Origin of the sequence: Chelatococcus sp. GCM10030263 (assembly GCF_042666455.1) — a bacterium.
Taxonomy (GTDB): domain Bacteria; phylum Pseudomonadota; class Alphaproteobacteria; order Rhizobiales; family Beijerinckiaceae; genus Chelatococcus.
Map to the genome: position 1 here is coordinate 803,398 of NZ_JBHTDB010000005.1, position 54,908 is coordinate 858,305.

The following is a 54,908-nucleotide window of genomic DNA, read 5'->3' on the forward strand; positions in this document are numbered from 1 at the left end:
CAGCCCGCCATCGTCGCTGCGGAAGAGCCCGGCCGGCTCGACGCCCGCATAAAGCCGGCCGTGGCCGGCCGCGAGGCTCCATACCGCCTTCACCGGCTGCTCGCCTGTGGCATAGGCGAGACCCTCGCTCGAATGCGTCCAGGTCGCCCCGAAGTCGTCCGAGCGCCAGACGGCTGGCCCGAACCAGGGATTGCCGCCCGCGCCGAAGATCCGGCCCGTTGCCGGATCGGCGACCACATGCTGGATCGGCCAGGTCTCGCAGAAGGGGCCGCGCAGATCCCAGCCGCGACGCTCTGCGTCGCTCTCCAGGATGAATGCGCCCTTCTTGGTGCCGATGAGAACGAGGACTTTCTTCGCCATCTCCACCCTCCGAAAAGTCGCGCCGGTCGGCGCTCTTGGGCCTCTTGGACCACGTGGGTCTTGCAGGCCGATAGGGACCCTTTGCCTTCAGACGACCACCATCCACGGCACGCCGAAGCGGTCCGCGACCATGCCGAAGCGTGGCGAGAAAAAGGTCTTGCCGATCGGCATGCGGATTTCGCCGCCCTCGGCAAGCGCCGCGAACAGCCGGTCGGCCTCTTCCTCGTTGGCCGCCGAGAGCGACAGGAAAAAGCCCTGGAATTGGGCGGCCTGCGTGCAGCCCCCGTCCGATGCCATGACGAGACTGTCGCCGATGCGGAGCGCCGCGTGCATCACCTTGTTCTCCGCGCCGGGCGTGACCATGCCGGGCGGAATCGGATCAGGGGACTCGCTGAAACGCATGAGCATCTCGACTTCGGCGCCGAGCACCTGCTTGTAGAACGCGATCGCTTCTTCGCAGCGGCCCTCGAAAAAGAGATAGGCTTGCACCTGCATGATCATTCCTCCGTCGGTTCGACTCCCCCGAGGACGTGGGAGGCGATAAGGATCCGACAACTGGACGCGATTTTTTTGCAAAGGCGAGGTAGTTGGCGCCGGCTGCAGCTTTTTCGTCAAGCGGGCGAATGGCCGATGCGCCGACCAACGGCGCCGAAGCCGCTTTCCCCCAGCACCGCGAACGCGATATCTCTATGCGATCCTATTCCCTTCAGCCCGGATGCTCCATGACCATGCTCCAGCGCACGTCTTCCATCGACCCGGTGAAACTCGACAGGCTCGCCCAGGTGGCGGTCAAGATCGGGCTGCAGTTGCAAGCCGGGCAGGATCTCTTCCTCACGGCTCCGGTCGCGGCTCTGCCGCTCGTGCGACGCATCGTCGAACATGCCTATCGGGCGGGCGCCGGGCTGGTGACGCCCATCCTCTCCGACGAGGAGATCACGCTGGCGCGCTATCGCTTCGGGCCCGATGCGAGCTTCGATCGCGCCCCGAACTGGCTCTACGAGGGCGTCGCCAAGGCTTTTGTCGGGAATACCGCGCGGCTTGCGATCGTCGGCGACAACCCCATGCTTCTCGCTCAGGAGGATCCGGCCAAGGTCTCCCGCGCCAACAAGGCGAATTCAGTCGCTTATCAGCCGGCGCTCGAAAAGATCGCTGGCTTCGACATCAACTGGAATATCGTTGCTTATCCCGGCACCGCCTGGGCGAGAGAGGTCTTTCCGGGCGACGAGGAAGACGTCGCGGTCACAAAGCTCGCCGACGCGATCTTTGCCGCATCACGCGTCGACACCGACGATCCGATCGCCGCCTGGGCGGCCCATAACGCGGCGCTGCGCGCCCGCACCGCGTGGCTCAACGGCCAGCGCTTTCAGGCGCTGCATTTCTCCGGTCCCGGCACGGATCTGATGGTCGGGCTCGCCGACGACCACGAATGGCAGGGCGGCGCCTCCACGGCCAAAAACGGCATCACCTGCAACCCGAATATCCCGACGGAGGAGGTCTTCACGACGCCACATGCGCGTCGCGTGAGCGGGCATGTGAGGAGCACCAAGCCCCTGTCCTACCAGGGAACGCTGATCGACGAGATCGCCGTGCGTTTCGAGGAGGGGCGCATCGTCGAGGCCAAGGCCGCGCGCGGCGCCGAAGTCTTGAACAAAGTACTCGACACCGACGAAGGTGCCCGGCGGCTCGGCGAGGTGGCGCTGGTGCCCAATTCCTCGCCCATCTCAAAGAGCGGCATCCTCTTCTACAACACGCTCTTCGACGAAAACGCCTCCTGCCACATCGCGCTCGGCCAATGCTATTCGAAATGCTTCCTCGATGGCGGCAAGCTGACGCCGGAAGAGATCGCGGCTAAGGGCGGCAACAAGAGCTTCATCCACATCGACTGGATGATCGGTTCGGGCGAGATCGACATCGACGGCGTCCATGCGGACGGCCGGCGTGTGCCGGTGTTCCGCAGGGGCGAATGGGCCTGAGGCCGAGTGTCAGTCGCGCTGCCGGCGTTGCAGTGCGCCCGGCGTGACGCCGAAGGCTTCCCGGAAGGCGGCGACGAAGGCGCTGGTCGAGGCATAGCCCGCATCCATGGCCGCCGCCTTCACTGGCTTGCCGTTGAGGAGCGCCTCGGCGGCGCGGAGGAGGCGCACCTGCCGGCGCCATAGCCGGAAGGAAAGGCCTGTCGCGGCATGGATCCGCCGCTGCAGCGTGCGCGTCGACAATGCGAGCCGCTCGGCCCAAGCGGCGAGATCGCGCTCGTCCTCCTCGTCGGCGAGCCAGTGCTCGTGCATCGCGGCGAGCCGCGGATCGGACGGTGTACGGCCGAGCGGCGCCGCTGACGGGGAGGGACGCAGCCGATCGAAGAGCACATCGACGAGCCTCTCGAAGGCTGGCGTCGCGCGGTCGGACGGCGAGGCTTTCGCGGTCGTGCGCACGAGCTCGCGTTCGAGCGCGCCGAGTGCCAGCGCGACTGCTTTGCCGCCGAGGCCCGGCACGACGTCCGGCCGCAGATAGAGATTGAGCGCCGAGCGCGCTGTCCTGGCGGAGATCCGGTGCGGCAGTCCGCCTGGCAGCCACATGGCTTCGCCGGGCGCGAGCACGTGAAGCCGCTCGCCGGCAGCGACCTGGATAACAGCATCCGGACAATAGGCAATCTGGCCGCGCGTATGGGCATGGCGCGGCGGCGTGCCGGCCGGCGCGAAGTGTCGCGCCGCGCCGATGAGGCGGCTCCCGTCCTCCATGAAGCCCGCATGCGGGTCGATCAGCATCGCGTCACCCTTCAGTATCGCGTCACCTTGGCGATAGCGATTGGCGGTTCGCCGACACCGGGACGGACGCCGATCGGCTAACCTTCCGCGACATGAACATTCCTGGACGTCGATGACAATTCCAGAGATCTTGCTGCTCGCCGGCGCGGGGCTCATGGGCGGCCTCAGCAACGCCATCGCCGGCGGCGGCACCTTCTTCACCTTTCCGGCGCTCGTGGCCGTCGGACTTGCGCCGGTGGCAGCGCTCGCGACGAGCGTCGTCGCGATCTGGCCCGGTCACGCCACGAGCCTTCTCGGCTATCGCGATGAACTGCGCCGCGAAGGCCGCCGGCTCACGCACAGCGTCGTGATCTTCGCGCTCGGGGCGGTGCTGGGCGCGTCGCTTTTGCTCGCGAGTGGCGATGCGCTGTTTCGCGGGCTCGTGCCTTGGCTCGTCCTCGCCGCCACGCTCCTCTTCGCGGCCGGACCAACGCTCCTCACGGCTCTTCGCCGGTACCACAAGGGGGCCGCGCCGCCGGCCGTCGCTGGAGTGATCGAATTCGCCGTCGCCATCTACGGCGGCTATTTCGGCGCGGGTCTCGGCATCATGCTGATGGCCGTGCTGACGCTGGTCGGCGTCGAGGACCTAAATGTGGCGAATGCGCTCAAGAACGCGCTCGCCACCGTCGCCACAACCGTCGCGGCGGTGATCTTCATGGCGACCGGGACGATCGACTGGATGGCCGGCGGCATCGTCTTCGGCGGGGCGATCGTCGGCGGCTGGCTGGGCGCGCGCATCGCGCGATGGGTCAAGCCGGCCGCCCTGCGGGCGATCGTCATCGCAGCCGGTCTCACCCTCTTCTGGTCTTACCTATAGCGCGCGCAAAAAACCTCCCCGATCGGCGATCGGGGAGGCATGTCTCGATCCGCGAGCGAATGCGTTCAGATGTTGCGTTCGATCGCGCCCTCGACGGCCCCGGCAATTCCGCCCATGCCGGATTTCGAGATCTGGCCGGTCTGCGCGCCGCCGTCGGGCCGGGCAGGCGCGAGGCTCGGCTTATCGCCCAGAGGCTGTGAGACCTCGCTGGTGAAGCTGCCCTTACCGTCGATGCTGGCGCCGGAGGTCCAGCGGCCTTCAGGGATGGAGCCGTCCGTCATATGGCCGAGATAGACATAGGAGAACTCCTGGTTCTCCTCGTCCTGCGGGAAGCTGTTCGGGATCGGGAGATTGGCGGAGCCGCCCATGTCTTCGATCGCGGCAAGCCACTGCTGCTGGTGCATCGTGTCGCGCGCGATGAGGAAGGACAGCATGTCCTTCATGCCCGGGTCGTCGGTCATGTTGTAGAGCCGCACGGCCAGAGCGCGGCCGGACGATTCGGCCGTGACATTGGCATACATATCGGCGGCGATATTGCCGGATGCATAGACGTGGGAAGCATCGAAAGGAACGCCGTTGGCATCCGACGGCAGGGCGGCAAGGCCGGTCGAGAGGATATGCCGGAAGTCCATGCCGTTCAGCACCGCGCCTGCGACGGCATCGCTCGACACATCCTCAGTGAAGGACAGTGGCGCGCCTTCGAGGTTGAGTGCAACCGCGGTAGCCAGCATTTCGATATGGCCGAGTTCTTCGGTTGCAGTATTGAGAAGCATATCGCGGTATTTCGCCGGGCCGCGAGCGCCGAAAGATTGGAACATATACTGCATGGCGACGCGGATTTCACCCTCGACGCCGCCGATCGCCTGCTGGAGCGCGCGGGCGAATAAAGGATTGGGAGCTTCGACGCGGACGGGATATTGCAGCTTGCCATCTGTATAGAACATTGCGCATGACCTTTCGGTGGAAGCCCGCGCAGACGCCAACCAGCGCGCAAACATACGGAGGGAGCGGCCTGCCGTGAATCTGCGGTGAGTGATCGCAATCTTGTGACGCGGGACGGCTTCTTCCCCTTCAACACGAGGATCCGACGAACGTTCCCGAGAATCGTCGACGTTTATGGAAGATGTCGCTACCTTAGATCTGGTTTAAACTAGCTATTACTTTACAATAAGACGACAAGCGGGACAGTATAGAATAGGAGAGTATCTCGCCAGGGCTGCGGCTTCGGGGCCGACGCGCGCGATATCGCGCGCCTCGCGCTCAAGGGCAGCATGGGCATGGGTGCTTCGGCGAGCGGGACAGCGGGTCCTCGATCCAGGGCACAACACGGCCTCTGCGCATAAAAAAGGACGCCGGAGCAGGTGCGCTCCGGCGTATTTCTTCACATGAGGAGTCGGCAATAGAGTCGCGCCGGCTCAGTGCTTGGCCGTCGCGCCTGGTGTTTCCTCGCGCATGAGATAAGCCTTGGTCAGATTCGGCAGGTTCTGCTCGAGCCAATCGGCCATGGCCTTCTCCTCCTGCAGGATCTGCTCGCAGATGCGCGCCGTCTCCTGGTCCCCGACCTGCTCGGCCGTGGTGACGAGAATGCGGTAGGAGGCGATCTCCATGGCCTCGAAGGCATAGCTCGCGATCGAGCCCTTCATGACTTCGTCGCCGACGAACATGCCGCTCATGGCCTGGCCGAAGGCCATCATCTTGCCCCCGGCGTCCTTGATCATCGAGGTGCTGCCGCCGCGGCGCTCGATGCAGCCGCGCACGAGATCGGCCTGGCGCTGGGTTTCGCGGATATGCTGCTCGATCCGCGCCTTCAGATCGGGATAGTTTTCGAGCCGGCTGGCGACACCCGTCAGCATGGTCTCGGCTTGCTGTTCGGCAGCATGGGCGTCACGGAGCCATTCCATCAGGCGTTCTTCGGCGCTTGCCATCTCGGGTCTCCTCGTCAGGGGGTGCAACCAGGGGAATGCTGACCTTTCAACGACCGGTTTTGCGGGAAGTTCCGCGTGTCAGCGCAACAAGGACCAATGAAGATATGGTATTTCGCGCCGCTTCACCGGCGATACCAAAATAATTGTTGAGCTCAAGTCCGATTTTTGTCTCGCTGAAGCTTGCCGACTTCGTCCTTCAGCGTCTCGAGAAAGGAGCACAAAGCTTCGCTGGGGTCGTCCGCTTTTCCGGTCAGGACAGTGATCCCCCAGCGGCCGAGGACAGCCTCCTGCACCACATTCGGCTCGGGCATGAAGACGAAGGAGCGCGGGCGGTCGTTCTCATAGCCGGATTCGTTCCAGGTCTGCCAAAGCCGGTAGAGCAAGAGCCGGATGTTCATGTCCGACATGCTGTAGCCGATGAAGAGGACGGTGCTGCCGAGCGCGTCCGCCCGGAATTTCGCATCGAGCGGCGAGTCGAACGACAAGCGGCTGAAATAGTCGGTCTCGGCGAGCACGAGTGATTCATCGTCGTCGAAGTCGCCATGATATTTGACGATCTGCGTCACGCCTTGCCTTGCCGCCGCGATATCCTTGGCATTGGCGATCTTGGTGTATGGCTTGCGGTGGATCTCGTAGGCGACTTCGAGATTGCGGTCGTAATTGGTCGTGTAGATGATCGGGAAATCGAGCGCCACGATGAGGCCGTGCAGCCGAGAGCCGGCAACCTGCTCGCGCGAGACGTCCCAATTGCAAGCCATCCAGCGGCTGAGTGGTTCGATGCTGCCCTGTTTCAACCGGTAGTATTCGGCGAGCATCTGGTAGCTCAGATCGGGCGCACCGATCGCCGCGTCGTCGAGCCCGAGCTCTTTTGCCATATGCTCGATCAGCCGGCGCCAGGAAGGCAGACCGACGCTCATCGACACTCCGGCGCCGACGAAGAGAATGGCACGGCCTTCGCAGATGGAGCGGGCGAGATCCTCGACGATCGGCTTGTTCGACATGGCCCTGAGATGGCCCCTTTTGCGGCCTGGCAGCAGAGGCGGCCGGTGCGGCCGCGAGTGATAACCTGGCGGAGACATCTCGTGTTCCGCGCGATTGCGTGTGATATCGGTGGCGAGGCGGCAACCATCTTGGGCGGCCTGTCGTTATCGTCTTGCCATGAGGAGAACTGTCATGACGAGGGGATTGCTACGCTTGCTCTTAACCGGCGTTCTGGTCGCTGCCGGTTTCTATATGCTCGGCAAGGATGCCCAGCGCGACGGCGAGGAACGGCCGGATGCGCGTCGTCCGCGAGGCCGCGAGGGCTCGGGGCGGGCGGCGGCGCAACGGCGCGCGAGCCGCCGGGCTTCACCCGGGGCGGGTGTGTCTCACCGGGCAGCCGGGCCCGAGTCGATGCGCGATCCGCCGGACGATTGGGACAAGGTGGACGAAGCCTCGGACGAGTCCTTTCCGGCGAGCGACCCGCCCGGCTATTCCGCCGTACGGCCGTGACGCGATCACGGCCAGAGCGTAAAGCTCGGCCGAGCGATCATCAGCCAAAGAATACCGAGCACGGCTGCGAAAGCGGGAAAGCCGAAGGCAAACCACGTCCAGAACAGCCGGTGATAGGCGGCGGGCAGGGGCTTGCCCTCGGCCGCCGCCCTCTCGGCGAGATCGCGCATGCGCATCTGCATCCATACGACCGGTAGCCAGAAGGCGCCGGTGAGGAGATAGAGCAGGATGGAAAGGACGATCCAGCCCTCGGTGAGGGAATAGCCGACTGTCCAAGCCAGCGCGACGCCGGTGATCGGCTGCGCGACGACAGCGGTCGCGGTGAAGACAAAGTCGGCGATCACCACGATGCGGGCGACCGCGGCGACCTTCACCGCCTCGCCGGTCAAATGCGCCATCAGCATGAAGAAGGCGATGCCCGCGCCGGTGCCGAGCAGCACGGCCGCGCCGACGACGTGCAGAAACTTCAGGACGACATAGAGCGTCATCGGTCCCTCAGCAGGGCGAAGGCCGCCAGGTTCAGGACGATGATCGGCCAGATCTTCACCATCGGTCCGAGCGGATCGATCCACAGACGTGGCAGGATCGCGGTTCCTGCAGCCGCATAGAACAGCGAAATGGCCAGCGCCGCATAGAGCGCCGGGCGGGCGGTGCGGCGGAACGCGATGCCGATGCCGATCAGGAGGTCGGCCAGGCCACCGGCGATCACCGAAGGACCGCTGAGCGCGCCTGCGCCGCCCTCGCGCATCAGGCTGACGCCGATCTCGTAGCCGGGCCCGACGGAGAGAAGCCCGGTGACGATCCAGAACAGCGAAAAGACGGTGAAGACCAGCGGCTTCAGAAAATAGAGGGCAGCGAACCAGCGCTCCTGCACGCCGGCGGGCTCCGCGGCAAGGGCCGACTCCAGGCTCTGGGGCACGAGCCCGGTGACGTCGGTCCATGGGCGGGGGTCGCCGACCGCGCCACGCCCGATCTCGCGCTGCGCGGTCGAGCGCATGGGCGGACGCCAGCCGAGAAGCCCCGCGAAATCGCCGAGCCGGAAGAGGGCCGCCGCCACCCAGGCCGGCAGCCGGACGGTGGCCGCCTCGCGCCAGCCGAGCCAGCGCCGATAGGCCTGCACCACCTCGGCGAAGGTGAGCCGCTCCGGGCCTGCAAGTTCGAGCGTGAGCCGCGCCGGGGCCTCGGGCGCGAGAAAAAACAGGACGGTCGCGACGACGTCGTCGAGCTGCACGATCTGCAAGGGGCCGGTGCCCGGCATCATAGGCATGAGCGGCAGGCCGGCGAGGCCGCGGAAGAGCGCGCTGCCGCCATAGGCCTGGCGACCGACGACAACCGAGGGACGCAGGATCACCCAGTCGAGATCGTGCGCCATCACCGCCCGTTCGCCATCTCCCTTCGAGCGGGAGAAGTCGCTCATCGCCTCCCGATCGGCTCCGATCGCCGAGAGATGCACGAGCCGCCGGACGCCCGCCGTCTCGCAGGCGGCGGCAAGCGCAGCGACCGCATCGGCGTGCAGGCCCTTGGCGCTCTCGCCTGGTGCGTCCTGGAGAATGCCGGCACAGTTCACGACGGCATCAAGGCCCGTGAGATGCGCCGTCCAGAGCTGAGGCTTGCTCATGCGGGCGATGTCGAGCGAAAGCCATCGGGCTTTGGGAAAGCGCCGGGATGCATCGGCGATGCCGCGGGCGATGCCGACGACATCGTGGCCGGCTGCGAGCAACCGGGCCGTGACCGCAGAGCCGATCAGTCCGGTTGCGCCAATGACCATCACTCGCATCGGCGCTCCTGCTCCTTCCGCAATAGGGGACGACATCGGACAAGCGACTGAACCGGAGGTGGAACGAATAACAAGCGATACCGTTCCGGAACAGTGACCGAGCGGCGGGTCCGCCGCACCGCAGAAGACCAGGAGGAGACATGTCGGATCGCGCGACCAGCCCCCTTGTCGGGGCGCTTGCCGGTATCGCCGCGACCTTGGCCATGACAGCCGCCATGCAACGCATGCACCGTCTGCTGCCCGACGAGGAACGCTATGCCCTACCGCCGCGAGAGATTTCGGACAGCGTCGGTGGCGGTCGGTCGCCGCCATCCGAAGAGACCGACCGCCGCGCGGCCGCGCTCACCAACCACTTTGCTTTCGGAGCGCTGGCGGGCGCAGTCTATGCGGCGCTCTTTCCGAACCGTGGAGCGGGGCCGGGCATCGTCTACGGTCTCACCGTCTGGGCGGCGAGCTATCTCGGCTGGATCCCGGCCGCCGGCATCCTCACCAATGCGGCGCGCCACCCCCTGCGTCGCAACCTCCTGATGCTCGCCGCCCATGTGGTCTGGGGAGCGACATTGACGAAAAGCCTTTCGGAACTGGAGCAGTCGGAGACTGAGGTCTTCGGCCGCGGGGCCGGCGCGCGTCCGGATGCGTTGATGCTTCGAATGGGCCGCGAACAACACGAGCGCACATCATGAACACGGCAAATCTGCAACTGGAAGGTCTCCTGCTCGCCATCGCCTCCCTTCTCGACGTCATGCGGGCAAAGGGCCTCTTGACCGACGAGGAGGTTGAGCAAGCGTTGAAACGCGCCGAAGCCGGGGCCGACGCCGAAGCCCGCCGTGCGGCGGGACTGAGCGCAGCTCAGATCGAAGCGATCGTTTTTCCCATTCGCTTCCTGCGCCAGGCGGCCGGGCGCCAGGAGGAAGCCTCGTGGAGCTTCTCCCAGATCACCACGACCATCGGCCAGACCAAGCCCGACCATTGATCGGCACAGGCGCGGGGCGCTCAGAGCCTGTCGAGGATGGCGTAGAGCGCCTCGCGCAGGCTTCGCTCGCGCGGGTCGTTGAAGGGCAGGGCGCCGAGCCGGTTGGGGATATAGGCGTAGCCGATCTCGCGGTCGGGATCGCAGAAGCCGAAGGACCCGCCGAGCCCCGGCATGCCGAAAGCCCTTGGCGAGGGGCTGAACGGGAAGGCCGCGGTCGGCCGCATGAAGCCGAGATGCCAGAGCGAGTCGACACCCATCAGCCGGTCCCGTGGCCCGTCCTGCGGCACGGCGGGCTCTGCCGTGAGCTCGGCCAGGACCTCCTTGCCGATCCCGAGCTCCGCGCCGTCTGTCGCCAGGCAGGAATAGAGCCGGGCGATGGCGCGCGGCTCGCCGATGCCGTTCGCGGAGGGGAATTCGTTGGCGAGCCACCGGCGGTCGTTCATGTCCATGTCGATGATTTCCCGGCCGGCTCGGTGCAGCAGCGAAAAGGGGTTGAGGGCCTGAGCCGCAAGCCCGTAGGGTGCCTGTCGTAGCCCTTGCCAGATTTGCAGCGTCTTCGGCATGACTATTCGGGCAATCCGTTCGTCCGGGATGGCCGCCGGCAATCCGAATTGGAAGGCTAGCCCGAGCGGCGCGGCCAGAGCCTCGTCGAAGAACTGACCGAGCGATCGCCGGAGCGGGTCGGTGCGGCGCATCATTTCGCCGACGAGAAGCCCGAAGCTTGCGATGTGATAGCCCCAGGCTCGGCCGGGCGGCCAAAGCGGGGACATTTCCTGCAGCACACCGGCGACGGTGGCGGGATTGCCGAGATTGCTGCGGTTGAGCCTTCGCCCAAAAAGGACGAGTCCGGCCTTGTGGGCGAGCAGATCGCGGACGGTGATCGCTTCCTTGCCATTCTGGGCGAAGGCCGGCCAGTGCGCGACGACGGTATCGTCGAAGGAGAAATGCCCACGCGCCCGTGCGAGCGCGCAGGCGATGGCGGCAATGCCTTTGCCCGTCGAGAACACGGGAACGACCGTATCTTCTCGCCACGGCGCCTCGGACGCTGAATCGCGCTGGCCGCCCCAGAGGTCAACGACCTTCTGCCCGCGATGATAGACGCAGAAGGCTGCTCCGAGCTCTCCCCGCTTCTGGAAGCCGGTGCGAAAAACATCGGCCAGGCGGGCGAAGGGACCGTCCGCATAGCCCTCGAGGTCTGGTGGTCTTGTCATCAACGCGCCGGGTTCCGGAACGACTGGAGAGCCGTTTCGATCAAAAGGTCGACCCCGGCAAGCGTGAGGGCGTTGCCGGGCTTCCTGGGGAACGATCGAGAATAGCTCGCGTTCCGTCCTGGCGTCTCAATCGGTCGCCGGCCCGCGCCCGCGCCGCGCAAGCAGGGACAAGCGATGCGCTCTGTCGTGATTACCGGAACATCGTCCGGGATCGGTCGTGCGACGGCCCATCTCGCAATCCGCAATGGAGCGCGGGTGTTCGGCAGCGTGCGCCGGCCGGAAGACGGTGCACGGCTCGCCGCCGAATTCGGCGAGCGCTTCGTGCCGCTCGTCTTCGACGTGCGCGACGAGGCGGCGGTCGCTGCCGAGGCGGACCGGGTGCGCGCGATGCTTGCCGGCGAGAGACTGTCGGGGCTGGTGAACAATGCCGGGGTCGGCATCGCAGGTCCCGTACTCCACCAGCCGGCCGACGAGATCCGGGAGCAGATCGAGACCAATCTTTTGTCGCTGTTCTGGGTTACGCGCGCCTTCGCACCGCTGCTCGGCACAGACCGGACGCTGACGGGCCCGCCCGGCCGCATCGTCAATATGTCGTCCATCGGCGGCAAGATCGGCCAGCCCTTCGCCGCCGCCTATGTCGCCTCCAAGCACGGCATAGAAGGCTTCTCCGAGGCGCTGCGCCGCGAGATGGCGCTCTATGACATCAAGGTGATCATCATGGGCCCGGCGCTGGTCGACACGCCGGTGTGGGACAAGCTCGCCCGGACCATCGGGCGCTATGCCCATACGGATTATGCGGCCGCCTTCGACCGTGGCGTCGGCATGATGGTGGAAAACGGCCACCGGTCCGGCCTGCCGGCCGAGAGCGTGGCTGAAGCCGTCTGGCATGCCCTGACCACGCCACGTCCGCGGTTGCGCTATTCGCCCGCCCGCCATCCGCTGATCGAGCAGGTCGGCGCGCGCAGCCTGCCGAAACGCGTTCTCGACTGGAGCATGGAGCGCTTCCTCGGCTTGAAGCCGGAACGGGCCGATACCCGCTCGGGAGGGGCATGAAGCGCATGCGCCGGCGCCTTCTCCTCGGCCTTGGCGGCGTCGCCCTCGTGCTCGTCGCCCTGGCCTTCATCCTCCACGTCGAATATGCGCCGCTGCCGTCGCGCGATGAACTCGCCAACCCGGACGGGATCCCGATCGATCAGGCCTATGACGTGCTCGGGCGCATGGTCAGCCAGTCGGAGGCAGCGAGCCTGCAGCAAACGCCCGAGGGGCGGCGCCTCCTCTCGCCCGCGTCCGGCGCCATTCCGATCAATGCCGACGTCATCCGCCTGGGCCGCGACGCCTTCTATCGCGAGACTTACGGCAACGAATATTTCCTCACCGATGTCGTCGGCATGCTGGATGGCGGTTTGAGCATTTGGGAAGTGACGAAAGCGCTCGTTACGCTCGCCGGCAATGGCACCAACGATCTCAAGGTGCGGCTCGCAAAGGATGTGCCTGTCGGGGATCGTGTTCTCGCCAAGGGCACGCTGATCTCCACCGGTCTCGACGTGCCGAAGGGCGGCCTTTTTCCGCTCGGCGTGCGCGTCGTCTATGACCGCGGCACCGTGCGCATGGGGATCGCCTGCGCCGTCTGTCACGCGACGGTCGATGGCCGCAGCGGCAAAGTCGTGGAAGGGGCTCCGAACACCAATTTGAATGTCGGCCTGCTTTTGGCGATTTCGTCCAATCCCGCCGCCTATTTCATCCATGCCGGCGTGAAGTCCTTCGAGCCCTTCATGACCGACGCCGGTCGTACGGTCACGACGAGCACCGGCAACAAGCAGCGGCTGCCGGAGCCCGAGGCCGTCCGCCGGGTCGTGAGCAGCATGCTGGCGAGCTGGCCGCCTGGCAATTTCGACTCGAGCCCCGATCTCGTCAACAACCCGACCTCGATCCCGTCGAGCTTCACGGCAATGGGCCAGCCCTACGGCTGGAGCGGCCACGCTGGCATCGGTCCCTTCCGCGGGTTGTCGGCGCTCAACAACAACGTGCACGGCCTCAATTCCGACGAGACGGCGCAATTTGCGGCGGCGCCGCAACTGTTTGGCCTCGATCCAGAAGTCTATCTCGGCATCCTGCTGCAAGACGCCCCCAACCCTCGCTTCCGCTACGATCCGGCGAGCAGCGGCCGGCCCTCGGCGGTGCTGGCGGCGGCCGACCCGACCCCCGGCACGCCGGGCATCAACCGCTATGCCGTCCTGCCGAGCTATCCGCGCGCCAATTACGTGACGACCAACGGCCTCCTCGCCTCCAATCCGGACGAGCCGGTCGGCCATTCGATCAATGCCATCTCGCCTTTCCAGAACAGTCTCAGGCCGCCGCCGACCCATGCGCCGCCCGCCGACGTCGCGGTTGGGCGGGCCGTCTTCGAGCGCGCCGGCTGCACGAGCTGCCACAGCGGCCCGGCGCTCACCAATAATCGCGTTCTGCCGGTCGAAGAGATCGGGACGGAGCCGACCCGCGCCAAATCCTTCGCCAAGACGGAGCCGACGATCGCAGCGCCCCAGCTTTTTGCGCCGGACACGCCGACCAAGGCCACCGCCGGTGCCCGCACGGTGCCCATCCCCATGGATGAGGACAAAGCGGAACAGGTGAAGCTGGCCTGGGCGCATGGCGGTACGAACGGCGGCTACAAGGTGCCGAACCTCCTGGGGCTCGCCTGGTCCGCGCCTTACCTGCACGACGGGGGCGTGGCGGTCGGCCCGGATCCCGAGCGCGATCTCGGTATGGCCGGCACCTTTCTCGCCGGCAAGGCGCCCAATCCGCGCAACAGCCTGGTCGCCCTCGTCGACCGGGAACGGCGGGCACGTGTCGTCAATGCCAACAAGGGCTCGCCTGAAGCTGTCGCAAGCCATGTCACAGGCGAGGGCCATGCCTTCTGGGTGGACGCCGGGGCGGGCTTCAGCCCGGCGGACCAGGCAGCACTTGTCGCCTATCTCCTCTCGGTGGACCGGCTGACGACCGATCCACCCCGGGCGAACTAGGAGGAAGGCGATGGCGCGGGCTCCGAGCCAGGCACCTGCCGCCAAGACCGCGAAGGCCGAGCTCGCTTCCGCCGACATCGCGCCGTTCCCGCTGCCGCTCGCGACGCCGCCCATGGAGGCGCATACGGCCGACGAATTGCCCCCGGACGATGGCGCCTGGCTTTACGAGCCGAAATGGGACGGCTTCCGCTGCCTCGCCTTCAAGGCGGGGGAGGCGGTGGACCTGCGCGCCAAATCGGGCAAGCCGCTCGGCCGCTACTTCCCGGAGGTCGTGGCCCTGCTTCGCGAGGTGCAAGCGGAGCGGTTCGTCATCGACGGCGAACTCGTTGTCGAGATCGACGGGCGGATCGCCTTCGATGCCTTGCAGATGCGCCTTCATCCGGCCGAAAGCCGCATCCGCAAGCTCGCGGGCGAGACGCCGGCGCGCTTCATCGCCTTCGACATGCTGGTCGCGCCGGACGGCCGGACGCTGCTCGACGAGCCGCTCAGCGAACGCCGCCGGGCGCTCGAAGCCTTCATGGCCGGTGCCGCTCTTCCGAAACGACTGGTGCTCTCGCCGCAGACGCGCGACCGGGCCAAGGCGGAGGGCTGGCTCGGCGCCTCCGGCGAGGGCCCGACCGACGGTGTGGTCGCCAAGCGCCGCGACGGCCCTTACGAGCCGGGCGAGCGCGCCATGGTCAAGGTGAAGCGGGCACGCACGGCGGACTGCGTCGTCGGCGGCTTTCGCTACCAGTCCAAGAGCAGGCTCGTCGGCTCGCTGCTGCTCGGGCTCTACGACGACGAGGGCAAACTCAATCACGTCGGCTTCACCGCGACGATCAGCGATGCCGAGCGACCTGCCCTGACGAAGAGGCTCGATGCCTTGCGTGCGCCGCCCGGCTTTACCGGCAAGACGCCCGGCGGGCCGAGCCGCTGGAGCACGGAGCGCTCCGGCGAATGGAAGCCGCTGCGTCCGGAGCTCGTCGTCGAGGTGCGCTTCGACCAGGTCACCGCCCGCCGCTTCCGGCATGGCACGAAGCTCGTGCGCTGGCGCCCGGACAAGGCGCCGCGGCAATGCACCTTCGAGCAGATCGCCCCGCCGCGCGCCGCTGTCCTGCTCGACGGCTGACGATCATCTTGCGGGAACTGCCCCTCTACCCTCGCGTTAAGCGAAGTGACGGCCGTCGCCGCCTCTTAGAACAAGCCTCGACTGCGCAATTGCTTGGCGGCCCCCGGCCCTCGCCAGCACCACAGGGCCGGGCCTGAGTCCGCGCCACCACGTCGATCGACGAGAGGACACCATGAAGGCACTCACCTGGCACGGCAAAGGGGATATTCGCTGCGAGAGCGTGCCCGATCCGAAGATCGAGCATGGCCGCGACGCCATCATCAAGGTGACCGCCTGCGCGATCTGCGGGTCGGATCTCCACCTCTTCGACGGCGTCATGCCGACCATGGAAGGGGGCGACGTCGTCGGCCACGAATCCATGGGCGAGGTGGTCGAGGTCGGCCCGGAGAACAAGAGCCTCAAGGTGGGCGACCGGGTGGTGGTGCCCTTCACGATCTCCTGCGGGGAATGCTTCTTCTGCAAGCGCGGCTTCTTTTCCGGTTGCGAACGCTCCAACCCCAATAAGGGAATGGCCGAGAAGCTCTGGGGGCACTCGCCCGCCGGTCTTTTCGGCTATTCGCATCTGCTCGGCGGCTATGCCGGCGGGCAGGCCGAATATCTGCGCGTGCCCTTCGCCGATGTGGGGCCGATCAAGGTGCCGACGGGGCTCAGCGACGAACAGGTGCTGTTCCTCTCGGACATCTTCCCGACCGGCTACATGGCGGCGGAGTTCTGCAATATCCAGCCCGGCGACACCATCGCCATCTGGGGTTGCGGGCCGGTGGGCCAGATGGCGATCAAGAGCGCCTTCCTGCTCGGGGCGGAGCGTGTGATCGCCATCGACACGGTGCCGGAGCGGCTTGCGCTCGCCCAATCGTCCGGCGCGCTGACGCTCGATTTCCGCAAGGACGACATCTACGACCGCATCCAGGACCTGACCAACGGTCGCGGTGCCGATGCCTGTATCGATGCGGTCGGCACTGAGCCCGACAGCGGTAGCGGTTTCGATGCCGTGGTCGACCGCGTGAAGGTCGCGACCTTCATGGGCACCGACCGGCCGCATGTGCTGCGCCAGGCGATCCATTGCTGCCGCAACTTCGGCACGGTCTCGATCGTCGGCGTCTACGGCGGCTTTCTCGACAAGATCCCGATGGGCTCGGCCATCAACCGCGGTCTCACCTTCCGCATGGCCCAGACCCCCGTGCAGCGCTACCTGCCACATCTGCTCGAGCGCATCGAACAGGGTGAGATCGATCCGTCCTTCGTCATCACCCACCGCGCGACGCTGGAGGACGGGCCGGAGCTCTACAAGACATTCCGCGACAAGAAGGACGGCTGCATCAAGGTGGTGATGAAGCCCTGAGGAGATTATCCCATGACCGAAGCGCGTTCCCTCGCCGTCGTCACCGGCGCCTCCACCGGCATCGGCTATGAGCTCGCCAAGATCTGCGCGACGAACGGCTTCGACCTCGTCGTTGCCGCCGATGAGCCCACGATCAACCAAGCCGCCGAGGAGTTCCGCGGCCTGGGCGCCATGACCGAAGCCGTCGAGACGGATCTCGCCACGCTCGAAGGCGTCGACAGGCTTTACGATGCGGTCCGCAGGCTCGGCCGGCCGGTCGATGCGCTCCTCGCCAATGCCGGCGTCGGCCTCGGCAAGGGCTTCCTCGACCAGGACTTTGCCAAAGTCCGCCGAGTCATCGACACGAATGTCACCGGCACGGTCTATCTCATCCACAAGATCGGCCGCGACATGCGGGCGCGCAATGCGGGCCGTATCCTCATCACCGGTTCGATCGCCGGCTACATGCCCGGCAGCTTCCAGGCTGTCTACAATGCGAGCAAGGCTTTCCTCGACAATTTCGCCTTCGCCTTGCGCAACGAGATGAAGGACACGGAGGTGACCGTCTCCGTGCTGATGCCCGGGCCGACCGACACCGAGTTCTTCCGCCGCGCCGAGATGCTCGACACCGAGGTCGGCCAGGCGAAGAAGGACGATCCGGCCGTCGTCGCCAAGGCCGGTTTCGACGCCATGATGAGCGGGGAGGGCGACGTGGTCAGCGGCTGGAAGAACAAGCTGCAGACGACGCTCGCCAATATCATGCCGCCCGGCATCTTGGCCGAGCAGCACCGCAAGATGGCGGCGCCGGGCTCGGGCAAGAGCTCGTAACCGGGGGCTTGAGATGGTCGAACAGATCCCGCTGTCCGACGGCGCGAGCGCGCTTGATCCCACGTTCGACGCGGCGCGCGACGACAACACCCACGAGATCGCGCCGGATCTCGCCTATCGCCGCCTCGCCATCGTCAATGTGGTGTTCTTCGGGCCACCCGGCGCGGGGGATCGCGGCTGGGTGCTGATCGACACGGGGCTGCCGGCGACCACGGGTTTCATCCGGAACGCCGCGGCGGAGCGCTTTGGCGCGAATGCTCGCCCGAGCGCCATCGTCCAGACGCACGGCCATTTCGACCACGTCGGCGCCTTGGAGACGCTCTCGGCAGAGTGGGACGTTCCCGTTTATGCGCATCCTCTCGAACTGCCTTACCTCGACGGCAGCGCCTCCTATCCGCCGGGTGACCCGACCGTCGGCGGCGGCGCCATGGCCTTGGCCGCGCGGCTCTATCCGCGTGGGCCGGTCAACGTCGGATCGCGCCTTCAGGTGCTACCGGCTAATGGCGATGTTCCGGGCATGCCCGGCTGGCGCTGGATCCACACGCCCGGCCATAGCGTCGGCCATGTGTCGCTGTGGCGCGCGGCCGACCGCACGCTCATCGCCGGTGACGCCTTCATCACCACCGCGCAGGAATCCGCCTATGCAGTCGCCGTCCAGAAGCCCGAGATGCACGGCCCGCCGACTTATTACACCGTAGAATGGGACAAGGCGGGCGATTCAGTTGCCGTGCTCGCGGCGCTCGCGCCGGAACTCGTCATCACGGGCCATGGCGAGCCCATGCGCGGGGCAGAGATGCTTGCCGCGCTCCGTCAACTCGCCAGCCGCTTCGACGAGATCGCCGTGCCGCGCCAGGGGCGCTACATCGACAAGCCCGCGCGCGCCGAGGATGCGAGCGCCTATTGCGATCCGAATGGGTGAGAGCTGTTGATTTGGTCATCCCGGTGCCATGCGAAGCATGGAGCCCGGGATCCAGAACCGATGTCGTTTAAAGCTATTGGGTGTCGCGGTCCTGTGTTGTCCCGCATCGGTTCTGGATCCCGGACAGGCTCGCTGCGCTCGCCTTCCGGGATGACGTAAGTGTCTCGCCAGAACGCAGCCGCCCTTATTCCCTCGCCCCGTAGCCGCCGCCGGTCGGGGTGACGATCGTCACCGCCTCCCCCGCCTGGACCGTCGTCTGGTCGCAGCCGCCGAGCATCTCGATGCGCCCGTCGAGGCGCCGCACGCTATTGCGCCCGACCTCGCCGGGCTCGCCGCCCTTGACGCCGAAGGGCGGCACGCGGCGATGCGAGGAGAGGATCGCGCATTCCATCGTCTCCAGGAAGCGGATGGTGCGCGACGTGCCGTCGCCGGCGCGCCAGCGGCCGCGCCCGCCGGAATTCGGCCTGAGGTGGAAGTCCTCCAGCACCACTGGATAGCGGAATTCGAGGATCTCTGGGTCGGTGAGGCGGGTGTTGGTCATATGCGTATGCACGCCGCCGGTGCCGTCGAAGCCCGGACCCGCCGGCGAGCCGGAACAGATCGTTTCGTAATACTGGTAGGTGTCGTTGCCGAAGGTCAGATTGTTCATCGTGCCCTGGGCGGCGGCAAGCGCTTGGAGCGCGCCGAACAGGCAGTTCGTCACGATCTGGCTCACCTCGACATTGCCGGCGACGACCGCCGCCGGATAGCGCGGCGACAGCAGCGTGCCGTCGGGGATGACGATGCGGATGGGCCGGAGGCAGCCGGCATTCATCGGAATATTGCCTTCCACCATCACGCGGAAGACATAGAGCACGGCGGCCCGCGTCACCGGCGCGGGCGCGTTGAAATTGTCCGGGCGCTGCGGTGAGGTGCCGGTGAAGTCGACGGTCGCCTCGCGGCGCGCGCGGTCCACCGTGATCTTCACCTGGACGACGCTGCCCTGGTCCATTTCCAAGGTGAATTCACAATCGTCCAGCGTGTCGATGACGCGCCGTACGCTCTCGGCCGCATTGTCCTGCACGTGGCGCATATAGGCGTGCACGACGTCCTCGCCGAAATGCGCGATCATCTTGCGCAATTCGGTGATGCCGCGCTCGCTCGCGGCGATCTGCGCCTTCAAGTCATTGATATTCTGGACAACGTTGCGGACGGGATATTTGGCGCCGGTGAGCAGGGCGACGAGCTCCTTCTCCCGGAAATGCCCCTGGTCCACGAGCTTGAAGTTGTCGATATAGACGCCTTCCTCCTCGATGGTGGTGGCGCGCGGCGACATGGAGCCCGGCGCGACGCCGCCGACGTCGGCATGATGGCCGCGCGACGCCACATAGAAGAGGATGCGCTCGCCCGGGTCGTCGAAAACGGGCGTGACCACGGTGATGTCCGGCAGATGCGTGCCGCCGTTATAGGGCGCGTTGATCACGAAGACGTCGCCCGGCCGCATGGTCGCGCCGTGCGCGCGGATGACGCTCTCCACCGACTTGTCCATAGACGCGAGATGCACCGGGATATGCGGCGCATTGGCCACGAGCTGGCCCTCCGCGTCGAAGACGGCGCAGGAGAAATCGAGCCGCTCCTTGATATTCACCGAATAGGCGGTGTTCTGGAGCGTAACCCCCATCTGCTCGGCGATCGACATGAAGAGATTGTTGAAGACTTCGAGCAGGACGGGATCGGCCTCCGTGCCGACCGCCGGCGCGCGCCGCGCCGCCTCGCTGCGCGTCAGCAGAAGATGGTTCTTGGCCGTGATCTCGCCCGCCCAGCCGGGTTCGAGCACGATCGTCTGATGCGGCTCGATGAGGAGAGCGGGGCCGGCGATGCGCTGGCCGCAGGCCAGATCCTCGCGGCGATAGACGCGCGCCTCGTGCCATTCGCCCTGGGAGAAGAAGCGCGTCGTCTCAGAGGCGAGCGGCGCGGCTTCCGTCAGCGGCCGGTCCTCCTCGGCGATTTCCGTGCCGCCGCCGACGGCTTCCGCCGAGATCGCCTCGATGACGAGGGCCTTCGTGCGATCGACGAAGCCGAAGCGCGTGCGGTGTGCGGCCTCGAAGGCGGCGGTCGCTTCGCCGACGTCGCCGAAGGGAATGATCAGCGAGGTGTCGGTGCCGGCATAGCGCACATGGAGCCGCCGGTGGATCGTGATGTCCTCCGCCGCGACACCCTCGCCGATGAGCTCGTTGCGGACGGCCTGCGCTGCCTCGTCGAGCGCGGCCTGCGCCGCCGCAACGCCCTGGCCGTCGAGCGGCGCCTCCACCGTGCGCTGGCGGGTGGCCCGGATATCGGCGAGGCCCATGCCATAGGCGGAGAGAAGGCCGGAGAAGGGGTGGATGAGCACGGCTTTCATGCCGAGCACGTCGGCGACGAGGCAGGCATGCTGGCCGCCGGCGCCGCCGAAGCATTGCAAGGCATAGTCCGTCACATCGTAGCCGCGCTGGACGGAAATCTTCTTGATGGCATTCGCCATGTTCTCGACAGCGATGCGGATGAAGCCATCGGCCACCGCCTCAGGCGCACGCCCGTCGCCGATCTCCCCAGCGAGCGCTTCGAAACCGCGTCGCACCGCTTCCGTGTCGAGCGGCGCGTTGCGTTCCGGCCCGAAAATCTTCGGGAAGAACTCCGGCAGGAGCTTGCCGACCATGACATTGGCGTCGGTGACGGCGAGCGGCCCACCGCGGCGATAGCAGCAGGGGCCGGGATTGGCGCCGGCCGAATCCGGCCCCACCGTCATGCGCGCGCCATCGAAATGCAGGATCGAGCCGCCGCCGGCCGCCACGGTATGGATCAGCATCATCGGCGCGCGCATGCGCACGCCCGCCACCTGCGTCTCGAAGGTGCGCTCGTATTCGCCGTCGAAATGCGACACGTCGGTCGAGGTGCCGCCCATGTCGAAGCCGATGACCTTCTCGAAGCCGGCGAGCTTGGCGGTTTCGACGCAGCCGACCACACCGCCGGCAGGGCCGGAGAGAATGGCGTCGCGGCCCTGGAAGAGCCCGGCGTCGGTGAGGCCGCCCGACGACATCATGAACATCAGCCGCGTCTTGCCATCGCCCGTGTCGAGCTCGGCCGCGACCTGGTCCACATAGCGGCGCAGGATCGGCGAGAGATAGGCATCGACCACGGTGGTGTCGCCACGGCCGACGAGCTTCATCAGCGGCGAGACCTCGTGGCTCGCCGACACCTGACTGAGGCCGACGGAACGCGCCACCGCAGCGATCGCCTGCTCGTGTTCCGGATAGCGATAGGCATGCATGAAGACGATGGCGCAGGCCTCCGCGCCCGCCGCGCGTGCCGCCTCCAGATCGCTGCGCACCGCATCGAGATCGGGCGCGGCCTCGACCGTGCCGTCGGCGCGCACGCGCTCAGTGACCTCGACCACGTGGCCATAAAGCTGGTCCGGCTTGACGACATGCTTGGCGAAGATGTCCGGCCGGTCCTGGTAGCCGATGCGCAGCGCGTCGCGGAAGCCGCGGGTGATGACGAGCACGGTCGGTGCGCCCTTGCGTTCGAGCAAGGCATTGGTCGCGACGGTCGTTCCCATCTTCACCGCGGCGATGTCGGCCGACGGGATCGGCGCGCCTGCCGGTGCGCCCATCAGCTCGCGGATGCCCTGGATGGCGGCGTCGCGATAGGCCTCCGGATTATCCGACAGGAGCTTATGCGCGACGAGCTGCCCATCCGGCCGCCGCGCGACGATATCGGTGAAGGTACCGCCGCGATCGATCCAGAAGTCCCACTGTGAACGCGCCATGGAAATCCCCACGCTGTGCCGTCAGACGGTCGCCGCCGACCGCGCCGATTGATTGTAATAGCCCGAGAGCGCCCGGAGCACTTCGCCCACATCCGACAGCATGGCCTCGGACGGGCCGGATGAGCGCAAGGGCTTGACGAGCAGTTGTTCGCGGATGGCCGCATAGCGGCTGCAGATCGCGACCCCCGCCTCGGTTGCCGTCACCGTCTTCTCCTTGCCCTTGCGCCCGATGGCGACGAGGCCGGCCGCCTCGAGCTTCTTCAGGGCGTAGGAGGCGACGTGCGTCTCTTCGATATCGAGGATGAGGCAGATGTCGGCGAGCGACTTCGGCCGATCGCGATGGCGCACGCTGTGCAGGATGAGGATGTCGAGGGGGGCGAGATTGGGCACCCCGGCCGCCGCCATGCAGCGCACCATCCAGCGTTCGAAGGCGTGGACGGCGAGGATCAGGCCGAATTCGACCTCTGACAGCGCCGGCGAGGCCCCCGCCGCCAGATGGGCGGAGGAGACGATCGGCTGGTGAAGCGGATCTTCCTGGCGAGCCGGCATGGCGAGGCCCTTGAGAATAGACGTTGTGAATTTATCGATATCTTATTGGCATATTGTTGGCGTGCTCGCAATCGTGGCGAGCGGGCTACGCACCTTGCAGCAACTGGTCATCCCGGGGCCGTGCGGAGCATGGAGCCCGGGATCCAGAACCGATGTGGCTTGGGATTAGGCCGCGGCGATCGGCGGCATCAGACCTCCAGCGGCGTCGGTTCTGGATCCCGGACAGCCGCTATCGCGGCTTCCGGGATGACCGACTGAACAGCTGGAGCTAACCTCTACAGCGCCGCGAGCTGATACTCGCGGTCAACTGAGGAGGCGTGCTGCCGGTGGTCGAAGCCGTAGATATGCAGCGAGATCGCCTCTTGGTCCGTGTCGTTGATCATCTGATGGATGTTCGGCCCGCTCGGCAGCATGCAGGCGATATAGCCGGGCTGGCGGAGCTTCTCGCCGTTCATGACGGCCTGGCGCTCGTTGATGGCACGGAAGCGGATCTCGCGGATGTGTCCGGAGAGGACGCCGAAGCAGCACGAGCAATGGTGATCGTGAATGCACGTCCGGGCGCCCGGCATCCAAACGATCGCCCAGACACTGATCTCATCGTCGCCGAACAAGAGGTTGCGCGCATAGGTGCCGGGCTTGCGCACGAGGTCCACGCCGTCGAGCAGGCCGGGCTTTGCAACGAGCCGTTCCAGCACCGCGCGGGCGCTCGCAAGATAGTCCGAGGCCGTGCCGCGGCTCGCGGCGCTCAGCCGTTCGAGGAGGCCCGTCTCGGTCGCTTGCTGGATATCGGCCATGCACCACCCGTTCGTCTGGATGAGCGCAGGCTAAGGCCGCTCAGCGAGAATTGGTTTGCGAAGTTTTGCGTACCTATGTCCGTGGTGAGAAAAATTTTGCGCGCTAGTGCTGGAAACGGGTACATGTTTGACCAATAAGGCGTTCTATGAACAAATGATACGCTCCTGGAAGTCTCCGGCGTCATGGCCGGGCTTGTCCCGGAATCCTGATCTGGGAGGCGCTCCGCTCCCGATCTGGATCATGGGAACTCGGGTGTTCCCGAGTTCCCCGCCTTACGCCAATCGGGAGCACCCGATTTCGGGCACGAGGCGGGGATGACGGCACTGGAGCCCGTGCCCACACCTCATAGAAAAGCGACCACAGCCAGAGAGAACCCGTGCCTTCTACGAAAAAGCCGAAATTCGACGCCTTCGACCTGAAGCTCTTGCGTGAGCTGCAGCAGGATGCGGCGCAGCCGCTTGCCGAGCTCGCGGCCAAGGTCGGGCTCTCGCCGACGCCGTGCTGGCGGCGCATTCAGAAGCTCGAAGAAGCCGGCGTCATCCGCCGGCGCGTCGCGATTCTCGATCGCCAGCGGCTGAATGTCGGCGTTACCGTTTTTATCGCCGTGCGCACCAACCAGCATAATGCCGAGTGGCTGGAGCGCTTTGCGGCGGCCGTGAAGAACATCCCCGAGATCGTGGATTTCTACCGGATGAGCGGCGAGATCGACTATCTGCTCAAAGCGCATGTGCCCGACCTGCAGAGCTATGACGTGCTCTACAAGAAGCTGATCTCGACCGTCGATCTGAGCGACGTCACCTCGATGTTCGCCATCGAGGAGCTGAAATCGACCACGGAAATCCCGCTCGGCTTCGCGGAGGTGTCCTGATCGCGACAGTTGGTCAGGCAGTGGTCCGCAGGGCCGCGCGACGCGTCACACCTTCAGCTTCGTCCAGCGGCCATTGTTGCGCGATGACGTCACGGCCGCCTCGATGAAGGCCATTCCGGCGACGCCGTCGGCAATGGTCGGGAACTCGACGACCTTCGGCATCGGCGCGCCCGACCGCCGCGCGCGGATCGCCTCGGCCACTTCGGTGTAGAGGGTCGCGAAGGCTTCGAGATAACCCTCCGGATGGCCCGAGGGGACACGCGTGACGCGGGCCGCCGCGTCATTGGCGGCGGACGTTCCGCGCGCCATGATGCGCGGCGCTTCGCCGAAGGGTGAGTATTTGAGCTGGTTCGGGTGCTCCTGCGCCCATTCGAGGCCGCCCTTCTCGCCGTAGATGCGGATCCTCAGGCCGTTCTCATGGCCGGGCGCTACCTGGCTCGCCCAGAGCGTGCCGCGCGCGCCGCTCTCGTAGCGCATCATCACCTGGACATTGTCGTCGAGCCGGCGGCCGGGCACGAAGGTGGTCAGCTCGGCCGAGAGTTCGCTCGGCATGAGCCCTGAAATAAAATGGGCGAGCTGGAAGGCATGGGTGCCGATGTCGCCGATCGCCCCACCCGCGCCGGAGCGCGCCGGGTCCGTGCGCCATTCCGCTTGCTTCTGGCCGGTGCGCTCGATCGGCTCCGTCAGCCACTCCTGGGGATACTCCACCTGGATGACGCGGATTTCGCCGAGTTCGCCGCCCGCCACCATGGCGCGCGCATGGCGCACCATCGGATAGCCGGAATAATTGTAGGTCACGGCGAAGACGACGCCAGCCTTCTCCGCCGCCTGGCGCAGCGACAGCGCCTCCTTGAGGCTTGTGGCCAGCGGCTTGTCGCAGATCACATGGATGCCGCGCTTCAGGAAGGCGAGCGCCGCCGGAACATGCATATGGTTGGGTGTGACGATGGCGACCGCCTCGATGCTCTCGCGCCGGCGGGCCTCCTTCTTCGCCATGGTCTCGAAGTCGGAATAAATGCGGGCGGGATCGAGGCCGAGCGCCTCGCCAGAGCGCATCGCCTTCTCCGGCGTGGAGGAAAGGGCGCCGGCGACAAGTTCGTAGTGGTCGTCGAGGCGGGCGGCCATGCGATGCACCGCGCCGATGAAGGCGCCTTCGCCGCCGCCCACCATGCCGAGCCTGATGCGCCGGCTCATTGGCCGAGCCCCAGGATCTTGCGGTTGGCCAGCGTGTCGGCGCCGCTCGCCGCGAAATCGTCAAAGGCTTTCGCGGCTCGGCGGATCATATGGTGGCGGATGAAGTCGGCCCCCTCGGACGCGCCCTGTTCGGGATCCTTCAGCGCGCATTCCCATTCGACGACTGCCCAGCCCTCATAGCCGTACTGGGTGAGCTTGGAGAATACGCCGCCGAAATCGACCTGCCCGTCGCCCGGCGAGCGGAAGCGGCCGGGCCTGTCGACCCAGCCCTGGTAGCCGCCGTAGACGCCTGAGCGGCCGGTCGGATTGAGCTCGGCATCCTTCACGTGGAAGGCGCGGATGCGCGCGTGATAGATGTCGATGAAGGCGAGATAGTCGAGCGCCTGCAGCACGAAATGCGAGGGATCGTAGAGGATTGCGGCGCGTGGATGATCGCCGACCGCCTCCAGGAAACGCTCGAAGGTCACGCCGTCGTGCAGGTCCTCGCCCGGATGGATCTCGAAACAGGCATCGACCCCGGCATCCTCGAAGGCATCCAGGATCGGCCGCCAGCGCTTGCCGAGCTCGGCGAAGGCCTCGTCCACGAGGCCAGCCGGGCGCTGCGGCCAGGGATACATATAGGGCCAGGCGAGCGCGCCGGAGAAGGTGGCATGCGCCGTGAGGCCGAGGTTCCGGGAGGCTTTCGCCGCGAGCTTCATCTGCTCCACCGCCCAGGCCTGGCGCTCTGCCGGCTTGCCGTGGAGTTCCGGCGGCGCAAAGCCGTCGAAGAGGACGTCATAGGCCGGATGCACCGCGACGAGCTGGCCTTGCAGATGGGTCGAGAGCTCCGTTGCTTTCAGCCCATGCCGGTCGAGCCTTGCGAGCAGGTCGTCGCAATAGGCCTTGGACTGGGCGGCCTGCTTAAGGTCGATCAGGCGCGGATCGTTGGTCGGAATCTGGACGCCGACATAGCCGTGGCCGGCGGCCCAACCGGCAAGGCCATCGAGGGAATCGAACGGGCTGGTATTGCCCACGAACTGGGCGAGGAAAATCGCAGGTCCCTTCATGGTCGCCGCCTCCGCTTCAGTTGAAAATCGCTTTTCACGGGTCCCGTCGAGCCGCGCACGACGAGCCGTGTTGCAAATACGACATCCTCGCCGCCGGGCTCTTTCGCCAGAAGGCCGATCATTCGTGCCATAGCTTGCCGGCCGATGTCGAACCGCGGCTGGTGGATCGTCGTGAGCGGTGGCTCGAAGGCATCCGCCAGCACAATGTCGTCGAAACCGACGACGGAGATGTCGTCCGGCACGGCAAGGCCCCTGGCGCGCAGCTCGCTGACGGCGCCCACCGCCATCTGGTCGCTCGCCGCGAAGATCGCGGTGAAATCGGTGCCGGTCTCGAACAGCCGGCGCACGGCCGCGCGGCCGGCGGCGAGGCCGAAATCGCCTTGCACCACGAGCGCCTCGTCTGGCGCAAGGCCATGGGCGGCAAGCGCCCGGCGATAGCCGGCGAGGCGGTCGACGGCGAGCGTCTCGGGCATCGGTCCGGTGATATGGGCGATGCGCCGATGCCCGAGGGCAACGAGGTGCTCCACCGCCTCGGCGGCGGCGGCCACATTGTCGATCTTCACGAAGGGCAGGGAAAGGTCGGGAAAGGTCTCGAGGGCGATGACGATCGGCGGCAGGCGTCCGAGCTCGGCCTTGAGCACCTCGGGAAAGCGGCCGACCATCAGGATGAGCCCATCGGCGTGGCGGGCGTGCACCATGTCGATATAGTGCTGGATGCGCTCGTCGTCGTTGCGGGCATCGCCCATCAGCACCTTGTAGCCTGCCTCGACCGCGGCCTCTTCGACGCCCTTGTAGATCTCGAGATAGAAGGGGTTCGAAATGTCGCGCACGAGCAGGATGACCGTGCGGCTCGCGCGGCTGCGCAAGTTCCGCGCCTGCGAATTCGGCACGAAGCCGGTGGCGCGCACCGCCGCCATCACGCGCTCGCGCGTTTGCGGCTGCACCTTGTCCGGCCGCTGCAGGGCGCGCGAGACGGTCGCGGTGGAAACGCCCGCGAGTTCCGCAACGGTGGCGATGGTCGGCGCGGGCACAGCTCAGACCCTCAGCCGTGTCTGCCGCCCGTAGAGCAGCATGAGAACGAGGAGGGTAAGCCCGAAGATGATCTGCCGGCCGTAGCTTTCGAGCTGCAAGGTCGTCAGCACGCTCTGCAGCAGGACGAGGGCGATGGCGCCGAGCACCGTGCCGCTATAGCCGCCGGCGCCGCCGGCGAGCGACGTGCCGCCGATGACGACCGCGATGATCGACGAAAGCACGTAGGGATCGCCGACGCTGATGAAGGAATTGCCGGTATAGCCGATGACGCAGACGCCGGTGAGGCCGGCAAGGAGGCCGGAAAGGCCGTAGAGCATGCAGCGGATGCGGCCCACGGGCAGGCCGACCAGCATCGCAGCACGCTCGTTGGCGCCGATGGCATAGACGGCGAGCCCGAAGGAAGTGCGCCGCAGCAGAAAGGTGAGGGCGGCGGTGATGACGGCCCAGACGATAAGTATGCCGGGAATGCCTGCAACGAGCGGCCGGTTGATGAAGGCCATCAGCGCCGGCGCCGCATTGCCCGAAGGCACGCCCTGCGAATAGACGACGAGCCCGCCTTGCAGGATCGCCGTCATGCCGAGCGTCATGACGAGCGGCGGAATGCGGACGACGGTCACGCCGATGCCGTTGACGAGGCCGATGAGGAATGTCGCGGCGCCAGCGGCGACGACCGCCGGCAGGATGGCGGCGTCATCGCCGCTCATCACATTGCCGGCGATGACGGCGCCGAGTGAGATCATCGGCCCGACCGAAAGATCGATGCCCTCGCGCCCGCCGAGGATGACGAGGTTCTGCCCCGCCGCGACGATGCCGAGAATGGCGGCGACCGTGAGCAGCCGTACGATCTGCTCGCCGCTCGCAAAGCCCGGTGACAGCGTCTCGCCGATGAGGAGGAGCACGAGGATGGCGCCGCCCGCCAAGGTGAGCGGATTGGTGAGGAGGTCGCGCGTCATCGCCGCGTCACCAGGATGCCGCCGGCGAGCGCGGCGAGCACGATGAGCCCCTGCACCAGCGTCTGCCAGGCGAAGGGAAGGCCGGCGAAGAAGATGACATTGCCGATCATGCCGAGGACGAGCGCGCCGAGAACGGAGCCGATGGGCCCGCCCGAGCCGCCCGAGAGCGCCGTGCCGCCGAGCACGACGGCGGAGATGGAGGCGAGCGCCAGCGTCTGCCCAAGCAGCGGATCGCCGCTCGCCGTCTCGCCCGTCAGGCACAGCGCGGCGATGCCGGCGAAGAAGGCCGAAAGCACGAAGGCGCCGATCCGGATGGGTGCGACCCTGAGCCCCGTCTGGAAGGCGCCGGTGCGGCTGCCGCCCGCCGCGAGGAGATGCGTCGCATAGGGCCGTCGCCCCAACACGAGCGCCAAGGCGACGCCGGCGAGAAGGATGAGGAGCACGACGGGGAGGCCGAGGACGGTCGTGCCGTAGCTCCGCCAATAGGCTTCCGGCACCGGCAGCCCCGCCTGGGGCAGCACGAAAAGCGCGGTGCCGGCGAAGACGATGGCGGTTGCGAAGGTAGTGACTATCGCCTGCAGCCGGAGCACGGCGATGAGAACACCATTGACGAGGCCGCAGAGGATCGCGGTACCGAGGCCGGCCGCCATGCCGATGAAGATGGCGTCGAGGCCGTCACCGCCGACCGCGGCGATGACCGTGACGGTGACCACATTGACGAGCGCGGCGATGGCGCCGACCGAAAGGTCGATGTCGCCGCCGAGCACAACATAGGTCTGACCGATGGCGACGAGGGCGAGCGGCAGGAAGGTGGTGAGGTTCGACTGCAGCACGGAGGGCTGCACGAAGGAGGGCTGCAGCGCCGTGTTGACGGCGACGAGCACGAGAAGTGCGGCGAGCGTCATCAGCCAGGGCTTGTCGCGCAATGCCGCGCTCATGCCGCTTCTCCGTAAGCCGCGCGCGTCAGATGGAAATGGTCGAGCGTCGCGCCCCGGAGTTCCGCGACCACGCGGCCGGCGTTGAAGACGATGACGCGGTCGCACCACTCGAGGAGTTCGGCATCCTCCGACGAATAGAGGAGGATGCTGGCGCCTTCGTCGGCGAGCCGGCGCATGATGGCGAGGAGGTCGGCCTTGGCCCCGAGGTCGATGCCTTTGGTCGGGTCGTCGAGCAGGAGCACGCGCGGCGCGGCGGCGAGCCAGCGCGCGATGAAGACCTTCTGCTGGTTGCCGCCGGAGAGCGTGCCGATCGCCGCATCGAGCCCGGCATATTTGGTCTTCAGGCTTTCGGCGACTTGCGTGAGGCGTGGCGTGAGCGCGCGCGGCCGCACCAGCTTCGACCGTTCGCGCACGAGCACGGCGGCGGCGAGATTCTCCAAGATCGAGCGGCCGGCGAAAGCCGCGTCCCGGCCCCGATCGCCGGAGACATAGGCGAGACCGCGGCGGATCGCATCGGCCGGGCGGCGGAGGGTTACCGGCTCGCCTTCGATGGTGACGCGACCGGCCGAGAAGGGCAGCGCCCCGAAGAGGCCCTGCAGCAGCGCCGACTGGCCCTGGCCCTGCAGACCGCCGAGCCCGACGATCTCGCCGGGGGCCACTGCGAGCGAGACGCCGCGCACGCGGGCATTGGCGACATCCTCAGTGATGAGGCGGGGCTGGGCGGCCGCGGCGGGCGTCCGGCGTTGCGCCGCCGGATGCACCGCGGCGCTGCCGATCATATGTCGCACCACCGTATCGCGCTCGGTTTCGGCGGTCGCAAGCTCTGCGACCGTCGCGCCGCCGCGCATCACGGTGATGCGGTCGGCGACCGCGAAGACCTCGTCGAGGCGGTGGGAGATCATCAGCGTCGAGACGCCCTCGGCCTTGCGTGCCCGCAGGATCTCGAAGAGCCGCTCCGCCTGCCGCCCGTCGAGCGCGGCCGTTGCCTCATCCATGATCATGAGGCGAGGCCGGCGGGCGAGCACCTTGAGAATCTCGACGATCTGCCGCAGGTCGGGCGTCAAATCCGCGACGATGGCGTCGGGCGCGAGCTCAGCCCCGGCGACGCCGGCGAACAGCGCGATCAACTCCCGCGCCTCCGCCCCGAGCCGCGTCCGGTCGACGAAGCCGAGCGCCGTGCGCGGCTCGTGGCCGAGCCCGATATTGGCCGCGACGCTGAGCTGTGGGATGAGGCTGAGCTCCTGATAGAACAGGGCAATGCCCGCCCGCTCCGCGTCCCGCGGGCTGCGGAACCGGACCGGACCGTCGCCGATCACGATCGCGCCCGCATCCGGCGCGACGGCCCCGGCGATCACCTTGCAGAGCGTGCTCTTGCCGCAGCCGTTCGCACCGATGAGGGCGTGGATCTCGCCCTCGCCGACCGTTAGGCGGCCATCCGACAGGGCGACGACGGCGCCGAAGCGCTTGCCGACGCCCTTCGCCTCGAGAAGCGCCATCTTACTTGAAATACTGCTGCGCCTCGTCGGGGGTGACGACCGCCGTCACCGACCAATAGCCCGGCTTGCCTTCGGCCTCTTTCAGCACCTCGGCGAGGTTCGTGTTGTCGACGAAGGGGATCGGGATATAGATCGCATTGCCGTTCGGCCCCTTGAAGATGCCGTCCTTGAACTCCTTGCCCATGAGGCGGAGCACGGCGACATTGAGTGCCGAGGCCATGACGCCGGGCGGATTGACCGAGGCGCCGGAATTCAGCTTCTGCTCGGCCCAGCGGGTGAGGAAGTCCTTGCGGATCTCGCCGGTCGCGGCGATGTCGTTCTTCTTGCCGGCTGCCTCGATGGCGCGCCAGGCGCCGTCGGCCATGCCGTCCTGCACCCAGACGCCGTTGATCGTGGGATAGGTGGCGAGCAGGTTCTGCATCGTCTGCTGGCCCTTGGCCTGGTCCCAATCGGCATTGGCCTGGTTCAGGATCTTGATGTCCGGATATTTCGCGAAGACCTCGCGATAGCCGGCGACGCGCATCTCGTTCGCCGGGTTGCCTGCGATGCCGTTGATGGTGACGACATTGCCTTTGCCGTTCAGGGTCTTGGCGAGCCATTCGGCGGATTTCACCGCCCAGTCCTTCTGGTCGATGCCGACATAGATCGCGTCCTTGGAGGCGATCTCCGCATCGGTCGCGACGACCAGGATGTTGCGCGCCTTGGCCTGGGCGAAGACCGGGTTGAAGGCGGTCGGGCTGTTCGGATTGACGATGATGGCGTTGACGCCCTGATTGATGAAATTGCGCACATGGCCGATCTGGCCCTGCACGTCGACCGTCGAGCTCTGCACCACGACCTCGACATTGACGCCGCGATCCTTCCAGGCGGCGGCCGCGGCCTGCGCTTCCTCGATCATCTGGGTGCGCCATTCGCTGCCCACCCAGCCGTTCGACAGGCCGATCTTGAAGGACTGCTGGGCGCTGGCAGCGCCTCCCATGGCGAATATGGCGGCCGTTGCGAGTACGGCCCTGCGCGTGGCACCGCTGCGGGTCATCGTTACCTCCCTCGTCGTTCATTTTGGACGCAGATGCCAGGATGTAATCGATTGCACGGCCCGTCAAGGCTACTTTGGTCGGCACCGGTTCACCTCTCCCCGTCCGCGGGGAGAGGGGAGCGCGCATAGAGCGATGGACGGTCGCCCCAGCTCAAAGGAACGAACACTCCGTTGCTCTAACCAATTGTATCGCCTAACCCGCCTGAGCGCTCTGAGCCGACCGCGCCAGTCCCTCGAAGGCGTCGAGCAGCCGCTCGCGCCAGGCGAAAACCGGGTCATCCGGCGCAAGAAGCTCCGTGGTGCTCACGCAGCGCGCCCACATGAAGGGCCCGAAGGCGCAGTAGTCCGCATAAAGCGGGCTGTTGCCGGCAATGAAGGGCTGATGGCGCAGGATCGTCCGCAAGGGCGCGAGCGCGCGCCCGAGCTCGGCGAGCCGCGCCTCCCGGTCGCTCACGACCTCCTCGAGGCGCATGCCGTAGCGCTGTTCGCGCGAACTGCGGAAATAATCGCGGTCCTTCTCGTGGATGATGCCGTCGATATCGATGAGAATGACACGTGAGATCGCCGGCACGAGCACGCTGTCCGCCCAGCTATTGACGAAGCGGCTCACGGGCTGCGCAGCCTCGCCACCAAAGAGGGAGGGCCGGTCGGGGTAACGGCTTTCGAGATGCTCCGCGATGCGCCAGGAATCGCTGACGGCCTCGCCGTCGTCGACCAGAACGGGCACCAGCCCCTGGCCGGAGAAGGCGATGTCCTCCTTGTCCGTGAAGCGCCAGGGGCGCCGTTCGGCCTCAATCCCCTTATGGGCGAGTGCCATGCGCGTCTTCCAGCAATGCGGGCTGAAGCGGAGCTCCGGATCGGCACCTGCGAGTTCGTAAAGGGTGAGGGAGGCGGGCATGCTCGACTGCTCCTGCAGCGTTAGTGGCATAGCCGATCTCACCAGAACCGGCATGGACTGTTCAAGAGCTCCCGGAAGCTTCGAGAGTCATGTGTCGAGTGGAACCAGCCCGAGCATGGCGCGATCGCCGACGTAAGCTCAATGCGCCTTCGACTCCCGCAGGATCTAGTGATTTCACTTGATCCTAAGATATTTAGAAAGATGGCGCATTTTACAACAAAATCATCAGAATCCGATATCGAAGGCACTTCCATGATGATGTAAGATATCCTCCTCGTTACTGAGGATTACTAGGGAGAATTTCCATGCGTGAATTGTCTCTCGATGAATTACAAATGGCTGGTGGCGGACAAAGCATTATTCATAATGTGATCGATTTGTTTGCAGACGTAACAATGACCGGCGGAGCCATGGCTGGGGCGGCCGGTGGAGCCTGCGTCGGCGGGCCTGCCGGCGCGGCGATCGGCTCCTTGGCCTTAGGTTTTGTCTGTTGGGTCGCACCCGAAATACTGAAGTTGTTCGTCTGAGATAATCAGCAGCTCGCGGTCACATGAGCGAGCGCTTGAAGCTCCGGTACCTGACGCAGAGATGCGCCAGGTGCTTCGGCGCAGAAGAATCCGCATATTGCCATTTCCGATCGGCCGGAATGCCGATCACACGCCTCGGCGATTTGGAAGGGGGCAAGACTTGCGGTCACCAATCACACATCGAGAGATCGCTTACCCAGCCGTCTTGGCAGCCTCGGCCTTGTACCAGTCGAGGATCTCGGCGCCTGTCCACGTCACCACGCCCTCGTGGCCGAGGATATAGTCGTAGAGTTGTTCCAGATATTTGATCCGGTGAGGTACGCCGGTGAGATAGGGGTGGATGGAGATCGCCATGACGCGCGGCGCCTTGGCTCCCTCCAGGTAGAGGCGATCGAACTGGTCCTTGCCGCGCCGCAGGATCTCGTCGGAGGGCTGCTGCTGCACCGCGCTGATGACCACATCGTTGATCTCGACCGTATAGGGCACGGAGACGATCGGCCCGGCGCGTGTCGCAAGCGAAACGGGTTGGTCGTCGAGCACCCAATCGGCCACATATTCGATGCCGGCCTCCGCCAGGAAATCGAGCGTGTCGTCCGTCTCGGTAAGCCCGGGGCTTTCCCAGCCGCGCGGCAGCTTGCCGGTGAAGGCGCGGATCGCCTCGATCGTCTGGCCGATGGCGGCGCGCTGGTCCTCCACCTTGTGCATGGGCCGCTGCACGAAGCCGTGGCCCATGAAGTCCCAGCCGGCGTCGCGGGCGGCGGCGCAAACTTCGGGATAGAGCTCGCAGACCGAGCCGTTCAACGCAAAGGTCGCCTTGAGCCCGCGCGACGAAAGCGCCTCGACGAAGCGCCAGAAGCCGACGCGCATGCCGTATTCGTGCCAGGCCCAATTGGGCAGGTCCGGCAGCAGCGGCTGCCCCATCGGCGGCGGCAGGACGGTGCGCGGCATCGCCGCCTCGGGACTCCAGTTCTCCACATTGACGATCGTCCATACGGCCACCCGCGCCCCGCCGGGCAGGGATAGCGCCGGGCGGGCATGGATCGGGCTATAGGGCAGGCGCTTGCGCAGCGAGTGGCCGATAGTGGAGGTCATGTCCGGAGTCCTTTGTGTTAGGCGTGCTCGTCGGCTGTGGTCATGAACAGGAGCCGAGGGCCGGGGGCGTGCGCTCGGCCTGCGGCGGCAGGAAAGCTTTGGTGAAGACGCTGTCGAGGGGCACGTCGGTCTTGATCTTGTATGCTGTCAGGATCTCCTTGATCGAGGCGTTCATGCGCGCATCATCGATGCTGCTGATGCCGTTCTTCTTGAACTCATCCGTCAAGGTAAGCGTCTGCAGGCCCTCGGTGAGGCGGAGGCATTCCGTGTCGAGCTTCGCCAGCGGATCGCGCGCCTTGATCGCCGCGACGGAGGCCTTCGGGTCAGCGATCGCGCCCTTGAAGGAGGCGTTGATGGCGCGCACCATTGCGGCAACCGTCTTCGGATTCGCGGCGATATAATCGGGGCGCGTCACGATAGCCGTCCCATACTGCTTCACGCCATAGTCGTTGTAGCGGAGTGTGACGACCTTCTCCAGCGGCGTGCCGAGCTCGACGACGCTCATGATGCTCGAAGTGGTGAAGCCCGCGACGGCGGCGACGTCGCCGCGCACCATCATGGGCTCGCGCAGTTGCCCGCTGAGCTGCTGCCAGGTGATCGTCTTGGCATCAAAGCCGGCATCGGCGGCGAAGATGTCGAAGAGCGCGTAGGCGGCGCTGCCGGGCGTCGCACCGAGCGTCTTGCCTTCGAGATCTTTCGGCATCTTGATGCCGCGCCCGTCGACGGTGATGACGGCGAGCGGGGAATTACCACCGGTGACATAGATGGCGATGAGCTTCTTTTCGGGATTTTCGGCGTTGAACTTGACCATCGTCGCGATGTCGGCCCAGCCGAAGTCATAGGCGCCGGAAGCGACGCGCGTCATGACATCGCCCGAGCCGCTGCCCCGGTCGATGGTGATGGTGATGCCTTCCTTCTTGAACTCGCCCTTTTCGGCACCGAAGAGATAGACCGACTGCGGGCCCTGGAAAGCCCAGTCGAGCGTCATCTTCACATGCGGGCTTTCGACGCCTTGAGCTGCCGCGGAAGTGGCAAGGCCAAGGCAGGCAGCGATTGTCAGAACAGTTTTCTTCATGATCCCCTCTATTATTTTCTGATGGAATACTTACAAGTTCGAGCCGGGCACGATCCCGGGGGGCAGTTCATAGCAGTAGTCGGCGACTGCCCCCGGCGTCGTCCACCACACGCGGTCACGCTTCGGGTGTTCGACGCAGTGGGTCAGCGCCCGGCGCAGTGCCGGCAACCGGAAGGGCTGGCCGATGACGAAGGCGTGCAGCGAAACGGTCATGACCAGCGGCTGATCCGCGCATTGCTCGACCATCTCGTCGAACTGGGCGACGATCATGTCTGCGAACTGCTCGGGGGTGTTGCGCCGGTGGATGATGGAGGCGGAATCGTTGAGCTCCGCCGGATAGGGCACGGAAAGGAGCGGCCCCGCGCGCGTCTTGAGCCAGAATGGCTGATCGTCCGCCGGCCAGTCCATGACATAGCGGTAGCCGGCCTCCTTCAGGAGGTCCGGGGTCGTGTTGCTCTCCGATGCAGCCGGTCCCATCCAGCCTTTCGGCGGCTTGCCTTCGTTCCGGCGGATCGTCTCGGTCACGTCGTCGATCAGGCGCTGCTCGTCGAGCTCCCACAAATCGCCCTGTCGCTCGGCGTTGGTGCGGCCATGGCCGATGATCTCGTCGCCGCGCGCGCGAATACGGTCGAAGATCTGTGGATGATCATCATAGAGCAGCGAGTTGATGTTATGCGCCGCTGGCAGGCCGAGCTTGTCGAACATATCGAACAGTCGCCAGACGCCGACGCGATTGCCGTAGTCGCGCCAGGCGTAGTTGCGCTGGTTCTGCGGCTCGCCCATCTTGGCGGGGTCCCAGCCGGTGCCCTTGCGATAGGCATAAACCTCGAGATTAGTCACGGCGCAGAAGGCAAGGCGCTTGCCGTCCGGCCAGGCGTAATCAGGGCGTTCGAAAATCGGCGAATAGTCGTACCGGTTGTGTTTCGGCAGCATGGGTGGGATCGAATCCTTGCGATCTATTGGGAAGTCAGTAGGCCGCCTCGGCGGAACGCGTTGCCCAGAAGGTCACCCGGCGTTCGATGAAGGCGAAGACCTCGTACATGGCGACGCCCATCAGCGCGATGACCACGAGTCCCGCAAAGACGAGCGGCACGTCGAAGCGCGCACTCGCCGACATCATCAGGTAGCCGATGCCGAGATCGGAGGCGACCGTCTCGGCGACGACCGAGCCGATGAAGGCGAGCGTGATCGCAACTTTCATGGAGGCGAAGAAATAGGGCATGGCCCGGGGCAGGCCGACCTTGCGCAGGATCTGCCACTTGCGCGCGCCGAGCGAGCGCAGCACGTCCTGGAGCTCGGGTTCGATGGTCGCCAGCCCCGTCGCCACATTCACCATGATAGGGAAGAAGGCGATGGAGAAGGCGGTCAGGATCGCCGGCACCGTGCCGATGCCGAACCAGATGACGAGGATCGGCACGATCGCCACCTTCGGCACCGAATTGAGCCCGACCATGATCGGATAAAGGCCGCGGTAGACGGCAGGCGAAGCGCCGACCAGCATACCCAGCACCATGCCGACAGCGACCGCGACGGCAAAGCCCGCCAGCGTCGTATAGAAGGTCTGCAGCGAATTCATCAGGATTACGCTGAAGTTGTTCACAAGGCTAAGGGCGACGTCGGTCGGCCGCGGCAGGATGAAGCGATCCACCCGAAACACGACGCAAACGAGTTCCCAAAGAACGAAGAATCCGATCGTGATCAGAAGCGGGACGGCACTTTTGCTGGCGAGGAGCTTTTGCATGGCCTGTTCCGGACTCAGTGGCGCGCGATCTTGCCGCGCAGCTCGTGCACGAGATCGACGAAATCGGGTTGGTAAGTCGTCTCGATCGAGCGCGGTCGCGCAAAGCCGATCTCTGCGCGATGCACGATCTGCCCCGGCCGGGGGCTGAAGACATAGATGGTATCGGCGAGATAGACCGCCTCGCGCAGGTCGTGCGTGACGAGGATCACGGTCGGGCGCTTGTCGATCCACAGAGTCTGCAGCACCTCCCAAAGATCCTCGCGCGTGAAGGCGTCGAGCGCACCGAAGGGCTCGTCGAGGAGCAGCAGCCGCGGCTCGTGGATCAGCGCCCGGCAGAGCGACGTCCGCTGCTGCATGCCACCGGACAACTCCCACGGGTATCTCGTCTCGAAGCCGGAGAGGCCGACGAGCTTCAGCAAGGCCCGGGCCCGCTCCTCGTAATCCCGCCGCTTGCGGCGGAACTGGCTCGCATGCGGCTCGACGATTTCGAGCGGCAGCAGAACATTGTCGAGGGTCGTGCGCCAGGGCAGCAGGCTCGAGTTCTGGAACGCCATGCCGCAGATGCTCAGTGGACGCACAACCGGCACGCCGTCGACGGTGACCGTGCCCTCTTGCGGCGGATGCAATCCGGAAACCAGTTTGAGCAGGGAGGACTTCCCGCATCCGCTCGGCCCGACGACGGCGATGAACTCGCCTTGACGGATAGTGAGGGATGTATTCGCGAGTGCCAGCGTATCGGATGCGTAGCGCAGGCTGACGCCGTCGAGTTGCGCCAGGATCGGCGCTTCCGGCACCCGCGCGTGCGCCTCGGCAACCGCCGCATATGACTGATTCATCATGTCTAATCCCCTCGCGCCTTCGGCGTCTTTGGTGGCCGCCCATCGCTTGCGAGACGGAGGTCTTCGCATGGGCGAAGCAGATGCGTGTCAGCTTTCGGCGTGCTGGGTCACCAGCCGCGCCGTCCGTGAAAGGTGGTCCTCCAGGATGGCGCAGGCCCGTTCGGCATCCCGCGCCACGCAGGCGTCGTAGAGGGCCCAATGTTGCGCGTGCGGCTGTGCGCGTCCGTCGATGTGGATGCGCTGACGCACGTAGCGTTCGATGTTGCGGCGTTGCCGCTCGATTTCCCCGACCAGCCGTGGCCAGCCGGAGGCTGCATTGATGCGTGCATGGAAGGCCTCGTTCAGCTGAAGCCAGGCGCCCAGATCCGGCGTCTCGTCCATGCGCTCCAGGATGTTCCGCAGGTCATCGAGGTCCTGCGAGGTCATCACGGGGATCGCACGGCGAAGCGCCAATTGCTCCAATGCAAGACGGATGCCGACCAGCTGTTCGAGATCATATGCGTCGAGCCGTGACACCTCTGTGCCGCGTGACGGGAAGCAGGTGACGAGCCCTTCCGCTTCCAGTTCCTTGAGGGCGTCGCGGACCGGCATCCGGCTGCAACCCAGACGGGCGGCAATGCTTGCCGCATCGAGCCTTTCGCCCGGTTTCAGCTGTCCCTCGATGATGGCGCGGCGCAATGCATCGAGTACCGCGTCCTTGCGGCTCTGGGGCATCGTGACGGCGAGATCGATGGATGTCATGGACTGAACGCTAACACCGATATATCGGATATCACAACAGGCTAAATGCTCAAAGGTGGAGCAAGCATTGAACAAATAAGTCGCTTGACTGAATTTATTGGCGGCCTCACGATGCCTGTCGCAGCGAAGGTCCGCCACGCGACTCCGCCGAAAAGAGGCCGTGCTGCAGGGGATTCACAAAGGCGCCGCGCGAGCGCCTGGGCGCAGGCTCATCACCTGCTGGTCCGAAGTGGAGGTTTCCGATGCATGCTTCAAGACGAGCCGTGCTTGCTTTTACCTTGGCTGCCGGGGCGCTCGCCGCCAGCGGCGCTCTTGCCGAGGAGCCGCTGAAGATCCGCATCGGCTGGGGCAGCATGCCCGCCCATCTCATTCCCGCCCTCTATGTCGACAAGACGCCACTCAAGCACTACGGCAAGAGCTATACGGTCGAGCCGGTGCGCTTCGGCGGCAGCACCCCCCAGATCACGGCGCTAGCCTCCGGCGACATCGACCTCGCCGCCTTCTCGCCGGCCGCTTTCGTGCTCGGCATCGCCAATGCCCGGCTCGATCTTCGCGTGATTGCCGACGTCCTGCAGGACGGCAAGCCCGGCCATTACTCGCAATCGATCTACGTGAAGGCGGATTCGCCGATCAAGACGGTGCAGGATCTCAAGGGCAAGATTGTCGCCGTCAACGCCATCGGCTCGGCTGTCGACAATGCCGTGCGCGCCATGCTCGCCAAGAACGGCATGGATCCCAAGAAGGACGTGCGCGTCATCGAGGCGAGCTTCGCCAATGTCCTGCCGATGCTGAACGACGGCAAGGTCGATGCCGGGCCTGTGCAGCAGCCCATGGCGAGCGAACTTGTGAAGCAAGGCAAGCTCCGCCTTCTCTTCAGCTCCGCCGATGCGATGGGGCCGACGCAGTTCGTGTTTCTCGTCGGGCGCAAGAAGTTCCTCGACGAGCACAAGGAAGCGCTGCAGGATTTCTTCGAGGACCATGTGCGCGCCATCCGCTGGATCATGGACCCGAAGAATCGCGACAAGGCTTTGCCGATCATCGCGAAGGAATCGGTGCGGCCTGTCGAACAGATGAACTATCTCTTCACTGACCTCGACTACTTCCGCGATCCTTTCGCGATGCCCGATATTCCGGCGCTGCAGCAGGCGATCGACGTCTCTGCCGATCTCGAGGTGGTGCCGAAGACGATCAAGGTCAGCCCCGATTATCTCGATCTGAGCTTCGTCGAGGAAGCGAAGAAGCGCATCGAAGCCAATCCTTGAGGCACCCTCGCGGCCGATGATCAGCGATACTATTCCGGAACTGACGGTCGAAGGCGATGCCTTCGCCCGCGGTGAGTTGCACGGGCGCCGCTTTGCCCGGGCGGTGATGGACAATCTCGAAACCTATCTGCGCCGCTTCGAAGCCTCGGGCCTCGGTCGCGAGGCCGTGGCCGAGGAGGGCAGGCGGTGGCTTGCCGCCATGTCGCGGCAGAACGCCGACTATGCGGCGGAGATGGCGGGCATCGCCAAGGGCGCCGGGGTGGGCGAGGCTGATATCGCCGTGCTCAATGCCCGCTACGAGCTCGCCTTCACGCTCTTCGGCAAGGAGGCCAAGAAGCGCGAGGTGCTGTTGTCGGTGGGGCCGGACGGCTGCACGACCTTCGGCCTCCTGCCGGAGATCACCGGCGACGGTCATACCTGGCTCGGGCAGAATTGGGATTGGCTCGCCGGCGTGCACGGCGGTTGCCTCGTGCTTCGGGTGATCCGGCGCGACGCGCCGAGCTTCATCTGCCTGACGGAAGCCGGCATCGTCGGTGGCAAGATGGGCGTCAACGAATGCGGCATCGGCCTCGTCGAGAATGGGCTCGCCTCCGATCGTGACGGGGCCAATCCGCTGCAGAAGCCTTTCCACATGCGCTGCCGCGAGATCCTGGAGGCGGATCGCTTCGACGACGCGCTGCGGCCCGTCCTCGACACGCGGCGGACCTGTTCGGCGAATTTCGTCGTCGGCCAGGCGGGCGGCGAGATCATCGATTTGGAAACCAGCCCCGACCACGTGACCTACCTCTATCCGCAGGACGGCATCGTCACCCATGCCAATCATTTCATGGGGATCGGCCACGGCCAGTCGCAGATGGAGAAGGTCGGACCGAGCACGCTCTATCGCGCGGCGCGCATGCGGCGCCTCCTCGCCGGGGCGGGGGCCCCCGTCACTGTCGAGCAGATGCAGGCGGCCGCACGCGACACCTTCGGCGCGCCGAACGCGATCTGCCGCACCCCCGACGAGCGGCTGCCCGAGGCCAAGCGCACCATGACGACCGCCGCCGTGCTCATCGACCTCGACGCGCGCGTGATGCTTGTCGCCAATGGGCCGCCCACGCATTTCGCCTATGTCGCCTTTCCCCTGTTCCAGCGTTCCTGACGCGCTCCCCCTCGTTCCATCGAAAGGTTCTTCATGGCCGTCCGCCCTCTTCGCATCGTCATGGATGGCGTAACCGGCCGCCTCGGGCAGAACCAGCATCTCGCCCGCTCGCTCATGGCTATCCGCAAGGATGGAGGGCTTGCCCTCGCCAATGGCGACCGGCTGATGCCCGAGCCGGTGCTCGTCGGGCGCAATTCCGAGAAGCTCGCCGCCTTGGCCGAGGCCCATGACGGTCTCGAATGGTCGACGGATCTGGCGGCTTGCCTGGCCGATCCGCAGGTCGAGATCTATTTCGATGCAGCCGTGACGGCGGGGCGGGTGGAGCGGGCCAAGCGGGCCATTGCCGCCGGCAAGCATGTCTATCTCGAAAAGCCGATTGCAGGGACCCTCGCCGAGGCCCTCGATCTGGCCCGCACGGCGGAAGAAGCGGGCGTGAAGAACGGCGTCGTGCAGGACAAGCTTTTCCTGCCCGGCTTGTCCAAGCTCGGGCTGCTCGGCCGCTCCGGCTTCTTCGGCGAGATCCTGTCGGCACGGCTCGACTTCGGCTGGTGGGTGTTCGACGGCGAACTGCGTCCTGCCCAGCGCTCGAGCTGGAACTACAAGCGCGCCGAAGGCGGCGGTCTCATCCTCGATATGTTTCCGCACTGGCGCTACATCGTCGACCATCTCGTCGGCCGGGTCCAAGCAGTGACCTGCCGGCACGCGACACGCACCCCGCAACGCCGTGACGAGCGGGGCACGCCCTATCAGGTCGACGTCGAGGATGAGGCCTTCGCGACGTTCGAGCTCGACGGGGGCGCTTTCGTGCAGCTGTCGAGCTCCTGGGCGACGCGCGTCAAGCGAGACGATCTCTTCCAACTGCAGATCGACGGCACGGCGGGATCGGCGGTGGCCGGCCTGCATGATTGCTGGATCCAGCCCCTGGCCGCGACGCCGAAGGCCGTCTGGGACGTGGACACCCCGCCGCGCACGAATTTCGACGCCGAGTGGCAGACGATGCCGCCGCTCGCCGAGCACAAGAACAGCTACCGGGCGGGCTGGGAGCTCTTTCTTCGCCATGTGGCGGAGGGCGCGCCCTTTCCATCGCCGCTCATCGAGGGCGCCAAGGGCGTCCAGCTTGCCGAGGCCTGCTACCTGAGCGACGCCGAGCGCCGCTGGGTGGACCTGCCGGATCTTTCCTTGGCGCGCGCCGGGCGCGACCAGATCAGCGCGACGCGCGCACGAGGGTGACATGACGGAGGACAGCTACGGCTTCAAGCTTCTGAGCCAGGACCTGCTCGGCGGCTTCGGCAGCATCGGCGAGGGCATGTCAATGCAGCTCGCCAAGGGCGGCCGCCGCGTCATGTGGCTTGCCCACGAGGGGCCGCCGAAGAATTTCACCGGCGTCGACGTCACCGATCCGCGGGCGCCACGGGTGATCGTTCAGACCGATTTGCCGCACGGTAAGGTGCGGTCCAATTCGCTGGAGGCCTGCGGAGACCTGCTGGCTGTCGCCTATCAGACCCTCGAGCCGGGGCTGACGCCCGCCGGCTTCGAGCTCTTCGACATCAGCGACCCCGAAAACCCGCGCTCCGTGAGCTTCTTCGATTGCTCCGGTCCCTATTCGCGCGGCGCGCACTGCCTGTGGTTCGTCGATGGCGACTATGTGCATGTTGCGAGCGGCGCGCCCGATTTTCAGCCGCACGACCAGAAGGACGACCAGATCTACCGCATCGTCGACGTGCGCGATCCCACGCGTCCGAGCGAAGTAGGCCGTTGGTGGCAGCCAGGCACCCGCGTCGGCGACGATGCCCCCCGCCCGAAGCGGCTGCCGATCGATTCGGGTTTTCGCGCGCACAATACCAACGTCTATCCGGAGCGCCCGGACCGGGCCTATATCGGCTATCTCGACGGCGGCGCCTATGTTCTCGATATTTCCGACAAGAGCCGGCCGCGCGTCGTCTCCGCCTGGAACCCGCATCCGCCCTATCCCGGTTTCACCCATACGGTGATGCCGCTCTTCTCGCGCGATCTCCTGATCGTCAGCGACGAATGCGTGCGCGACGACGGCAAGGACTGGCCGAAGCTCACCTGGATCGTCGATGCGCGCGAGGAGGGCAATCTCGTCCCCATCGCCACGCTGCCCCTGCCGTCGGTTGAAGATTACGGCCAGCGCGGCGGCCGCTACGGCTCGCATAATCTGCACGAGAACCGGCCGGGCGAGGCGTCCTTCAAATCCGACAGGCTGATCTTCGGCACCTATTTCAACGCCGGGGTGAGGGTGCACGACATCGCCAACCCGCTGCAGCCGAGAGAGCTGGCGGCTTTCGTTCCGCCGGCGCCAGCCGGCTCACGCGTGCCGGCCGTGCAGATCAACGATGTTTTCGTGGATGAAAATATGCTGGTCTATGCTGCGGAACGTCACAAGGGCGGGCTCTATATCCTGGAGCCGAACTTCTAGGACAGCGCGATGGAACGCCGGCCGGTCACAGTCGTCACGGGTTTCCTCGGCAGCGGCAAGACGACGCTGCTCAACCGCCTGCTCGCGGATCCGCAGCTCGCCGACACGGCCGTCGTCATCAACGAATTCGGCGAGATCGCCCTCGATCATCTGCTCGTGGAACAGGCCATCGAAAATGCCGTGGTGCTGCAGAGCGGATGCATCTGCTGCACCATCCGGGGCGACCTCGTCGACACCCTGCTCGACCTGCATGAGCGCGCCCGGCGCGGCGAGCTTCCGGCCTTCTCGCGCGTCATCGTCGAGACGACCGGGCTCGCCGAGCCCGGCCCCATCGTCCAGACGCTCGTCAGCGACGGCGCCTTGACCCCCCTCTATCGATTGAACGCGGTGGTCGCCACGGTCGATGCTGTGAACGGCGCCATGCAGCTCACGCGCTATGCGGAAGCCTCGCGCCAGGCGGCGATCGCCAGCCTCATTCTCGTCACCAAGAGCGACATCGCCGATCCCGCCACGGTCGGGACCCTGCGCGGCGAGCTGGCGGCGGTCAATCCAACGGCCGAGATTGCTGTCGCCGATCATGGCGCGGTCGATCCGGGGCTCATTTTGGCAGGCGCGACTTGGGATCTGGCGCCCGAGGACCTCGACCGCTTCCTGCCGTCTGCCGCCTTCGCCGGCGCGGTTGGCGGCACCGGCCCGGTGGCGCTCCTGAGCCATGCCGGATCCGGCCACCGGCCGCTGCGCTACGGTGAGAGCGCGGCGGTTGCAGCCTGCTGCCTCGTCATCGACCGGCCTATGTCCTGGGCGGCGCTGTCGTCCTGGCTCGCGGCCGTGATCTCGCTGCGCGGCGCGGACATCCTGCGCGTCAAGGGCATCGTTCATCTGGAAGGATCGCCTGGGCCGACGGTCATCCACGGCGTGCAGCATCTCGTCCATCCCCCGCGGCATCTCGCGGCCTGGCCGGACGAGGACCGGCGCTCACGCATCGTCGTGATCGGGCGCAACATCTCCGCGGTCGGATTGCGGCGCAGCCTCGAGACGGCGCTCGGCGCCGATCGCCAGTGGGCGGCGTGAAGCCAGGCAGCTCCCGCGTCCGCTCCCCTTGCAAGGTGCGCTGCGGCATAAAAATATTTCGTTCCTCTGCCCGGCGCGGAGAGGGGCAGGGTGAGGGGGAATCGTTGTGAATTGGCAGTCATCCCCCCGCACCCGGCGGCTGCGCGGCCGACCTCTTCCCACCGGGGAGAAGTGCAAGAGGTTCCGCCTGCTCGTGCTAAGCCAGCACGGCCGGGCGCAGTGGGCTGCAGGGCAGGGCGTCGCCCGTCCAGAACGGCTCGGCACCGACGATTGCGGCAAAGAGCGCATCATCCGAACCGGCCGTCTCCAGCGCATGCAGTTCGATACCGGCTCCGGTGAGGCGGGCGCGGCGCTCGGCGTTCTTGCGTGGGGTCAGTTCGCGCGACGAGGTGAGCGCGACGATGCGGCCGCGCCCCGGGAAAAAAGCCATGTCGACGCGGATGAAGTCCTCCCGACCCGCCGGCTTGCCCGGATCGGCCGGCGCAAGAAGATGCGCGCGCGGCAGCGGACGCGGCGCAGAAAAGCGAAAGTCGCGATAGGAAAAAAGCCCCTGATACGGCGCAAGCTTTTCTTCGATCTCAATGCGATCGGCCTCGACGATCCTTTCCACCCAATCGAAATAGGACGCGATGAGGCGCTTGCCCGCCTGATCCCAGGGACCCGTGCCGGCCTCGACCTCCCCGCGCAGCGCCGCGAAGACGTCCTCGCCCACCTGCGCGGGTTGGGCCTCCATCCGTGCCGAATTGAGCCGCCAGCCACGCCCGGCCACCTCGACCACCGCGCAAGGCACGCGCGATGTTATCGAGACGCTCTCGCGCAAGAGCCCGCAGAGACGGATGTCGTCGAGCGACCAGTCGTCGGCCGCGTAGGGCACCAGCGCCACACCGCTCACAGTCAGATCCATGTCGCCTTCCCGTTCCGGCCGGCAACGGCCGGTCCGTACCGCGCATTATCGAGGAGAGTTCCATGCCACGCCATATCGTCTGCCTGACTTTCGACTTCGACACGGCGTCCGGCTTCATCGCGCGTGGGCTGACGACCCCGACCCCGCTGTCGCGCGGCGAGTTCGGGCGCATCGGCGCGCGGCGCATCCTCGAGCTGCTCAAGCGCTATGATGCGCCCGGGACGTGGTTCACGCCCGGCTTCACCATCGAGAGCTTTCCGGCCGAATGCGAGGCGATCGTCGCGGCTGGCCACGAGATCGGGCATCACAGCTGGGCGCATGTGCCGCCCGCCTCGCAATCGCGCGCCGAAGAAGAGGCGGATATGGCGCGCGCCATCGAATCGATCGTGAAGCTGACGGGCGCCGCGCCCCGGGGCTATCGCTCGCCGTCCTGGGACCTGAGCGATGCGACCATCGAACTGCTCGTCGCCAATGGCTTCGACTACGACAGCAGCCTCATGGGCGCTGATTACGAACCCTACAAGGCGCGCAACGGCGATCGGGGCAAGGTTGGCGAGCCGTTTCATTTCGGCCGCGAGACCGACCTCATGGAAATGCCCATCAGCTGGACCATGGACGATCACCCGCATTTCGAATTCTACCGCACGCCAGACTTCCTGATGCCCGGGCTCCAGTCGCCGCGGGCCGTCATGGAGAGCTGGAAAGACGAATTCACCTATATGAAGAAGATCACAGACTGGGGCATCCTGACCTATACCATGCATCCCTACGTCATCGGCCGCGGTTACCGCATGCTCGCCTTCGAAGGGCTGATGGATTTTCTTGGCAGCGAAGGTGCGGTGTTTTTGACCATGGCGGATGCGGCACGCGAAGCCCGCGCCCGCCTGTTCCCCTGAGCGGCTCTGCCCCCAGACATTCGCTTGCACAGGCAAAGAGCAGAGGCGCACAATTAAGTCGCTTGACTGAATTGTTTGTCGTCTCACTATGGAGCCGATCGAAAGGCCTGCCCGGATGACCGAACCTGCCGTCGCGATCGACCGGCTCACCTATCGCTACGAAGCGGCGCGGGGGTCGAGCGTTCTCGCCTTGACCGACGTGACCTTGACGATCGAGCGCGGCGAATTCGTTTCGCTGCTCGGACCGTCCGGTTGCGGCAAGTCCACGCTGCTCTACCTCATCGGCGGCTTCATGCCAGCGGCCGGCGGCGCGATCCGCGTCAATGGCAAGCCCGTTGTGGGCCCCGGCCCGGATCGGGGCATCGTCTTCCAGCAATTTGCGCTCTTCCCTTGGCGCACCGTCATCAGAAATGTGCTCTACGGCATGGAGAAGCAGCGCGTGCCGAAGGCCGAGCGCCTGGAGCGGGCGCATCGGCTCATTCGCGAGGTTGGGCTAACAGGCTTCGAGAACCACTATCCCTCGCAGCTCTCGGGCGGCATGCGCCAGCGCGCGGCGATCGCCCGCACGCTCGCCGTCGATCCCGACATCCTGCTCATGGACGAGCCCTTCGGCGCGCTCGACGCGCAGACGCGCAGCATCATGCAGGAACAGCTGAAGGCGATCTGGCGAGCGACGGGCAAGACGGTGATCTTCGTCACTCATGACGTGCGCGAGGCGGTCTATCTCTCGCAGCGCGTCGTCATCATGTCGAAGCGCCCCGGCACGGTGAAGGAGATCATCTCGACGGAGGATTTCGAGAGCGAAACCGATACGCGGGTGCAATCGGCCGTCGAGCATATCTGGCAGCAGGTGAAAGTGGAGTTTGCGGATGCGGCGGTCGCGCATGCGTGACGGCTTCATCCGCTACAGTCCGCTGCTCCTTCTGGCGGTGGCTTGGGAGGCAAGTTCGCGTCTCGGGCTCGTCGATGAATATGCGTTGCCGCCGCTCTCCAGCGTCTTCGTCGCCTGGTACGATTTCCTGCGCGATCCGTCCTTCTACTATCATGCGGGCATGTCGCTGGCGCGTGCCTTCACGGGGCTTGCACTTGCGGTGACGCTGGGCGTCACGCTCGGCATCTCCATGGCGAGCTTCCGCTGGGTCGACGCGACCTTCGGCCCGATCGTGAAGCTCTTCTACCCCATGCCGAAGTCGGCCCTCATCCCGCTCACTATCCTGTGGTTCGGGCTCGGGCATTCCTCCAAGATCTTCCTCATCTTCCTGGGCTGCCTCTTGCCGATGACGCTCAGCAGCTTCAACGGCGCGCGCGGCACCGAGAAGGTGCTGATGTGGTCGAGCGCGAGCCTCGGCGCCTCCCGCTGGAACCAGATTCGCGATGTCGTCTTCAATGCGAGCCTGCCCTCCATTCTCGCCGGCATGCGCACGGCGCTCGCGCTCTCCTTCGTGCTCTTCGTCAGTTCCGAACTGGTCATCGCCAATGAGGGGCTCGGCTATCTCATCCGCATGACGGGCGACGGCGGGCAATATGCTGCAATGTTCGCCGCCGTGCTCACCGTCGTCGCGATGGGTTTTCTCGCAGACCGCCTGATCCTCCTTCTCACGGCACGGGTGCTGAGATGGCGTGGCTGAAGCCGGCGGCGCTCTTGCGCCTTCTGCCCATTCTGGGGCTGATCGCTCTCTGGCAGGCCGTGGCCGCCTCCCAGCTTCTGAGCGAGTTCCTGCTGCCCTCCTTCACGACTGTCGCGGCGCGCATCTGGGAGGATCTCCTTTCCGGCGTTCTTCTGGTCAATACCGGCCTGACGGTCTATCGGGCACTGACCGGCTTCGTCATCGCGAGCATCCTCGGCGTTTCCGTCGGGCTCTCGATGTCGCTGTTCCGGCCGGTGCGCTGGTTCTTCGATCCGCTGATCTCCATCGGCTTTCCCACGCCGAAGATCGCGCTGTTGCCGATCTTCATCCTCTGGCTCGGCATGGGCGACGAATCGAAGATCGTCATGATCACCTTCGCCTGCTTCTTTTCCATCGCCACCAACAGCCTCGCCGGCGCCATCGGCGTGGAGCGGCCGTTCATCTGGTCGGCCGAGATGCTCGGCGCCTCCCGCCGCGAGGTCCTGACCGATGTCGTGTTGCCGGCGGCTATGCCGCAGATCCTGACGGGCATGCAGATCGCCTTGCCCGTCTCGCTCATTTCAACGCTCGTCACCGAGATGATCATGGGCGGCGACGGGATCGGCGGCCAGCTTCTGCAAGCCTCGCGCTTTGCGGATTCGCCGGGCGTCTTCGCGGCCATCGTGGAAATCGCCATCGCCGGCTCCATCGTCGTCAACGCCATGTTCGCCTTGCGTCGTCACCTGCTCCGGTGGCACCAGGAAACGGAGCGACCATCGACGTGACAGCGGAGCGGACCAAGGCATGACGGCGGATGTGACGCCCCTTGATCGACGCCGGGCGGCAGGTGCCGAGACACGCCAGCGTATTGTCGCCGTGGCGGAGGTGCTGTTCGCCGCCAATGGCTATGATGCCGTCGGGCTGCGCGACATCATCCGCGAAGCGGGCATCAATTCGGCAGCGGTGCACTACCATTTCGGCACGAAGGAAGCGCTCTTCCTGCATATCCTGCGGCTGAGGGCCGAGCCGATCGCCGCTGCGCGCATGGAGCGGCTGGACGCGCTGCGCGCGCGGGAGCCGTTCGAGTTGCGCGACGTCATCGACGCCTTCCTGCGGCCCGCGCTGGAACAGGCCGAACCGGCCGATCCGCCTCGGGCCAATTATGCCGAGCTGCGGGCGCGCCTTTCCGGCAAGCACGAAGATACGGTGCGCCAACTCCTCGCCGAGATCTTCGACCAGTCGAGCAAAGCCTTCCTGGATGCCATCCGGCAATGCCTGCCGGATCTGCCGGAGGCGGATCTCTACTATCGCTTCCACTTCCTGCTCGGCACCATGGTCTACACCATGGCCAACCCCGGCCGTATCCGCGATCTCAGCTTCGGCGGAACGGACCCCTTCGACTTCGACGAGGTGCTGAGCCACCTCGTGCCCTTCATCGAGGCGGGCTTTCGCGCCGCGCCACTGTCCAAGCCTGCAAAGCGGCCGCTTCGCCGGCCGGCGAAGAGGGGCAAGCCATGACCACGCATCGCATCGGCATCATTATGCATGGGGCGACTGGGGCGCTCGCGCGCCAGCAGCATGTCGCCTCCCTCGTCGCCATCCGCAAGGAAGGTGGGCTTCTTCTGCCGTCGGGCCTGCGCCTCATGCCCGATCCGATCTTCGTCGGTCGCAGCGCCGAGCGGCTCACAGAGCTTGCGGACCAGACCGGCATCGCGCGCTGGACGACCGATCTCGATGCGGCGCTCGGCGATGCGGACGACGCGGTGTTCTTCGATGCAGCCACAACGAGCCTGCGCTATGACGTGCTGCGGAAGGCGATCACCGCCGGCAAGCATATCTATTGCGAGAAGCCGATCGCCGGCTCCATCGAAGAGGCCATGGATCTCGTGCGCCGCGCCGAAGCAGCCGGCGTGAAGGCCGGCACCGTGCAGGACAAGCTCTTCCTGCCCGGCTTCGCCAATCTGCTGATGGTCGTGAAATCCGGCTTCCTCGGGCGCATTCTCGAGGTGCGGCTCGAAATGGGCCGCTGGATCTTCGACGGCGCGCTGCAGCCGGGCCAGCGCCCGAGCTGGAATTATCGCAAGAGCGACGGCGGCGGTCTCGTCCTCGATATGTTTCCGCATTGGCGTTACATGCTCGACGCGCTCATCGGGCCGATCACGGCGGTGAGTTGCACCCATCGCACGCAGATTCCGCGGCGCTGGGACGAGAACGGCGCGCCCTACGATGTCGATGTCGAGGATTCGGTCTTCGCGCAGCTCGAATTCGCCAATGGCGCCATCGGCTCGGTGAATTCGAGCTGGTGCACCCGCTCGCGCCGCGAGGCGCCCATCGTCCTTCAGATCGACGGCACGGATGGTTCGGCTGCCGCCGGGCCGCATGAATGCTGGACGCAATCGGCCGTCAATACGCCGAAGGGCAGGGCGGCCGCGGAGAAGCCGACCGAGCCGCCGGGCGGCGACTGGCAGCGCGTGCCGCAGAATGCCCCGCTCCGCAACAGCTATCGCGCCGGCTGGGAGTTCTTCTTGCGCCATGTGGTGGAAGGTGGCGACTATGCCTTTCCGCTCATCAAGGGCGTCGCCGGCGTGCAACTCGCCGAACTCGCTTATCAGAGCCATCGCGAGCGCCGGTGGGTCGAGGTGCCGCCGCTGCAATGACCGCGATGGGCGGACGGGTCGCAGCCGGAAGGCGCCTCGGTGATTGTCATGCCGGCCACTATCGACGACTATGCCGGCCGCGGCGGATGCTAGCCTCCGCTTCGCCGCAACCGATCCTTCCTGCCGAGCGCCATCATGAAAACCGAGCTTCTGTTCCGCGACGACGCCTATATCCGTGAAACGACTGCCCAGGTGGTCGCCGTCGATGATGGAGGACTGACGCTCGACCGAACCATCTTCTACGCCCAGGGAGGCGGCCAGCCCGGCGACCGTGGCACCTTGCGCCTGCCCGACGGATCGCCCGTGACGATCACCAACACCGTCTATGCGCCGGACCGCAGCGGGATCCTCCACCAAGTCGCGCCAGATAAGCCCCGCCCCCAGGTCGGCGACAGCGTCGAACTCGCCCTCGATTGGCCGGTGCGCTATGCCCGCATGCGCGTGCATACCGCGCTGCATCTCCTCTCGGTCGTGCTGCCTTACCCGGTCACGGGCGGTGCCATCGGCGACGGGGAGGGCAGGCTCGATTTCGACCTGCCGGATGGAAGCCCGGACAAGGACGCGGTGACGGCCGCGCTGCAGCAGATGATCGACAAGGACGCCGCAGTCAGCGAACGCTGGATCACGGACGAGGAGCTGATGGCCAATCTCGGCTTGGTCAAGACCATGTCGGTGAAGCCGCCGATGGGCACCGGCCGCGTGCGGCTCGTCGAGATCGCCGGGCTCGATCTTCAGCCCTGCGGTGGCACCCATGTGCGCCGCACCGGCGAGATCGGCCAGGCGGTGGTCACCGGCATCGAGAAGAAGGGGCGGCAGAACCGCCGGGTGCGCATTTCGGTCTCCTGACCCGCGGCCGTGGCGGGCAGCGCATAAGAAGGTCCGAATCGGGACGGAAGCAGGGCCGGAGGCGTCGCAGCGCCGAAGGCATGCAGCCGGCGCAACCCTTTGCGGTTCTACGGGACCTGGGATCTATTGTCGCCACTTCGCGCCACGGATAAACCGCGAGCATGCCGATTCCGGATAGCGCACCGAAGGAAGACGGATTCGCGACCGAACGCGATCCGCGGCTGCGCATCATCATCCCGATGATCGTTGCCGTCGCCTTCCTGATGGAGCAGCTCGACTCGACGATCATCACGACGGCCATTCCGGATATGGCGAAGAGCCTCGATACGACACCGCTCAGGATGAACCTGGCGGTGTCGATGTATATTCTGACCCTGGCCGTGTTCATTCCCGTCAGCGGGTGGTTCGCCGACCGTTTCGGTGCGCGCCGCATCTTTGCGCTGGCGCTTTTCGTCTTCACCCTGGGCTCGGCGCTCTGCGGCATGGCGACGAGCTTCGAAATGCTCTTGGTGACCCGGGGGATCCAGGGTCTCGGCGGTGCCATGATGACGCCGGTCGGGCGGCTCATCCTGCTGCGCAGCTTTCCGCGCAGCCAGCTCGTCACGGCCATGACCTACATGACCTTGCCGGCGATTCTCGGGCCCGTCATCGGGCCGCTGCTCGGCGGCTTTCTCACCACTTACGCCTCCTGGCGGTGGATCTTCTACGTCAACCTCCCCTTTGGTTTCATCGGCATTCTGCTCGCCTTGCGCTACGTCGACGACGTCCGCGCGGAAAACCAGTCGCGGTTCGATTTCCGCGGCTTCCTGATGGTTGGGGTGGGGCTCGCGCTGATGCAATACGGCATCGAGAACGTGGGCAGGCCGACGATCCCGCCCCTGGCCGTCGTGGCGGTGCTCGTCGCGGCGGTGCTGCTGCTCCTCGGTTTCACGCGCTATGCCCGGGGCGTGCCGTCGCCAGCCGTGGATCTCACGCTCTTTCGCATCCGCTCCTTCTGGGTCGGTACGCTTGCCGGCGGCCTCTGCCGCATCGGCCTCAACGGCGTGCCCTTCCTGCTGCCGCTCATGCTGCAGGTCGGTTTCGGCGTGAGCCCGGTCACCTCAGGGTCGCTGACCTTCCTCAGCAGCTTCGGGGCGCTCCTCGTCCGCCCGGCCTTGTCGGTGCTGCTACGGGCTTTCGGGTTCGATCGCGTGCTCGCCGGAAGCGCCGTTCTCGGCGCGTTTATGATCGCCGGCTTTTCCTTCATGGAGCCGGACACGCCGCATTGGATCATCGGCGCCTATATCCTGGTTTTCGGCCTGATCCGGTCGGTGCAGTTCATGGCGTCGAACACGCTCTCCTATGCCGATACCCCGGCCGAGAAGCTGAGCCGCGCCACCAGCCTCGGCGGCGTGCTACAGCAGCTCAGCGTGAGCTTCGGCGTTTCCATCGCCGCCATGCTGCTCGGGCTCGTCTCCATCGAAAGCCAAATTCTGACGCCCGCGCGCTTCCATGAGGCCTTCCTGCTCATAGCCGTGTTCCCGCTTCTCTCGATCCCCGGCTTCCTGTTCCTGCGGCCGGAAGACGGCATGCAGGTCAGCCGGCACTACCGTAAGGGCATCAAGCGCTGAGGCCGCCTTGGCGGTGCTCAGGCCCGCCGCTCAGGCCCCTGAGCGGCCGGCGCCGGAACGCGGAATGAAGGCCGACAAGGCCGTGATCACAGCAACCCCGAGAAGCGGCAGCAGGTAGCTGCCGAGCAGCTGCGCGATCAGGGCGAAAGCGGCCGGGCCGATCACATAGCTCGAGAACAGGAGGAGCGTCGCGCCGGCGGCCGTCTCGCGAATCTCCCCCGGTCGCGATAGCCGCGCTACCTCGGCGATCTGGACGCCGTTCCAGCCGGTGACGGTCGCTCCGGCAATCGCACAGAGCAGGGTGAGGAGAAATGAGGAGGTATCCGCGCCGACATAGGCGAGACAGGCCGTGCAGATGGCGGACAGGGCCGCGATGACCTGCAGGGTCGCCGTGCTCGAGCCGACCCGGTCGGCCACCCAACCAAGAGCGATGCGCCCGATCACGCCCGCTACCTGCATGACGCCGAACAGCGAGCCGGCCGCGAGCAGCGAGAGCTCGCCCTGCTCGACGAGGACGGTGACCAGGAAGGCGATCCAGATGCCTTGAGAGAGAGCGAGCGCCAGCCCGGTCATGGCGAGCCGCACGAGGCCGGGCGTATGCAGCAGGCAGCGGATGGGCCGCGAGAGGTTCTCCGGCGCGAAGAAATGCGCGACCTTGAGCGGTGGGCCACCCCGATCGAGTGGGTCGAGCCGCCTGCGCATGGGCTGGACCACGACCGCGCACAGCACGGCAATGGCCGCGGAGACCACGAGGCAGAGGGGCAGGCCGCCGAGATCGATCAGCGGCGGCAGGATGAAGCCCGCCAGAACACCGCCGATCGGAACGCCCGCCTGCTTGATCGAGAAAACGAGCGCCTGGCGGTTCTTCGGCACATAACGGTGGAGGATGTCGCTCCCGGCCGGCGTGGAGGGCCCGTAGCCGAGCCCCATGAGTGCTACGGCGGGCAGCAGAACGAGGGCCGACGGCAGCGCCATCATGAGGACGCCAAGCGCGCCGAGCACGAGCCCGATCTGCAGCGTGCGCACCGAGCCGACCCGCTCCATCAACGGAGCCCCGGCGAGAAGAAACACCATCGCGCCGACCGTATTGATCGCCGACAGATAACCGATCGTCGAGGAATCGATCGACCGCTCCGCCGTCAGGATCGGCGCCACGGTGGGTGGGAGCCGCGAGAGAAAAGCCGCGACCGCCTGCACGCCGACCGTGAGCAGCAATGGTGCCACCCAGGGATGGGCGGTCTTGGCGGGGCGATCCTCCACGGCCTTCAATTCCCCTTCCGACACGGCCTCAGGCCTCCCCTGTCCGGCGCAGCGAGGCGGGT

54 protein-coding genes (1 of these 54 running past the window's edge) are annotated in these 54,908 nt (G+C 66.1%); 26 read left to right on the forward strand and 28 right to left on the reverse strand.

The window, feature by feature from the left end; all coding sequences use genetic code 11:
• Both ACFQU1_RS13905 and ACFQU1_RS13910 read right to left on the reverse strand, forming a co-directional pair.
• Positions 1–360 carry the beginning of a WD40/YVTN/BNR-like repeat-containing protein gene (locus ACFQU1_RS13905; RefSeq protein WP_378133464.1) on the reverse strand. 723 nt of this gene lie to the left of the window's left edge, so 360 of the gene's 1,083 nt are visible here — the first part of the coding sequence; its start codon is at positions 358–360; its stop codon lies off the left edge, out of view.
• An 87-nt stretch (positions 361–447) separates the two neighbouring features.
• Positions 448–855 (reverse strand): VOC family protein, encoded by a 408-nt coding sequence (locus ACFQU1_RS13910; RefSeq protein WP_378133466.1) that lies wholly within the window; start codon positions 853–855, stop codon positions 448–450.
• A 227-nt stretch (positions 856–1,082) separates the two neighbouring features.
• On the opposite strand from ACFQU1_RS13910, the gene ACFQU1_RS13915 reads away from it, so the two are divergent.
• The gene (locus tag ACFQU1_RS13915) at positions 1,083–2,333 is read left to right on the forward strand and encodes an aminopeptidase (protein WP_378133468.1); all 1,251 of its coding nucleotides are present in this window, start codon (positions 1,083–1,085) and stop codon (positions 2,331–2,333) included.
• Between the two features lie 9 nt (positions 2,334–2,342).
• Here ACFQU1_RS13915 and ACFQU1_RS13920 read toward each other — a convergent pair whose 3' ends face one another.
• Entirely contained in the window at positions 2,343–3,119 is a 777-nt protein-coding gene (locus ACFQU1_RS13920) for an AraC family transcriptional regulator (RefSeq protein ID WP_378133470.1), read from the reverse strand.
• Positions 3,120–3,231: 112 nt separating this feature from the next.
• On the opposite strand from ACFQU1_RS13920, the gene ACFQU1_RS13925 reads away from it, so the two are divergent.
• Positions 3,232–3,975 carry a sulfite exporter TauE/SafE family protein gene (locus ACFQU1_RS13925; RefSeq protein WP_378133472.1) on the forward strand — a complete coding sequence of 248 codons (744 nt, stop codon included), beginning with the start codon at positions 3,232–3,234 and terminating at the stop codon, positions 3,973–3,975.
• A 65-nt stretch (positions 3,976–4,040) separates the two neighbouring features.
• Here ACFQU1_RS13925 and ACFQU1_RS13930 read toward each other — a convergent pair whose 3' ends face one another.
• The 3 genes from ACFQU1_RS13930 to ACFQU1_RS13940 form a co-directional block, all read right to left on the reverse strand.
• Positions 4,041–4,919 (reverse strand): manganese catalase family protein, encoded by an 879-nt coding sequence (locus ACFQU1_RS13930; RefSeq protein ID WP_378133474.1) that lies wholly within the window; start codon positions 4,917–4,919, stop codon positions 4,041–4,043.
• A 471-nt stretch (positions 4,920–5,390) separates the two neighbouring features.
• Positions 5,391–5,900 carry a ferritin-like domain-containing protein gene (locus ACFQU1_RS13935; protein WP_378133476.1) on the reverse strand — a complete coding sequence of 170 codons (510 nt, stop codon included), beginning with the start codon at positions 5,898–5,900 and terminating at the stop codon, positions 5,391–5,393.
• 152 nt (positions 5,901–6,052) lie between these two features.
• Positions 6,053–6,901: an SIR2 family protein gene (locus tag ACFQU1_RS13940; RefSeq protein ID WP_378133478.1), complete on the reverse strand. Its 849-nt coding sequence runs from the start codon at positions 6,899–6,901 to the stop codon at positions 6,053–6,055.
• 172 nt (positions 6,902–7,073) lie between these two features.
• On the opposite strand from ACFQU1_RS13940, the gene ACFQU1_RS13945 reads away from it, so the two are divergent.
• Complete coding sequence (locus tag ACFQU1_RS13945) at positions 7,074–7,391, forward strand: hypothetical protein (RefSeq protein ID WP_378133480.1); 318 nt, start codon at positions 7,074–7,076, stop codon at positions 7,389–7,391.
• A gap of 5 nt (positions 7,392–7,396) precedes the next feature.
• Here the strand turns inward: ACFQU1_RS13945 and ACFQU1_RS13950 are convergent, their stop codons facing one another.
• Both ACFQU1_RS13950 and ACFQU1_RS13955 read right to left on the reverse strand, forming a co-directional pair.
• The gene (locus ACFQU1_RS13950; RefSeq protein ID WP_378133482.1) at positions 7,397–7,879 is read right to left on the reverse strand and encodes a DUF2269 family protein; all 483 of its coding nucleotides are present in this window, start codon (positions 7,877–7,879) and stop codon (positions 7,397–7,399) included.
• Positions 7,876–9,168, reverse strand: a complete 1,293-nt coding sequence (locus ACFQU1_RS13955; RefSeq protein ID WP_378133484.1) for an SDR family oxidoreductase — start codon at positions 9,166–9,168, stop codon at positions 7,876–7,878. Before ACFQU1_RS13955 ends, ACFQU1_RS13950 begins: the two co-directional genes overlap by 4 nt.
• A 140-nt stretch (positions 9,169–9,308) precedes the next feature.
• On the opposite strand from ACFQU1_RS13955, the gene ACFQU1_RS13960 reads away from it, so the two are divergent.
• Both ACFQU1_RS13960 and ACFQU1_RS13965 read left to right on the forward strand, forming a co-directional pair.
• Complete coding sequence (locus ACFQU1_RS13960) at positions 9,309–9,851, forward strand: hypothetical protein (RefSeq protein ID WP_378133486.1); 543 nt, start codon at positions 9,309–9,311, stop codon at positions 9,849–9,851.
• Positions 9,848–10,141 carry a hypothetical protein gene (locus ACFQU1_RS13965; protein WP_378133488.1) on the forward strand — a complete coding sequence of 98 codons (294 nt, stop codon included), beginning with the start codon at positions 9,848–9,850 and terminating at the stop codon, positions 10,139–10,141. The genes ACFQU1_RS13960 and ACFQU1_RS13965 overlap by 4 nt, the downstream gene beginning before the upstream one ends.
• Before the next feature lie 20 nt (positions 10,142–10,161).
• On the opposite strand, the gene ACFQU1_RS13970 is transcribed toward ACFQU1_RS13965, so the two are convergent.
• Positions 10,162–11,352: a serine hydrolase domain-containing protein gene (locus tag ACFQU1_RS13970; RefSeq protein WP_378133490.1), complete on the reverse strand. Its 1,191-nt coding sequence runs from the start codon at positions 11,350–11,352 to the stop codon at positions 10,162–10,164.
• Between the two features lie 174 nt (positions 11,353–11,526).
• On the opposite strand from ACFQU1_RS13970, the gene ACFQU1_RS13975 reads away from it, so the two are divergent.
• The 6 genes from ACFQU1_RS13975 to ACFQU1_RS14000 all read left to right on the forward strand — a co-directional run bounded on the left by ACFQU1_RS13975 (position 11,527) and on the right by ACFQU1_RS14000 (position 18,548).
• Positions 11,527–12,405, forward strand: coding sequence for an SDR family oxidoreductase (locus ACFQU1_RS13975; RefSeq protein WP_378133492.1), 879 nt, complete (start codon positions 11,527–11,529; stop codon positions 12,403–12,405).
• Positions 12,402–14,372, forward strand: coding sequence for a cytochrome C oxidase Cbb3 (locus ACFQU1_RS13980; protein ID WP_378133494.1), 1,971 nt, complete (start codon positions 12,402–12,404; stop codon positions 14,370–14,372). Before ACFQU1_RS13975 ends, ACFQU1_RS13980 begins: the two co-directional genes overlap by 4 nt.
• A gap of 10 nt (positions 14,373–14,382) precedes the next feature.
• Positions 14,383–15,480: an ATP-dependent DNA ligase gene (locus ACFQU1_RS13985; RefSeq protein WP_378133496.1), complete on the forward strand. Its 1,098-nt coding sequence runs from the start codon at positions 14,383–14,385 to the stop codon at positions 15,478–15,480.
• Positions 15,481–15,652: 172 nt separating this feature from the next.
• A complete protein-coding gene (locus ACFQU1_RS13990) occupies positions 15,653–16,822 on the forward strand; it encodes a zinc-dependent alcohol dehydrogenase (protein ID WP_378133498.1) in 1,170 nt (389 codons plus the stop codon).
• A gap of 12 nt (positions 16,823–16,834) precedes the next feature.
• Entirely contained in the window at positions 16,835–17,629 is a 795-nt protein-coding gene (locus ACFQU1_RS13995; RefSeq protein ID WP_378133500.1) for an SDR family NAD(P)-dependent oxidoreductase, read from the forward strand.
• Positions 17,630–17,642: 13 nt separating this feature from the next.
• The gene (locus ACFQU1_RS14000) at positions 17,643–18,548 is read left to right on the forward strand and encodes an MBL fold metallo-hydrolase (RefSeq protein ID WP_378133502.1); all 906 of its coding nucleotides are present in this window, start codon (positions 17,643–17,645) and stop codon (positions 18,546–18,548) included.
• A 184-nt stretch (positions 18,549–18,732) separates the two neighbouring features.
• Here the strand turns inward: ACFQU1_RS14000 and ACFQU1_RS14005 are convergent, their stop codons facing one another.
• The 3 genes from ACFQU1_RS14005 to ACFQU1_RS14015 all read right to left on the reverse strand — a co-directional run bounded on the left by ACFQU1_RS14005 (position 18,733) and on the right by ACFQU1_RS14015 (position 23,675).
• On the reverse strand, positions 18,733–22,332 hold the full coding sequence (locus tag ACFQU1_RS14005) for a hydantoinase B/oxoprolinase family protein (protein ID WP_378133504.1): 3,600 nt from the start codon (positions 22,330–22,332) through the stop codon (positions 18,733–18,735).
• Between the two features lie 21 nt (positions 22,333–22,353).
• Positions 22,354–22,881, reverse strand: coding sequence for a winged helix DNA-binding protein (locus ACFQU1_RS14010; RefSeq protein ID WP_378133506.1), 528 nt, complete (start codon positions 22,879–22,881; stop codon positions 22,354–22,356).
• Positions 22,882–23,156: 275 nt separating this feature from the next.
• A complete protein-coding gene (locus ACFQU1_RS14015) occupies positions 23,157–23,675 on the reverse strand; it encodes a cysteine dioxygenase (RefSeq protein WP_378133508.1) in 519 nt (172 codons plus the stop codon).
• A 377-nt stretch (positions 23,676–24,052) separates the two neighbouring features.
• Here ACFQU1_RS14015 and ACFQU1_RS14020 point away from each other — a divergent pair, with 377 nt between their 5' ends.
• Entirely contained in the window at positions 24,053–24,544 is a 492-nt protein-coding gene (locus tag ACFQU1_RS14020) for an Lrp/AsnC family transcriptional regulator (protein WP_378133510.1), read from the forward strand.
• Positions 24,545–24,589: 45 nt separating this feature from the next.
• On the opposite strand, the gene ACFQU1_RS14025 is transcribed toward ACFQU1_RS14020, so the two are convergent.
• From ACFQU1_RS14025 to ACFQU1_RS14060, 8 genes are all read right to left on the reverse strand, one after another.
• The gene (locus ACFQU1_RS14025; RefSeq protein WP_378133512.1) at positions 24,590–25,738 is read right to left on the reverse strand and encodes a Gfo/Idh/MocA family protein; all 1,149 of its coding nucleotides are present in this window, start codon (positions 25,736–25,738) and stop codon (positions 24,590–24,592) included.
• The gene (locus ACFQU1_RS14030) at positions 25,735–26,784 is read right to left on the reverse strand and encodes a sugar phosphate isomerase/epimerase family protein (RefSeq protein ID WP_378133514.1); all 1,050 of its coding nucleotides are present in this window, start codon (positions 26,782–26,784) and stop codon (positions 25,735–25,737) included. Before ACFQU1_RS14030 ends, ACFQU1_RS14025 begins: the two co-directional genes overlap by 4 nt.
• Positions 26,781–27,815, reverse strand: coding sequence for a LacI family DNA-binding transcriptional regulator (locus ACFQU1_RS14035; RefSeq protein ID WP_378133516.1), 1,035 nt, complete (start codon positions 27,813–27,815; stop codon positions 26,781–26,783). Before ACFQU1_RS14035 ends, ACFQU1_RS14030 begins: the two co-directional genes overlap by 4 nt.
• Before the next feature lie 3 nt (positions 27,816–27,818).
• Entirely contained in the window at positions 27,819–28,769 is a 951-nt protein-coding gene (locus ACFQU1_RS14040; RefSeq protein WP_378133518.1) for an ABC transporter permease, read from the reverse strand.
• A complete protein-coding gene (locus ACFQU1_RS14045) occupies positions 28,766–29,707 on the reverse strand; it encodes an ABC transporter permease (RefSeq protein WP_378133520.1) in 942 nt (313 codons plus the stop codon). Before ACFQU1_RS14045 ends, ACFQU1_RS14040 begins: the two co-directional genes overlap by 4 nt.
• Positions 29,704–31,203: a sugar ABC transporter ATP-binding protein gene (locus tag ACFQU1_RS14050; protein ID WP_378133522.1), complete on the reverse strand. Its 1,500-nt coding sequence runs from the start codon at positions 31,201–31,203 to the stop codon at positions 29,704–29,706. The genes ACFQU1_RS14045 and ACFQU1_RS14050 overlap by 4 nt, the downstream gene beginning before the upstream one ends.
• Position 31,204: 1 nt before the next feature.
• On the reverse strand, positions 31,205–32,182 hold the full coding sequence (locus tag ACFQU1_RS14055) for a substrate-binding domain-containing protein (RefSeq protein ID WP_378134057.1): 978 nt from the start codon (positions 32,180–32,182) through the stop codon (positions 31,205–31,207).
• A 250-nt stretch (positions 32,183–32,432) separates the two neighbouring features.
• The gene (locus ACFQU1_RS14060) at positions 32,433–33,137 is read right to left on the reverse strand and encodes a glutathione S-transferase family protein (RefSeq protein WP_378133524.1); all 705 of its coding nucleotides are present in this window, start codon (positions 33,135–33,137) and stop codon (positions 32,433–32,435) included.
• Between the two features lie 305 nt (positions 33,138–33,442).
• Between ACFQU1_RS14060 and ACFQU1_RS14065 the strand changes: the two genes are divergently transcribed.
• On the forward strand, positions 33,443–33,664 hold the full coding sequence (locus tag ACFQU1_RS14065; RefSeq protein WP_378133525.1) for a hypothetical protein: 222 nt from the start codon (positions 33,443–33,445) through the stop codon (positions 33,662–33,664).
• Positions 33,665–33,856: 192 nt separating this feature from the next.
• On the opposite strand, the gene ACFQU1_RS14070 is transcribed toward ACFQU1_RS14065, so the two are convergent.
• The 6 genes from ACFQU1_RS14070 to ACFQU1_RS14095 all read right to left on the reverse strand — a co-directional run bounded on the left by ACFQU1_RS14070 (position 33,857) and on the right by ACFQU1_RS14095 (position 39,152).
• Positions 33,857–34,756 (reverse strand): polysaccharide deacetylase family protein, encoded by a 900-nt coding sequence (locus tag ACFQU1_RS14070; protein WP_378133527.1) that lies wholly within the window; start codon positions 34,754–34,756, stop codon positions 33,857–33,859.
• Between the two features lie 40 nt (positions 34,757–34,796).
• Complete coding sequence (locus ACFQU1_RS14075) at positions 34,797–35,831, reverse strand: ABC transporter substrate-binding protein (RefSeq protein WP_378133529.1); 1,035 nt, start codon at positions 35,829–35,831, stop codon at positions 34,797–34,799.
• A 30-nt stretch (positions 35,832–35,861) separates the two neighbouring features.
• Positions 35,862–36,764: a polysaccharide deacetylase family protein gene (locus ACFQU1_RS14080; RefSeq protein ID WP_378133531.1), complete on the reverse strand. Its 903-nt coding sequence runs from the start codon at positions 36,762–36,764 to the stop codon at positions 35,862–35,864.
• Positions 36,765–36,798: 34 nt separating this feature from the next.
• Entirely contained in the window at positions 36,799–37,572 is a 774-nt protein-coding gene (locus ACFQU1_RS14085; RefSeq protein ID WP_378133533.1) for an ABC transporter permease, read from the reverse strand.
• A gap of 14 nt (positions 37,573–37,586) precedes the next feature.
• Positions 37,587–38,408 (reverse strand): ABC transporter ATP-binding protein, encoded by an 822-nt coding sequence (locus tag ACFQU1_RS14090; RefSeq protein WP_378134059.1) that lies wholly within the window; start codon positions 38,406–38,408, stop codon positions 37,587–37,589.
• A gap of 90 nt (positions 38,409–38,498) precedes the next feature.
• Positions 38,499–39,152, reverse strand: coding sequence for a GntR family transcriptional regulator (locus tag ACFQU1_RS14095; protein ID WP_378133535.1), 654 nt, complete (start codon positions 39,150–39,152; stop codon positions 38,499–38,501).
• A 242-nt stretch (positions 39,153–39,394) separates the two neighbouring features.
• Between ACFQU1_RS14095 and ACFQU1_RS14100 the strand changes: the two genes are divergently transcribed.
• Genes ACFQU1_RS14100 through ACFQU1_RS14120 form a run of 5 tightly spaced genes read left to right on the forward strand, consistent with a single transcriptional unit; the run spans position 39,395 to position 45,066 of the window.
• The gene (locus ACFQU1_RS14100; protein ID WP_378133537.1) at positions 39,395–40,414 is read left to right on the forward strand and encodes an ABC transporter substrate-binding protein; all 1,020 of its coding nucleotides are present in this window, start codon (positions 39,395–39,397) and stop codon (positions 40,412–40,414) included.
• Between the two features lie 16 nt (positions 40,415–40,430).
• On the forward strand, positions 40,431–41,555 hold the full coding sequence (locus tag ACFQU1_RS14105) for a C45 family autoproteolytic acyltransferase/hydolase (RefSeq protein ID WP_378133539.1): 1,125 nt from the start codon (positions 40,431–40,433) through the stop codon (positions 41,553–41,555).
• A 33-nt stretch (positions 41,556–41,588) separates the two neighbouring features.
• Positions 41,589–42,785 (forward strand): Gfo/Idh/MocA family protein, encoded by a 1,197-nt coding sequence (locus ACFQU1_RS14110; RefSeq protein ID WP_378133541.1) that lies wholly within the window; start codon positions 41,589–41,591, stop codon positions 42,783–42,785.
• Between the two features lies 1 nt (position 42,786).
• Positions 42,787–43,995, forward strand: coding sequence for an LVIVD repeat-containing protein (locus ACFQU1_RS14115; protein WP_378133543.1), 1,209 nt, complete (start codon positions 42,787–42,789; stop codon positions 43,993–43,995).
• A 9-nt stretch (positions 43,996–44,004) separates the two neighbouring features.
• Entirely contained in the window at positions 44,005–45,066 is a 1,062-nt protein-coding gene (locus ACFQU1_RS14120; RefSeq protein WP_378133545.1) for a CobW family GTP-binding protein, read from the forward strand.
• 196 nt (positions 45,067–45,262) lie between these two features.
• On the opposite strand, the gene ACFQU1_RS14125 is transcribed toward ACFQU1_RS14120, so the two are convergent.
• Entirely contained in the window at positions 45,263–45,970 is a 708-nt protein-coding gene (locus ACFQU1_RS14125; protein ID WP_378133547.1) for a hypothetical protein, read from the reverse strand.
• Between the two features lie 62 nt (positions 45,971–46,032).
• On the opposite strand from ACFQU1_RS14125, the gene ACFQU1_RS14130 reads away from it, so the two are divergent.
• The 8 genes from ACFQU1_RS14130 to ACFQU1_RS14165 all read left to right on the forward strand — a co-directional run bounded on the left by ACFQU1_RS14130 (position 46,033) and on the right by ACFQU1_RS14165 (position 53,586).
• On the forward strand, positions 46,033–46,866 hold the full coding sequence (locus tag ACFQU1_RS14130) for a polysaccharide deacetylase (RefSeq protein WP_378133549.1): 834 nt from the start codon (positions 46,033–46,035) through the stop codon (positions 46,864–46,866).
• Positions 46,867–46,981: 115 nt separating this feature from the next.
• Positions 46,982–47,758, forward strand: a complete 777-nt coding sequence (locus tag ACFQU1_RS14135; RefSeq protein WP_378133551.1) for an ABC transporter ATP-binding protein — start codon at positions 46,982–46,984, stop codon at positions 47,756–47,758.
• On the forward strand, positions 47,736–48,494 hold the full coding sequence (locus ACFQU1_RS14140; RefSeq protein WP_378133553.1) for an ABC transporter permease: 759 nt from the start codon (positions 47,736–47,738) through the stop codon (positions 48,492–48,494). Before ACFQU1_RS14135 ends, ACFQU1_RS14140 begins: the two co-directional genes overlap by 23 nt.
• Positions 48,482–49,258: an ABC transporter permease gene (locus ACFQU1_RS14145; protein ID WP_378133555.1), complete on the forward strand. Its 777-nt coding sequence runs from the start codon at positions 48,482–48,484 to the stop codon at positions 49,256–49,258. The genes ACFQU1_RS14140 and ACFQU1_RS14145 overlap by 13 nt, the downstream gene beginning before the upstream one ends.
• A 19-nt stretch (positions 49,259–49,277) precedes the next feature.
• Positions 49,278–49,991 carry a TetR/AcrR family transcriptional regulator gene (locus ACFQU1_RS14150; RefSeq protein WP_378133557.1) on the forward strand — a complete coding sequence of 238 codons (714 nt, stop codon included), beginning with the start codon at positions 49,278–49,280 and terminating at the stop codon, positions 49,989–49,991.
• The gene (locus ACFQU1_RS14155; RefSeq protein WP_378133559.1) at positions 49,988–51,130 is read left to right on the forward strand and encodes a Gfo/Idh/MocA family protein; all 1,143 of its coding nucleotides are present in this window, start codon (positions 49,988–49,990) and stop codon (positions 51,128–51,130) included. Before ACFQU1_RS14150 ends, ACFQU1_RS14155 begins: the two co-directional genes overlap by 4 nt.
• Positions 51,131–51,265: 135 nt before the next feature.
• Positions 51,266–51,976, forward strand: coding sequence for an alanyl-tRNA editing protein (locus tag ACFQU1_RS14160; protein WP_378133561.1), 711 nt, complete (start codon positions 51,266–51,268; stop codon positions 51,974–51,976).
• Between the two features lie 161 nt (positions 51,977–52,137).
• Positions 52,138–53,586 carry a DHA2 family efflux MFS transporter permease subunit gene (locus ACFQU1_RS14165; RefSeq protein ID WP_378133563.1) on the forward strand — a complete coding sequence of 483 codons (1,449 nt, stop codon included), beginning with the start codon at positions 52,138–52,140 and terminating at the stop codon, positions 53,584–53,586.
• A 30-nt stretch (positions 53,587–53,616) separates the two neighbouring features.
• Here the strand turns inward: ACFQU1_RS14165 and ACFQU1_RS14170 are convergent, their stop codons facing one another.
• Positions 53,617–54,870 carry an MFS transporter gene (locus ACFQU1_RS14170; RefSeq protein ID WP_378133565.1) on the reverse strand — a complete coding sequence of 418 codons (1,254 nt, stop codon included), beginning with the start codon at positions 54,868–54,870 and terminating at the stop codon, positions 53,617–53,619.
• Between the last annotated feature and the right edge of the window lie 38 nt (positions 54,871–54,908).

Excerpts from the sequence above, each read along its gene's own strand:
- ACFQU1_RS13915 (WP_378133468.1), top strand. The coding sequence starts at position 1,083 with ATGACCATGCTCCAGCGCACGTCTTCCATCGACCCGGTGAAACTCGAC.
- ACFQU1_RS14005 (WP_378133504.1), bottom strand. The coding sequence starts at position 22,332 with ATGGCGCGTTCACAGTGGGACTTCTGGATCGATCGCGGCGGTACCTTC.
- ACFQU1_RS14045 (WP_378133520.1), bottom strand. The coding sequence starts at position 29,707 with ATGAGCGCGGCATTGCGCGACAAGCCCTGGCTGATGACGCTCGCCGCA.
- ACFQU1_RS14125 (WP_378133547.1), bottom strand. The coding sequence starts at position 45,970 with ATGGATCTGACTGTGAGCGGTGTGGCGCTGGTGCCCTACGCGGCCGAC.
- ACFQU1_RS14025 (WP_378133512.1), bottom strand. The coding sequence starts at position 25,738 with ATGAGCCGGCGCATCAGGCTCGGCATGGTGGGCGGCGGCGAAGGCGCC.
- ACFQU1_RS14135 (WP_378133551.1), top strand. The coding sequence starts at position 46,982 with ATGACCGAACCTGCCGTCGCGATCGACCGGCTCACCTATCGCTACGAA.
- ACFQU1_RS14160 (WP_378133561.1), top strand. The coding sequence starts at position 51,266 with ATGAAAACCGAGCTTCTGTTCCGCGACGACGCCTATATCCGTGAAACG.
- ACFQU1_RS13985 (WP_378133496.1), top strand. The coding sequence starts at position 14,383 with ATGGCGCGGGCTCCGAGCCAGGCACCTGCCGCCAAGACCGCGAAGGCC.
- ACFQU1_RS14055 (WP_378134057.1), bottom strand. The coding sequence starts at position 32,182 with ATGGGAGGCGCTGCCAGCGCCCAGCAGTCCTTCAAGATCGGCCTGTCG.
- ACFQU1_RS14060 (WP_378133524.1), bottom strand. The coding sequence starts at position 33,137 with ATGCCCGCCTCCCTCACCCTTTACGAACTCGCAGGTGCCGATCCGGAG.
- ACFQU1_RS13965 (WP_378133488.1), top strand. The coding sequence starts at position 9,848 with ATGAACACGGCAAATCTGCAACTGGAAGGTCTCCTGCTCGCCATCGCC.
- ACFQU1_RS13995 (WP_378133500.1), top strand. The coding sequence starts at position 16,835 with ATGACCGAAGCGCGTTCCCTCGCCGTCGTCACCGGCGCCTCCACCGGC.
- ACFQU1_RS13975 (WP_378133492.1), top strand. The coding sequence starts at position 11,527 with ATGCGCTCTGTCGTGATTACCGGAACATCGTCCGGGATCGGTCGTGCG.
- ACFQU1_RS14105 (WP_378133539.1), top strand. The coding sequence starts at position 40,431 with ATGATCAGCGATACTATTCCGGAACTGACGGTCGAAGGCGATGCCTTC.
- ACFQU1_RS14010 (WP_378133506.1), bottom strand. The coding sequence starts at position 22,881 with ATGCCGGCTCGCCAGGAAGATCCGCTTCACCAGCCGATCGTCTCCTCC.
- ACFQU1_RS14140 (WP_378133553.1), top strand. The coding sequence starts at position 47,736 with ATGCGGCGGTCGCGCATGCGTGACGGCTTCATCCGCTACAGTCCGCTG.
- ACFQU1_RS13960 (WP_378133486.1), top strand. The coding sequence starts at position 9,309 with ATGTCGGATCGCGCGACCAGCCCCCTTGTCGGGGCGCTTGCCGGTATC.
- ACFQU1_RS14065 (WP_378133525.1), top strand. The coding sequence starts at position 33,443 with ATGCGTGAATTGTCTCTCGATGAATTACAAATGGCTGGTGGCGGACAA.
- ACFQU1_RS14070 (WP_378133527.1), bottom strand. The coding sequence starts at position 34,756 with ATGACCTCCACTATCGGCCACTCGCTGCGCAAGCGCCTGCCCTATAGC.
- ACFQU1_RS14085 (WP_378133533.1), bottom strand. The coding sequence starts at position 37,572 with ATGCAAAAGCTCCTCGCCAGCAAAAGTGCCGTCCCGCTTCTGATCACG.
- ACFQU1_RS13930 (WP_378133474.1), bottom strand. The coding sequence starts at position 4,919 with ATGTTCTATACAGATGGCAAGCTGCAATATCCCGTCCGCGTCGAAGCT.
- ACFQU1_RS14080 (WP_378133531.1), bottom strand. The coding sequence starts at position 36,764 with ATGCTGCCGAAACACAACCGGTACGACTATTCGCCGATTTTCGAACGC.
- ACFQU1_RS14120 (WP_378133545.1), top strand. The coding sequence starts at position 44,005 with ATGGAACGCCGGCCGGTCACAGTCGTCACGGGTTTCCTCGGCAGCGGC.
- ACFQU1_RS13940 (WP_378133478.1), bottom strand. The coding sequence starts at position 6,901 with ATGTCGAACAAGCCGATCGTCGAGGATCTCGCCCGCTCCATCTGCGAA.
- ACFQU1_RS13990 (WP_378133498.1), top strand. The coding sequence starts at position 15,653 with ATGAAGGCACTCACCTGGCACGGCAAAGGGGATATTCGCTGCGAGAGC.
- ACFQU1_RS14040 (WP_378133518.1), bottom strand. The coding sequence starts at position 28,769 with ATGACGCGCGACCTCCTCACCAATCCGCTCACCTTGGCGGGCGGCGCC.
- ACFQU1_RS14115 (WP_378133543.1), top strand. The coding sequence starts at position 42,787 with ATGACGGAGGACAGCTACGGCTTCAAGCTTCTGAGCCAGGACCTGCTC.
- ACFQU1_RS13910 (WP_378133466.1), bottom strand. The coding sequence starts at position 855 with ATGCAGGTGCAAGCCTATCTCTTTTTCGAGGGCCGCTGCGAAGAAGCG.
- ACFQU1_RS14165 (WP_378133563.1), top strand. The coding sequence starts at position 52,138 with ATGCCGATTCCGGATAGCGCACCGAAGGAAGACGGATTCGCGACCGAA.
- ACFQU1_RS14130 (WP_378133549.1), top strand. The coding sequence starts at position 46,033 with ATGCCACGCCATATCGTCTGCCTGACTTTCGACTTCGACACGGCGTCC.
- ACFQU1_RS14050 (WP_378133522.1), bottom strand. The coding sequence starts at position 31,203 with ATGGCGCTTCTCGAGGCGAAGGGCGTCGGCAAGCGCTTCGGCGCCGTC.
- ACFQU1_RS13920 (WP_378133470.1), bottom strand. The coding sequence starts at position 3,119 with ATGCTGATCGACCCGCATGCGGGCTTCATGGAGGACGGGAGCCGCCTC.
- ACFQU1_RS14110 (WP_378133541.1), top strand. The coding sequence starts at position 41,589 with ATGGCCGTCCGCCCTCTTCGCATCGTCATGGATGGCGTAACCGGCCGC.
- ACFQU1_RS14155 (WP_378133559.1), top strand. The coding sequence starts at position 49,988 with ATGACCACGCATCGCATCGGCATCATTATGCATGGGGCGACTGGGGCG.
- ACFQU1_RS14075 (WP_378133529.1), bottom strand. The coding sequence starts at position 35,831 with ATGAAGAAAACTGTTCTGACAATCGCTGCCTGCCTTGGCCTTGCCACT.
- ACFQU1_RS14145 (WP_378133555.1), top strand. The coding sequence starts at position 48,482 with ATGGCGTGGCTGAAGCCGGCGGCGCTCTTGCGCCTTCTGCCCATTCTG.
- ACFQU1_RS14095 (WP_378133535.1), bottom strand. The coding sequence starts at position 39,152 with ATGACATCCATCGATCTCGCCGTCACGATGCCCCAGAGCCGCAAGGAC.
- ACFQU1_RS14150 (WP_378133557.1), top strand. The coding sequence starts at position 49,278 with ATGACGGCGGATGTGACGCCCCTTGATCGACGCCGGGCGGCAGGTGCC.
- ACFQU1_RS13925 (WP_378133472.1), top strand. The coding sequence starts at position 3,232 with ATGACAATTCCAGAGATCTTGCTGCTCGCCGGCGCGGGGCTCATGGGC.
- ACFQU1_RS13950 (WP_378133482.1), bottom strand. The coding sequence starts at position 7,879 with ATGACGCTCTATGTCGTCCTGAAGTTTCTGCACGTCGTCGGCGCGGCC.
- ACFQU1_RS13945 (WP_378133480.1), top strand. The coding sequence starts at position 7,074 with ATGACGAGGGGATTGCTACGCTTGCTCTTAACCGGCGTTCTGGTCGCT.
- ACFQU1_RS14015 (WP_378133508.1), bottom strand. The coding sequence starts at position 23,675 with ATGGCCGATATCCAGCAAGCGACCGAGACGGGCCTCCTCGAACGGCTG.
- ACFQU1_RS13980 (WP_378133494.1), top strand. The coding sequence starts at position 12,402 with ATGAAGCGCATGCGCCGGCGCCTTCTCCTCGGCCTTGGCGGCGTCGCC.
- ACFQU1_RS13955 (WP_378133484.1), bottom strand. The coding sequence starts at position 9,168 with ATGCGAGTGATGGTCATTGGCGCAACCGGACTGATCGGCTCTGCGGTC.
- ACFQU1_RS13970 (WP_378133490.1), bottom strand. The coding sequence starts at position 11,352 with ATGACAAGACCACCAGACCTCGAGGGCTATGCGGACGGTCCCTTCGCC.
- ACFQU1_RS13935 (WP_378133476.1), bottom strand. The coding sequence starts at position 5,900 with ATGGCAAGCGCCGAAGAACGCCTGATGGAATGGCTCCGTGACGCCCAT.
- ACFQU1_RS14100 (WP_378133537.1), top strand. The coding sequence starts at position 39,395 with ATGCATGCTTCAAGACGAGCCGTGCTTGCTTTTACCTTGGCTGCCGGG.
- ACFQU1_RS14090 (WP_378134059.1), bottom strand. The coding sequence starts at position 38,408 with ATGAATCAGTCATATGCGGCGGTTGCCGAGGCGCACGCGCGGGTGCCG.
- ACFQU1_RS14030 (WP_378133514.1), bottom strand. The coding sequence starts at position 26,784 with ATGAAGGGACCTGCGATTTTCCTCGCCCAGTTCGTGGGCAATACCAGC.
- ACFQU1_RS14000 (WP_378133502.1), top strand. The coding sequence starts at position 17,643 with ATGGTCGAACAGATCCCGCTGTCCGACGGCGCGAGCGCGCTTGATCCC.